General features: G+C 70.7%; 46 protein-coding genes. 12 read left to right on the top strand and 34 right to left on the bottom strand.

From position 1 onward, the window contains the following. Positions 1–564: 564 nt before the first annotated feature. On the top strand, positions 565–1233 hold the full coding sequence (locus VNL12_RS10100; protein ID WP_325594126.1) for a DUF6308 family protein: 669 nt from the start codon (positions 565–567) through the stop codon (positions 1231–1233). A 337-nt stretch (positions 1234–1570) separates the two neighbouring features. Continuing rightward, positions 1571–2281, top strand: a complete 711-nt coding sequence (locus VNL12_RS10095) for a hypothetical protein (protein ID WP_325594124.1) — start codon at positions 1571–1573, stop codon at positions 2279–2281. 144 nt (positions 2282–2425) lie between these two features. Here VNL12_RS10095 and VNL12_RS10090 read toward each other — a convergent pair whose 3' ends face one another. The 22 genes from VNL12_RS10090 to VNL12_RS09985 form a co-directional block, all read right to left on the bottom strand. Continuing rightward, the gene (locus VNL12_RS10090) at positions 2426–2656 is read right to left on the bottom strand and encodes a DUF433 domain-containing protein (protein WP_325594122.1); all 231 of its coding nucleotides are present in this window, start codon (positions 2654–2656) and stop codon (positions 2426–2428) included. 79 nt (positions 2657–2735) lie between these two features. Beyond that, positions 2736–4286 carry an NADH-quinone oxidoreductase subunit N gene (locus tag VNL12_RS10085; protein WP_325594120.1) on the bottom strand — a complete coding sequence of 517 codons (1551 nt, stop codon included), beginning with the start codon at positions 4284–4286 and terminating at the stop codon, positions 2736–2738. Beyond that, positions 4283–5944, bottom strand: a complete 1662-nt coding sequence (locus tag VNL12_RS10080) for an NADH-quinone oxidoreductase subunit M (protein WP_325594118.1) — start codon at positions 5942–5944, stop codon at positions 4283–4285. The genes VNL12_RS10085 and VNL12_RS10080 overlap by 4 nt, the downstream gene beginning before the upstream one ends. Then, the gene (nuoL, locus tag VNL12_RS10075) at positions 5941–7974 is read right to left on the bottom strand and encodes an NADH-quinone oxidoreductase subunit L (RefSeq protein ID WP_325594116.1); all 2034 of its coding nucleotides are present in this window, start codon (positions 7972–7974) and stop codon (positions 5941–5943) included. Before nuoL ends, VNL12_RS10080 begins: the two co-directional genes overlap by 4 nt. 4 nt (positions 7975–7978) lie before the next feature. Beyond that, positions 7979–8290, bottom strand: coding sequence for an NADH-quinone oxidoreductase subunit NuoK (gene nuoK / locus VNL12_RS10070; RefSeq protein WP_349257833.1), 312 nt, complete (start codon positions 8288–8290; stop codon positions 7979–7981). Beyond that, complete coding sequence (locus VNL12_RS10065) at positions 8290–8931, bottom strand: NADH-quinone oxidoreductase subunit J (protein WP_325594112.1); 642 nt, start codon at positions 8929–8931, stop codon at positions 8290–8292. The genes nuoK and VNL12_RS10065 overlap by 1 nt, the downstream gene beginning before the upstream one ends. Further along, positions 8931–9602, bottom strand: coding sequence for an NADH-quinone oxidoreductase subunit NuoI (nuoI, locus tag VNL12_RS10060; protein ID WP_325594110.1), 672 nt, complete (start codon positions 9600–9602; stop codon positions 8931–8933). The genes VNL12_RS10065 and nuoI overlap by 1 nt, the downstream gene beginning before the upstream one ends. Continuing rightward, on the bottom strand, positions 9602–10804 hold the full coding sequence (gene nuoH / locus VNL12_RS10055) for an NADH-quinone oxidoreductase subunit NuoH (RefSeq protein WP_325594108.1): 1203 nt from the start codon (positions 10802–10804) through the stop codon (positions 9602–9604). Before nuoH ends, nuoI begins: the two co-directional genes overlap by 1 nt. Continuing rightward, positions 10804–13605: an NADH-quinone oxidoreductase subunit NuoG gene (gene nuoG, locus VNL12_RS10050; RefSeq protein ID WP_325594106.1), complete on the bottom strand. Its 2802-nt coding sequence runs from the start codon at positions 13603–13605 to the stop codon at positions 10804–10806. The genes nuoH and nuoG overlap by 1 nt, the downstream gene beginning before the upstream one ends. After that, the gene (nuoF, locus tag VNL12_RS10045; RefSeq protein ID WP_325594104.1) at positions 13602–14972 is read right to left on the bottom strand and encodes an NADH-quinone oxidoreductase subunit NuoF; all 1371 of its coding nucleotides are present in this window, start codon (positions 14970–14972) and stop codon (positions 13602–13604) included. Before nuoF ends, nuoG begins: the two co-directional genes overlap by 4 nt. A gap of 37 nt (positions 14973–15009) precedes the next feature. Beyond that, positions 15010–15642, bottom strand: a complete 633-nt coding sequence (gene nuoE, locus VNL12_RS10040; RefSeq protein WP_325594102.1) for an NAD(P)H-dependent oxidoreductase subunit E — start codon at positions 15640–15642, stop codon at positions 15010–15012. A gap of 355 nt (positions 15643–15997) precedes the next feature. Next, entirely contained in the window at positions 15998–17278 is a 1281-nt protein-coding gene (locus VNL12_RS10035; RefSeq protein WP_414654872.1) for an NADH-quinone oxidoreductase subunit D, read from the bottom strand. A gap of 52 nt (positions 17279–17330) precedes the next feature. Further along, on the bottom strand, positions 17331–17873 hold the full coding sequence (locus VNL12_RS10030; RefSeq protein WP_325594098.1) for an NADH-quinone oxidoreductase subunit C: 543 nt from the start codon (positions 17871–17873) through the stop codon (positions 17331–17333). Positions 17874–17875: 2 nt separating this feature from the next. Beyond that, a complete protein-coding gene (locus VNL12_RS10025) occupies positions 17876–18439 on the bottom strand; it encodes an NADH-quinone oxidoreductase subunit B (protein ID WP_414654871.1) in 564 nt (187 codons plus the stop codon). Positions 18440–18450: 11 nt separating this feature from the next. After that, positions 18451–18927 (bottom strand): NADH-quinone oxidoreductase subunit A, encoded by a 477-nt coding sequence (ndhC, locus tag VNL12_RS10020; protein ID WP_325594095.1) that lies wholly within the window; start codon positions 18925–18927, stop codon positions 18451–18453. A 1-nt stretch (position 18928) separates the two neighbouring features. After that, positions 18929–19849: a hypothetical protein gene (locus VNL12_RS10015; protein ID WP_325594094.1), complete on the bottom strand. Its 921-nt coding sequence runs from the start codon at positions 19847–19849 to the stop codon at positions 18929–18931. Between the two features lie 25 nt (positions 19850–19874). Then, positions 19875–21008 carry a cytochrome c gene (locus tag VNL12_RS10010; RefSeq protein ID WP_325594093.1) on the bottom strand — a complete coding sequence of 378 codons (1134 nt, stop codon included), beginning with the start codon at positions 21006–21008 and terminating at the stop codon, positions 19875–19877. Further along, complete coding sequence (locus tag VNL12_RS10005) at positions 21008–21880, bottom strand: ubiquinol-cytochrome c reductase iron-sulfur subunit (protein WP_325594091.1); 873 nt, start codon at positions 21878–21880, stop codon at positions 21008–21010. The genes VNL12_RS10010 and VNL12_RS10005 overlap by 1 nt, the downstream gene beginning before the upstream one ends. A 9-nt stretch (positions 21881–21889) precedes the next feature. Further along, positions 21890–22663: a menaquinol-cytochrome c reductase cytochrome b subunit gene (locus VNL12_RS10000; protein WP_325594089.1), complete on the bottom strand. Its 774-nt coding sequence runs from the start codon at positions 22661–22663 to the stop codon at positions 21890–21892. A gap of 8 nt (positions 22664–22671) precedes the next feature. Continuing rightward, entirely contained in the window at positions 22672–23409 is a 738-nt protein-coding gene (gene extP / locus VNL12_RS09995) for a selenite/tellurite reduction operon b-type cytochrome ExtP (RefSeq protein ID WP_349257832.1), read from the bottom strand. Between the two features lie 81 nt (positions 23410–23490). Beyond that, entirely contained in the window at positions 23491–23907 is a 417-nt protein-coding gene (locus tag VNL12_RS09990) for a 4Fe-4S binding protein (protein WP_325594085.1), read from the bottom strand. Positions 23908–23910: 3 nt separating this feature from the next. Next, on the bottom strand, positions 23911–24330 hold the full coding sequence (locus VNL12_RS09985; RefSeq protein WP_325594083.1) for a hypothetical protein: 420 nt from the start codon (positions 24328–24330) through the stop codon (positions 23911–23913). A 348-nt stretch (positions 24331–24678) separates the two neighbouring features. Here VNL12_RS09985 and VNL12_RS09980 point away from each other — a divergent pair, with 348 nt between their 5' ends. After that, positions 24679–25473 carry a hypothetical protein gene (locus VNL12_RS09980; protein ID WP_325594081.1) on the top strand — a complete coding sequence of 265 codons (795 nt, stop codon included), beginning with the start codon at positions 24679–24681 and terminating at the stop codon, positions 25471–25473. A gap of 113 nt (positions 25474–25586) precedes the next feature. After that, a complete protein-coding gene (locus VNL12_RS09975; protein ID WP_325594079.1) occupies positions 25587–26858 on the top strand; it encodes a geranylgeranyl reductase family protein in 1272 nt (423 codons plus the stop codon). A gap of 98 nt (positions 26859–26956) precedes the next feature. Here the strand turns inward: VNL12_RS09975 and VNL12_RS09970 are convergent, their stop codons facing one another. The 6 genes from VNL12_RS09970 to VNL12_RS09945 are packed head-to-tail and all read right to left on the bottom strand — an operon-like array spanning position 26957 to position 35330. Next, positions 26957–28102, bottom strand: a complete 1146-nt coding sequence (locus VNL12_RS09970; RefSeq protein ID WP_325594077.1) for a prolipoprotein diacylglyceryl transferase — start codon at positions 28100–28102, stop codon at positions 26957–26959. Positions 28103–28160: 58 nt separating this feature from the next. Further along, positions 28161–29549, bottom strand: a complete 1389-nt coding sequence (gene zwf / locus VNL12_RS09965; protein ID WP_325594075.1) for a glucose-6-phosphate dehydrogenase — start codon at positions 29547–29549, stop codon at positions 28161–28163. 13 nt (positions 29550–29562) lie between these two features. Beyond that, entirely contained in the window at positions 29563–30513 is a 951-nt protein-coding gene (gene gnd / locus VNL12_RS09960; protein WP_325594073.1) for a phosphogluconate dehydrogenase (NAD(+)-dependent, decarboxylating), read from the bottom strand. Between the two features lie 43 nt (positions 30514–30556). After that, entirely contained in the window at positions 30557–32080 is a 1524-nt protein-coding gene (locus VNL12_RS09955) for a hypothetical protein (RefSeq protein ID WP_325594071.1), read from the bottom strand. 53 nt (positions 32081–32133) lie between these two features. Continuing rightward, positions 32134–34017: a bifunctional diguanylate cyclase/phosphodiesterase gene (locus tag VNL12_RS09950; RefSeq protein WP_325594069.1), complete on the bottom strand. Its 1884-nt coding sequence runs from the start codon at positions 34015–34017 to the stop codon at positions 32134–32136. After that, complete coding sequence (locus VNL12_RS09945) at positions 34014–35330, bottom strand: glutamate-1-semialdehyde 2,1-aminomutase (RefSeq protein ID WP_325594067.1); 1317 nt, start codon at positions 35328–35330, stop codon at positions 34014–34016. Before VNL12_RS09945 ends, VNL12_RS09950 begins: the two co-directional genes overlap by 4 nt. A 94-nt stretch (positions 35331–35424) precedes the next feature. Between VNL12_RS09945 and VNL12_RS09940 the strand changes: the two genes are divergently transcribed. Together VNL12_RS09940 and VNL12_RS09935 are read left to right on the top strand one after the other, a co-directional pair. Beyond that, positions 35425–35607: a PIG-L family deacetylase gene (locus VNL12_RS09940; protein WP_325594065.1), complete on the top strand. Its 183-nt coding sequence runs from the start codon at positions 35425–35427 to the stop codon at positions 35605–35607. Between the two features lie 25 nt (positions 35608–35632). Further along, a complete protein-coding gene (locus tag VNL12_RS09935) occupies positions 35633–36232 on the top strand; it encodes a PIG-L family deacetylase (RefSeq protein ID WP_325594128.1) in 600 nt (199 codons plus the stop codon). Positions 36233–36347: 115 nt separating this feature from the next. Here VNL12_RS09935 and hemB read toward each other — a convergent pair whose 3' ends face one another. Further along, complete coding sequence (hemB, locus tag VNL12_RS09930; RefSeq protein WP_325594064.1) at positions 36348–37331, bottom strand: porphobilinogen synthase; 984 nt, start codon at positions 37329–37331, stop codon at positions 36348–36350. A gap of 152 nt (positions 37332–37483) precedes the next feature. Here hemB and VNL12_RS09925 point away from each other — a divergent pair, with 152 nt between their 5' ends. From VNL12_RS09925 to VNL12_RS09905, 5 genes are all read left to right on the top strand, one after another. Continuing rightward, complete coding sequence (locus tag VNL12_RS09925) at positions 37484–38173, top strand: HAD-IA family hydrolase (protein ID WP_325594063.1); 690 nt, start codon at positions 37484–37486, stop codon at positions 38171–38173. A gap of 503 nt (positions 38174–38676) precedes the next feature. Further along, on the top strand, positions 38677–39267 hold the full coding sequence (locus tag VNL12_RS09920) for a hypothetical protein (protein ID WP_325594061.1): 591 nt from the start codon (positions 38677–38679) through the stop codon (positions 39265–39267). Positions 39268–39333: 66 nt separating this feature from the next. Further along, positions 39334–39552, top strand: a complete 219-nt coding sequence (locus VNL12_RS09915) for a hypothetical protein (protein ID WP_325594059.1) — start codon at positions 39334–39336, stop codon at positions 39550–39552. Then, positions 39540–39953, top strand: a complete 414-nt coding sequence (locus VNL12_RS09910; protein ID WP_325594057.1) for a PIN domain-containing protein — start codon at positions 39540–39542, stop codon at positions 39951–39953. Before VNL12_RS09915 ends, VNL12_RS09910 begins: the two co-directional genes overlap by 13 nt. Before the next feature lie 135 nt (positions 39954–40088). Next, positions 40089–40571, top strand: a complete 483-nt coding sequence (locus VNL12_RS09905) for a pyridoxamine 5'-phosphate oxidase family protein (RefSeq protein ID WP_325594055.1) — start codon at positions 40089–40091, stop codon at positions 40569–40571. 55 nt (positions 40572–40626) lie between these two features. On the opposite strand, the gene VNL12_RS09900 is transcribed toward VNL12_RS09905, so the two are convergent. The 5 genes from VNL12_RS09900 to VNL12_RS09880 form a co-directional block, all read right to left on the bottom strand. After that, on the bottom strand, positions 40627–41391 hold the full coding sequence (locus VNL12_RS09900) for a class I SAM-dependent methyltransferase (protein WP_325594053.1): 765 nt from the start codon (positions 41389–41391) through the stop codon (positions 40627–40629). Positions 41392–41507: 116 nt separating this feature from the next. Further along, entirely contained in the window at positions 41508–41786 is a 279-nt protein-coding gene (locus tag VNL12_RS09895; protein ID WP_325594051.1) for a ribbon-helix-helix domain-containing protein, read from the bottom strand. Between the two features lie 330 nt (positions 41787–42116). After that, a complete protein-coding gene (locus VNL12_RS09890) occupies positions 42117–42752 on the bottom strand; it encodes a DUF402 domain-containing protein (RefSeq protein ID WP_325594049.1) in 636 nt (211 codons plus the stop codon). Between the two features lie 150 nt (positions 42753–42902). Then, on the bottom strand, positions 42903–43187 hold the full coding sequence (locus VNL12_RS09885) for a CopG family transcriptional regulator (RefSeq protein ID WP_325594047.1): 285 nt from the start codon (positions 43185–43187) through the stop codon (positions 42903–42905). Between the two features lie 450 nt (positions 43188–43637). Further along, positions 43638–43814 (bottom strand): hypothetical protein, encoded by a 177-nt coding sequence (locus tag VNL12_RS09880; protein WP_325594045.1) that lies wholly within the window; start codon positions 43812–43814, stop codon positions 43638–43640. Between the two features lie 577 nt (positions 43815–44391). Between VNL12_RS09880 and VNL12_RS09875 the strand changes: the two genes are divergently transcribed. Continuing rightward, the coding region (locus VNL12_RS09875) for an FAD-dependent monooxygenase (protein ID WP_325594043.1) at positions 44392–44982 on the top strand (591 nt) is incomplete at its 3' end.

Here is a 44982-nt window from a genome sequence, read left to right as displayed (position 1 = left end):
CGCACGAGCGACCCGAGGCCCAGCACGGCCCCGACCAGGCCGACCGCGACGCATCCGAAGATGAACACGGTGAGGTAGGAGCGGAGGAAGTCCGACACGTCGACCGAATCTAGTGAGGCTTTTCGCGATGGGCCAAAGGGGACGCAACCTTTCGGCGACGCTGTCGCCGCCCCGCCGCCGCGTCCGCGGCGGCCTCGACGACCGGGCCAGGCCGGGCCTGTGTCCCGGCCCAGGAGGGGCAACTGAGAGCCTCTCTGGTACTGGCGTCGACCTCAAGCGGGTGTTGTTCGGGGGGCCGGGTGGGACGAGCTCGATCTGGAGATCGTCCGCTCGCGTGAGCTCCCGCGGGAGGTCGACCTCGGCCCGGACGAGGTCGGGCCGGGTGGGACCTTCGGCCTCGACGCCTGAACGAGTGCGCCTCCAAGGTCGCGCCGCAAGGCCCGGTAGCGGCCGCTTGCGGTCCATGGTCCGCTCGTCGCTCCGTCGACGGCCGCTGTCACACCCCCTCTCTATGGTGCTCAGCGTGGGCGCTCCCGGATGGGAGGCCGCACGGAAGGAGACATCATGAGCGACCAAGCGTCGTTCGGCTTCGATCTGGTGCTCGCCGGGCATCCGATCGAAGGCGCTCGGGATTCGATTCGGCGCTACTGCGGCCTCCCGTGGACGGGAGGAGCGCCCGAGACCTGGGCCTTCGCGTACTACGACCAGGTCGACACAGCGCGAGCCGACCGCGTCGACCCTGTCGACGTACTTGCAGCGTCAGCGCTCCAGCGTGGGTTGTCCCGGGACGACATGACCTTCTTCGCCGGGCACGGGTCGCGGTCGACGCCTGGCCTCATCGAGCAGTGGCTGTTCGATGTTCCCAGCGAGGCGAGGCTGGAGAGTGCCGGGCCCAAGGACCTGTGGGCCCTCGAGCAGCTGACGACGTGGGAGGCAGCGCCAGGCTTGGCACTGCTCACCAAGGTCCTCCATCGCAAGCGCCCGAACCTCATCCCGCTCATCGACCGGGCGACCATCGACTGGTATCGACCCGTCACCGCCGAGCGACGGGCGGAGAGGGCGTGGCCGGCCCTGATGCGGGCCATTGGTGAGGACCTGGCCATGACGGGCGTGGGAGCGGCCAACCGCTTCTGGCTGGCATCGATGGCGGTCGAGATCGCGAAGGAGACCGGCCGTCAGGTGTCGTTCCTCCGCCTCGTCGACATCTCCATCTGGATGGGGGCCAACGGGTGAGCGGGGGAAAGGAGCCAGTGGTGCGGTTGCACCGACGCGGTTGGCCGATCGTCGTCTTCGGCGATCGCCGCTGGAGATGGGAGGCGACAGGTCGCTACCTGCGGCTCGGCTCGAACTCTGACGACCCGCCCTGCCGACGGTGCGGCGAGCGACCGACCCTCGAGGGCCACGATGCGTGCCTCGGCGAGATCACGGGATCCGTGGCAGCCTGCTGCGGCCACGGCTGGGTGCCCGGCTATGTCCTCGACTCCGACGGCACCCGACGACCACTTCCGAAGTTGGAGGAACCATGCGATCACCCGAACTCGGCCCCTTGACTGGTCTCGACGAGAGGGTCGTGGCCACACTGCGGCCGTACGTCGCAGACATTGTCGGAGCGTCGGGCCGCCAAGCATCGATCCCATTCGTGGCGAACACATGGAAGAGGTGGCTCAAGGGATTCGGTTGGGACGAGCCGCTGATCACGCGTCTGCTGGACACCTTCGGCGATGATTGCGTGAGCCGGCGCGGCCTGGCGACAATCGCCAGTAGCGCCCATGACGCCGAGGGGCGCCTGATCCTGCTCACAGCCACGATGATTTGGGGTCGAGGCAAGAAGAACGCCCGCATGAAGAACTCGTTCGAGAAGCTCCTCCGCCCGGGGGACGAGCACGTTGCCGAAGTCCTGGAGACGACGCAGAACGCCTGCGCAAGCGGGCGGCTGGCCGGGGCCTACCTCTCCGCCCGAGCCCTGCCCGGAATCCGCGAACCGTTCTTCACCAAGTGGCTCTGGGCCTCGACCCTCGGCAACGACTCGGTGGCTCTTCGTCCTCTCGTGCTCGACCGCTTGGTCTGGTTCAGCATCCGCGAGGTCGTGATGTGGAACAGCGTCGAGGCATCCGGCTCGCGTCGACTAGCCGATCGCTACGAAGCCTTCGTCGTAGCCGCACATCGCTGGGCCGAAGCCTTGAGTGCCGAGGACCAGCTCATCAACGCCGAAGACATCGAGTGCATCCTCTTCGAGCTCGGGAAGCACAAGGGAGACTGGTCGAAGCTCAGCCAACCATGACGCGCCGTTAGCGAAGGGGCAGATCGCGCACCGCAAGCCGCGTCGGGCTCACGACACCACGGCCAGCGACATGGAGCACATCAAACCCAGCGGCCATCAGGAGCTCAGTGAGACGCGGCGACAGGTTGGCGTCGAGAAGAAGTCTCACGCAGGGCGAGCGACCGGCAGCTCTCGCTCGTTGACCCTCGCTGCTGCGAGCTCGAGTGCGGCGAAGACGTCTGCCTTCTCCAGGTAGGGGTAGTCGCCGAGCACTTGGTCGATCGTTCGGCCCGAGGCGAGCTGACCGAGGACCATCCCGACGGTGACCGGAAGGTCACGGATGCACAGCACGCCTCCCATGCGCTCCGGGTCGACCGTGATACCTGCGGATGTCACGCCGGCATGGCAGTGAGCGGGCGTCCTCCGTCGCGTTCGATTCGCTGCACCGCGCCAGAAACGGTCCAGCCGGACGGCGTCAGCGGTCGTCGTCCGCGACGAGGTCAGGGGTGGCATCGCGGGCGGTCTTGGTGAGCGGGTCGGGCACCAGGCCGATGCCGATGGTGGCGACCAGGGCGAGGGCGATGGTGACCTTGGCCGCCATGGGGGCCTTCACCCGGCGCACCGGCGACGTCGCCGGCTCGGCGCCGTCGGCCTCGTCGGGATCCTGCGCACCGGCGTACATCGCCAGGACGATGCGCAGGTAGAGGAAGGCGGAGATCACCGCCGAGAGCATCGCCACCAGGCCCAACCAGGACGACCCGGCCTCCACGACGGCGTTGACGGCGTAGAACTTTGCCAGGAAGCCTGACGTCAGCGGTGTGCCCGCCTGGGCCAGCAGGAACACGGTGAGGGCCAGGGCCAGCAGCGGCTCACGGCGCGCCAGCCCGCCGTAGTCCGACAGCTGGTGGTGGCCGTCGCCCCGTCGGCCGACGACGGTGATGACGCCGAAGGTGCCCCCGACGATGATCGTGTAGGTGGCCAGGTAGAACAAGGTCGCGGTGACGCCCTCGATGGTGCCGGCGGCGACAGCGACGAGCATGAAGCCGGCGTGGTTGATCGAGGAGTACGCCATCATGCGCTTCACGTCGGTCTGCACCACCGCCAGCACCGCGCCCACCAGCAGGCTGGCGACGGCCAGAGCGTAGATGAGCGGCTGCCAGTCGTAGCGGTAGCTCGAGAAGGTGACGACCACGACCCGGAGCAGCCCGGCGAACCCGGCCGCCTTCACCGCGGTGGCCATGAACGCGGTCACCGGCGATGGGGCGCCCTGGTAGACATCGGGCGTCCAGGAGTGGAACGGGGCGGCGGCGACCTTGAAGCCGAAGCCGACCAGCAGCATCCCGATGCCGGCGAGGAGCAGGCCCTCGTCGGTGAGGCGGTTCTCGGAGAGGAACTCGGCGATGCTGATCATGCTCGTTGCGCCGGTGGCGCCGTAGATCAGGGCGATGCCGTAGAGGAAGAACGCCGAGGAGAAGCTGCCCAGCACGAAGTACTTGATGGCCGCCTCGCCCGAGCGCAGGCGCCGCCGGTGCACCCCGGCCAGCACGTAGGCCGCGAGTGACAGGATCTCGAGGCCGAGGAACATCACGATCAGGTCGGTGGCCGACGCCATGATGATGCCGCCCGCCGCCGAGGCCAGGTAGAGCAGGTAGGGCTCGGGCCCCTCGAGGTCCTCGCGTCGCAGGTACCCGTCGGTGAGCAGGGCGGCGATGATCACCCCCAGGGCGATCACCCCGATGAGGAACAGCGAGAAGCCGTCGACCGCGTAGGCCCCGCCGACGACGGTGCGGGTGCCGGTGTCGGGCAGGTCGCGCCACAACACGATGCAGGCCACGACGGTGCCGAGGGCGGTGGCGACGGTGAACGCGGTGAACAGGCCCGTCCACCGCCGGGGGCCCCGGCGGGGCAGCAGGCCGCTGAACCCGAGCATCACGGTGGCCCCGACGACCATCACGAGGAACGGCGAGAGCGCGCTCCAGGCGATGTCGGGGGTGGCGATGGTGTCGACCTCGGCGAGCAACGTCACTCCCCCTCCTCCTCGGCGGAGCCGAGCTCCTCCTCGCCGCCGCGGTGCTCCTCGAGCACCTCACGGCCGCGGGTGTAGGTGTCGGGGCGGGCGTCGGGTCCGAGCTGGTTGACGTCGGGCTCCTCGCGATCGGAGTTCGCCTCGACGTGGGCGACGAGCGCCACCACCGAGGGCTCGATGCGCTCGAGCACAGGCTTGGGGTAGACGCCGAGGAAGACGATCAGGCCGAGCAGCGGGGCCATCACGAGGCCCTCGCGCACGTTCATCTCGGCGAAGCCCTCGTTGTCGGCGTCGGGCTCGCCGTGGAAGGTGCGCTGGTAGGCCCACAGCAGGTAGACCGCCGCGAGGATCACGCCCGAGGCGGCCACGACCGACCACCACCGGGCCGAGGTGAACGACCCGAGGAGGATGAGGAACTCGCCGACGAAGCCGTTGAGGCCGGGCAGGCCGAGCGACGAGAGCATCACCAGCGTGAACACCCCGGCGAAGACCGGGGCGACCTTCTGGAGACCCTTCAGCTGGGCGATCTCCCGGGTGTGGCGCCGGTCCGAGATCATCCCCACCAGCAGGAACAGGGCGCCGGTCGAGATGCCGTGGTTGACCATCTGCAGCACCGAGCCCTGAAGGCCCTGGGTGGTGAGCGAGAACGTGCCGAGGATGATGAAACCGAGGTGCGCCACCGACGAGTAGGCGACGAGCCGCTTGAGGTCCTTCTGCATGGTCGCGGCGATGGCACCGTAGATGATGCCCACCGTGCCGAGGGTGACCATCACCGGCGCGAACCACGCGGATGCCTCGGGGAACAGGTAGAGGCCGAAGCGCAGGAACCCGTAGGTGCCGAGCTTCAACATGACCCCGGCCAGGATCACCGAGCCCGCCGTGGGCGCCTCGGTGTGGGCGTCGGGCAACCAGGTGTGCAGCGGCCAGACCGGCACCTTGATGGCGAAGGCGGCCGCGAAGGCGAGGAACAGCCAGCGGGCGCTGCTGGTCGCGATCGAGCCCTGGTCGTTGGCGATGGTGACCAGGTTGAACGTGAGCTCACCGGTGGCCCGGCCGTGGAGCACGGCGGTGGCGATGAGCCCGACGAGCATGAACGCCGAGCCGAACATCGTGTAGAGGAAGAACTTCATCGCCGCGTACCGGCGTTCGGCGTGGCCCCACCCGCTGATGAGGAAGTACATCGGGACCAGCACGATCTCGAACATCACGAAGAAGAGGAAGAGGTCGAGGGCGAGGAACACGCCCAGGCACCCGGCCTCGAGCAGCAGCAGCCAGGCGAGGAACTGCTTCTCGTCGCGCGCCGCGGGGGCGCCGATGATGGCGATCGGGAACAGCAACCCGGTCATCACCAGCAGGAACAGCGAGATGCCGTCGACGCCCAGGTGCCAGGAGATGTCGAGATCGGAGATCCAGGTGGTCTTCTCGATCATCTGGAAGCCGGCATCGGCGCCCCTGAACGCGACGAGGGTGCCGACGGTGAGGGCGCCGGTGATCACCGAGAACACCAGGGCGACGAGGCGGCACAGCTCGGGGCGGCGGCCCGAGAGCACGGCGACGACGAGGGCGCCGACGGCGGGCAGGGCGACCATGGTGGTGAGGATCGGGAAGTCGAGCGAGGCGCCGCCGCCCTCGGCCGCGGCCACCAGGAAGGGGGTCACAGGACCACCCCGCGCAGGATCATCACGAAGACCAGGATCACGGCACCTCCGGTGAGGAGCCCGACGTAGGCCCGGACGAAGCCGGTCTGGGTGCGGCGCAGGCCGCCACCGGTCCCGCGCACGAGCGCCGCGGTGCCGTTCACGGCGCCGTCGATGACCGTGCGGTCGAACCAGGCCACGGCGTCGAAGGCCTTGCGGCCGGGCCCGCCCACGAACGCCGAGATGGTGGAGTCATAGAACCAGCCCCGGGCCAGGACGCGAGGCTCCGCCGGCCGGTCGGCGGGGCGGCGGCGCAGGTAGAGCACGACCGCGCCGGCGATGCCGATGAGCCCGCCGATGACGGCCACGACGGCCAGGCCGACCTTGAGGCTGGTGGCGACCGAGATGATCGCCTCGTCGGGGGCGACGACGGGCTCGAGCCAGTGCTCGAGGCGCCTGGTCGAGCTGGTGAAGGGCAGCTGCAGCGCACCGCCGACCGCGGCGAGCCCGGCCAGGACGACGAGCGGCACGGTCATGGTCCACGGCGACTCGTGGGGGGAGGAGATGGCCTCCTGCGGGCCCACGCCGTGGGGGCGGTGCCCGCTCTCATAGACGTTCCGCACCGTCGGGGACTCCGCCTCGTCACCCTCGAGGCCGTCGTCACCGCCGGGCAGCAGGCCCCGCTCGCAGGCCAGGTCGGGGGCGGCGTCGGTGATCGGGCGGTCCCAGCGGGCCTCACCGAAGAAGGTGAGGAACACCTGGCGGCTCATGTAGAAGCCGGTGAGCACCGCGGTGACCAGGCCGATGGCCCAGAGCACGGGGCTGGTGTCATAGGCGTAGAGCAGGATCTCGTCCTTCGACCAGAAGCCCGAGAACGGGGGGACACCGGCGATGGCCAACCAGCCCACGATGAACGTGGCCGCGGTGATGGGCAGCAGCTTGCGCAGCGCGCCCATGCGACGCATGTCCTGCTCGTCGCCCATGGCGTGGATCACCGAGCCGGACCCGAGGAACATCAGGGCCTTGAAGAAGGCGTGGGTGACCATGTGGAAGATGGCGGCGATGTAGGCGCCCGAGCCGATGGCCAGGAACATGTAGCCCAGCTGGGACACGGTGGAGTAGGCGAGCACCTTCTTGATGTCGGTCTGGGCCACGGCGATGGTGGCCGCGAACAGGGCGGTGAGGGCGCCGACCACGGCGATGGTCATCGGGGCCCAGTCGGCGGCCTGGGCGATCACCGGGTTCATGCGGGTGAGCAGGTAGACCCCGGAGGTCACCATGGTGGCGGCATGGATGAGGGCGGAGACCGGTGTGGGGCCGGCCATGGCGTCGGGCAACCAGACGAACAGCGGCAGCTGGGCCGACTTGCCCACGGCGCCGACGAGCAGCAGCACGGTGATGCCCGTGGCGGTGGTGGTGGCCAGGCCGCCGGCGCCCGCGGCGATGTCGACGTAGCTGATCGACCCCAGGGCGGTGAAGGTGAGGAACATGGCGATCATGTAGCCCCAGTCACCGATGCGGTTGGTGACGAAGGCCTTCTTGCCCGCCGAGGCGTTGGCGTCGGAGGTGTGCCAGAACGAGACGAGGAAGTACGAGCAGGCGCCGACGCCCTCCCACCCGAGGAACGTGACGAGCAGGTTGTCGCCCAGCACCAGCATGAGCATCGAGAACACGAAGAGGTTCAGGTACACGAAGAACTTCGTGAAGTCCGGGTCCCCGTGCATGTAGCCGACGGCGTAGAGGTGGATCAGGGTGGCGACGCCGGTGATGAACAGGCACATCGTCACCGACAGCGGGTCGGCCAGGAAGCCCACGTCGACCGAGAAGCCGCCGGCCGGCACCCACTCGAAGAGCGTCTGGGTGAACGTGCGCTCCTCGGCGTGCTCGCCGAGGAGGCCGAGGAACACGACCACGGTGGCGGCGAAGGACCCGCCGACGGCCGCGGTGGCGAGCCAGCCCGCGAGGGGCTCACCCAGGCGGCGTCCGGCCACCAGGAGGGCCAGGAACCCGGCCAGGGGCAGGGCAGGGATGAGCCAGGTGACCTCGAGCATGGGATCAGCCCCGGAGCAGGGACACGTCGTCGGCGGTGGCCGCGGGCCGGCGCCGGAGGATGGACACGATGATCCCGAGGCCGACCACCACTTCGGCGGCGGCGACGACGAGCACGAAGAACACGACGACCTGGCCACCGACGTCGTTCAGCTCCCGGGCGAAGGTCACGAAGGTGAGGTTGACCGCGTTGAGCATCAGCTCCACGCACATGAACATCACCAGCGGGTTGCGACGCACCATGACGCCCACCGCACCGAGGGCGAAGAGGACCGCCGCGAGCGAGAGGTACCAACCGGAGGAGACGGCAGCGACGATCACGAGGCGTCGGCCTCCTCGGTGTCGGTGTCATCAGCATCGGCGTCGGTGTCGGCGTCGGTGTCGTCGAGCGCGAAGCGGCGGTCACCGGGGAGCGAGGGCACGGTCTCGGTGGCGTCGATCTGCGGGCCGGGCCGGGTGCGGGCGAGCAGCACCGCGCCGACGACGGCGATGACGAGCAGCAGCGAGGTGATCTCGAAGGCGAAGATGTAGTCGGTGAAGAGGAGGCGGCCGATCTGGGCCACGTCCTGTCCGTCGCGCACCCACCGCTCGGAGGCGGCCGGCACCCCGGTGATGGTGCTGGTGGTGACGACCGCGATCAGTCCGGCGGCGATGAGGACACCGAGGGCGATGGCCGCCGGGCGCTGTCCGACGAGCGGCTCGGCGTCGAGGTCCTCGGAGGTGTCGACGCCCAGCAACATGATGACGAACAAGAAGAGCACCACGATGGCCCCGGCGTAGACGATCACCTGAACAGCGGCGAGGAAGTTGGCCTCCTGGGCCACGAAGAGCACGGCGATGCCGAACAGCGTGGCCACCAGCGACAGGGCGGCGTGCACCGGGTTGCGGTTGATGATGACGCCGACGGCTCCGCCCAAGATGACGAGCGCGGCGACGGCGAAGACGACGACCTCGACCATCAGTCGGCGCTCCGGTGGTCGTCACCTTCGAGGGCGGGGCGGGCGGGACCCCGGGCCACGGTGCGGGCACCGGACTGGCCCCGCTCGGGGTCGCGGACGCCGAAGCCGAGCTCACCGGACCACGCCACGCGCCCCTCATAGGAGGCGTCGCCCGACGACGAGGTGGCGCGCATCCACGCCGAGGTCAACGGCTCGACGACCTCGGCGTCGGTCCAGTCCTCCCACGCCAGCTTCTGGGCCCGGCCGTCATCGTCGACGAGCAGCTCGGCCTTGGTGTAGATGCCGTCGGAGCGGTTGGTGAAGGAGAACTCGAAGAGCTTCGACTCGGTGATCGCCTCGGTCGGGCAGGCCTCGATGCAGAGGTCGCAGTGGATGCACCGCAGGTAATTGATCTCATAGACGTAGCCGTAGCGCTCACCGGGGCTCACCGGATCATCAGGCGGGTTGTCGGCGCCGCGCACGTAGATGCAGCGCGCCGGGCACACCCCGGCGCAGAGCTCGCAGCCGATGCACTTCTCCATCCCGTCCTCGTAGCGGTTGAGGACGTGACGGCCGTGCAGCCGCGCCGGCTTGTCGCGCTTGCCGCCCTCGTCCTTGACGTACGGGCGGGTGGTGCGCTGGCGCTTGCCCATCTGGCGGAGCGTGACGAGGAAGCCTCCGAGGTAGCCCATCAGACACCGACCTCCTCTTCGGTGGATCGGACGCGCTCCGCGGCGCGCAGGGCGAGGGTGAGCAGGCCGTAGCCGAGGAGCAGGCCGGCGGCCCCGACGAGGGGCACGACGACAGGGCTCCACCCGGCGTCATCGCCGACCTGGCGACCGGCGATGAGAACCAGCCAGGCCAACGCCAGGGGGATCATCACCTTCCACCCGAGGTCCATGAGCTGGTCGTAGCGCACCCGGGGCAGCGTGGCCCGGAACCAGACGAACATGAACAAGAAGGCGAAGAGCTTCACCGAGAACCAGATCGTGCCCCAGAGCCAGCCCGGCCCGAACAGGACGGGGCCGGCGGGGCCGCCGAGGAACAGGGTGACGATGATCGCCGACATGGTGACCGTGTTCATGAACTCGGCCAGGAAGAAGAGGGCGAAGCGGAACGCCGAGTACTCGGTGTTGAACCCGCCGACGAGCTCCTGTTCGGCCTCGACCAGATCGAACGGTGGGCGGTTGAGCTCGGCGGTGGCGGCGATGACGAAGATCACGAAGGGGACGAAGCCGGTGATCCAGAGGTTCCACTGCCAGGTGCTCTGCGCGCTGACGATGGCGTTGGTGCTGAGGCTGCCGGCCACCATGACCACGGTGACCACCGTGAGCCCGAGGGCGGCCTCATAGGACACCATCTGGGCCGAGGCCCGCACCGACCCGAGCAGCGGGTACTTCGACCCCGACGACCACCCGGCGAGCATGATCCCGTAGACCGCCACGCTCGACATGGCCAGGATGAACAAGACGCCGACGGGCGGGTCCGCCAGCTGCATCAGCGTGTCGCGACCGAAGACGCGGATGACCCCGTTGCGGCCGTCCGAGAAGTCGCCCCCGATGGGGATCACCGCGAAAACCAGGAACGCGGGGATGGCGGTGAGGTAGGGCGCGAGGATGAAGATGCGCCGATCGGCGCGATCGGGCAGCGAGTCCTCCTTCATGAAGAACTTCAGGCCGTCGGCCACGGTCTGGAAGAGGCCGAAGGGGCCGGCCCGGTTGGGGCCGATGCGGTTCTGGAGGTCGCCGATGGCCTTGCGCTCGAACCACACCATGAACAGCACGGAGGTGAGCAGCAGGGTGAAGGCGACGACGGTCTTCAGCGCCACGATCGCCACGACGCCGAGGTCGATGTCGCCCGCGAGGAGCGGATCGAGGGCGAGCACCGCGTTCATCAGGCCGTCTCCACGCGGATCTCGGTGACGGGCTGGCCCACGTCGATCAGGTCGCCGGCGCCGTTCTTGCGCCGGTGGGCGAGGGCGGCCACGCCGCGGGGGACACCGGCGTCCGCGACCACGACGACGGTGACCGTCGCCCGCGGTGAGGTGGCCCGCACGTTGGTGCCCGAGGTGACGCCGAGGCGCTCGAGCACCGAGGGGTGCACCCGCAACGGGGAGTCGGCCGCCAGGTGCGCCAGGGATTCGGCGTGCTGGACCATGGTGCCGTCGTCGTACAGCGTGCGGCTGACCACCAGGCGCAGGGCGTAGGAGTCGCGGGCCGGCACCGGCGTGGGCTCGGGGGCGACGAAGCGCAGGTTCGACGACGCCGGGGCGGCCGCGTCGTCGGCCGCGTCGTCGGCCGCACGCTCGTCGAGGGCCGGGTCGGCCGGGTCGCGCTCGGCGTTGCCGCCGCCGTCGTGGTCGTCGTTCGTCACCTCCGCCGGGTCGGAGTCGGCCTCGGCGTCGGGTCCGGCCGACCCCGTCTCGCCGTGCGCCGGGCCTTCGCCGCTCGGCTCGGGGGCGTCCTCCTGGGCGACCTCGGGCTCGGAGCCCTCGGCGCCGTCGGTGGGACCGACGGCGGTGCCCCCGAGGGCCTCGCCGGCCGAGGTGACCTGGGTCGTGCCGGTCGGCGCCGAGCCGAGGGGCGCCACCACGCCATCGCCGCTGGCCGCCAGCAGCTCGAGGGTGATGCCGGTGTGAGAGGGGGCCAGGGCCTCGATCTCGGCCCAGATGTCGGCCACCGATTCGAGGCCGAGGTCGGTTCCGAGCCGACGGGAGAGCTCGGCCGCGATCATCCAGTCGGGGCGCGCCGTGCCCGGGGCCGTGACCGACTGCCCGAGGGTGCTGATGCGCCCCTCGATGTTGGTGACGGTCCCCTCGACCTCGTCGGGCCCGGCGGCGGCCAGCACCACATCGGCGCGCGAGGACGACTCGTTCAGGAACAGGTCCGTGGCGATCACGGTGCGGGCCCCGGCGAGGGCCCGGGTGGCCAGCTCGCGGTCGGGGTGATCAACCAACGGGTCGGCGCCCAGCAGCACGAGCACGTCGATGCGACCCTCGGCCGCCGCGGTGAGGATGCCGGTGGCGTCGAGGCCCCGCTCGGTGGGCACCGTCGACCACACCACGCCCATGCGATCGACGCCCGCCGCGAGGCTCGTGCGACCGGGCAGCAACCCCGGCGCCAGGCCCATGTCGAGGGCTCCGTTGACGTTGGACCGGCGGAGCAGCGCCAGGACGGGCGCGTCGGGTCGGGCCCGGGCCACCACGGCGGCGGCGTCGACGGTGTAGCCGGCCGCCTCGGCGATCGATCCCCGGCCGAGGGCGACGGTGAGGTCGTCACCGGAGAGCAGGTCGCGGGCGGTGGCCAGGGCGCCTGCGTCGATGTCGGCCGGCGGGTCGCCGCCCTCGAGGAGCGCGGCCACGAGGGCGGGCAGGTCACCGGGGGCGGGGTGCAGCGCCACGGCGGCGAGCTCGTTCAGCACGGTGGCGGTCGGCGTGAGGGCCACGACCCGCACGCCGTCGGAGATCATGGCGTGGCGCAGCCGCAGGTAGAGCACCGGAAGCTCTTCCCGCGGGTCGGCGCCGATCCAGAGCACGGTGCCCCCGGGTGCGCAGAGGCGGTCGATGGTGGCTCGGGGCCGGCCCAGCACCAGCTCGGCGGGCAGGCCGTCGCCCATCTGGGCGTCGACGTGGTCGGTGCCGATGACGCCCTTGGCCAGCTTGGCCCACGCGTAAGCGTCCTCGTTGGTGAGGCGGGCTCCGCCGAGCACGGCGATGCTGTCGGGCCCCGAGCTCTCCCGGGCGGTGCGCAGGGCGCGAGCCGCGGCGCCGAGGGCGGCGGACCAGCCGGCCTCGGCCAGCCCGTCGGCGCCGGCGGCGCGCACGAGCGGAGCGCCCAGGCGCTCGTCGGAGGCGATGCTCTGGTAGCCGAAGCGACCCTTGTCGCACAGCCAGCCCCAGTTCACCGGGTCGACGTCGACGCCGTTGCGACGCTCCAGGCGGTTGCGGGAGCTGTCGACCACGACTCGGCACCCCACCGCGCAGTCCTGGCAGGTCGACTCGGTCTGCACCAGGTCCCAGGGCCGGGCCTTGAACCGGTAGGACACCGAGGTCAGGGCGCCCACCGGGCAGATCTGCACCACGTTGCCGCTGTAGTACGAGGCGAACGGGTGATCCGGGAACGTGTTGATCTGCGTCTCGTTGCCGCGGTCGAGGAAGTGGATCAGCGGCTCGCCCGCCACCTCATCTGCGAAGCGGGTGCAACGGTCACAGAGGATGCAGCGCTCGCGGTCGAGCAGCACCAGGTCGCTGACCGGGATGGGCTTCTCGAAGTGCCGCTTCTCCTCGACCATGCGCGACTCGCCCGGGCCGTGGGACATGGCCTGGTCCTGCAGGGGGCACTCGCCGCCCTTGTCACAGACGGGGCAGTCGAGCGGGTGGTTGATGAGGAGGAACTCGAGCACGCCGGTCTGGGCCTTGATGGTGACCGGGGTCCCGGTCTCGACCGCCATCTTGTCGGTGGCCTCGATCATGCACGAGGGCTGCAGGGCCGGGCCCCGGCCGGTGTCGATCTCGACGAGGCACTGGCGGCACATCCCGACCGGCCGCATGCGCGGGTGGTAGCAGAAGCGCGGGATGTAGACGCCGGCCCGCTCGGCCGCGTCGATGACCAGCTCGCCCTTGCGAGCAGTGACCTCGCGACCGTCGATGGTGATGGCCACCCCCGCCTCGGTCCTCGTGTCGCTCACCTCGGTCACGAGGCCACCTCCTCGGAGGCCGGCTCCGGCTTCGGGACATACGCGCCCCCGGCGACGGTCACGGTCACCGGCACCGGGCCGCCACCGAGGCGGGCCTCGAACTCGTCGCGGAAGCGGGTGATCGCAGAGGCGATGGGCGACACCGCGGATGGCCCCAGCGGACAGATCGTGGTCTGCTTGGGCGGCCACGCGATGCCGGGGCTGATGTTGTCGCACACGTCGAGGAGGAGGTCGAGGTCGCTGCGGCGGCCGTGGCCGTCGACGATGCGCTCGAGGATCTTCTCCAGCCAGCTCGTGCCCTCGCGGCACGGCGTGCACTTCCCGCAGGACTCCCGAGCGAAGAAGCGGACGATGCGCAGGGACGCCCTCACCATGTCGGTGGTCTCGTCCATGACCACGATGGCCCCGGAGCCGAGCATGGAGCCGGCCCGGTCGACCGCACCCTTCTCCAGGGGCAGGTCGAGGTGCTCGGCGTAGAACCACGGGGCCGACGCACCGCCGGGGATGAACGCCTTGAGGTCGTTGCCCTGGCGGATGCCGCCGCCGTAGACGGGGGCGTAGATGAGGTCGCGGAAGGTGGTGACGCCGAACTCGACCTCGTAGACACCGGGGTTCCGCACGTGGCCCGACACCGCGAACATGCGGGTGCCCCGGCTGGACTCGGCGCCCAGGGCGGCGAAGGCGGCGCCTCCCTCGCGCAGGATCCAGGGGAGGTTGGCGAGGGTCTCGACGTTGTTGACGACGGTGGGCTGGAGGTAGAGGCCCTTGGCGGCCGGGAAGAAAGGCGGCTTCAGGCGGGGCATGCCCCGGTTGCCCTCGAGCGACTCGATGAGGGCGGTCTCCTCGCCGACGATGTAGGCCCCGGCCCCCCAGTGCAGGACGATGTCGACCGAGAAGTCGGTGCCGAGGATGTTCCGGCCCACGTAGCCCTCGGCGTAGGCCTCGTTGAGCGCCGCCGCGATGCGCTCCTGGGCCAGGGCCATCTCGCCGCGGACGTAGAGGAACGCCTGGGCGCAGCCGATGGCGTAGCACGCGATGAGCACGCCTTCGATGAGCTGGTGGGGGTCGCGCTCCATGAGGAGGCGGTCCTTGTAGGTGCCGGGCTCGGACTCGTCGCCGTTGACCACGAGGTACCGCGGCCAGACCCCAGGGGGGCAGAAGCCCCACTTCACCCCGGCCGGGAAGCCGGCCCCGCCCCGGCCCAGCAGGCTGGCGGTCTTGACCTCCTCGACGACCTCGTCGGGGCGCTTGGCCAGCGCGGCGCGGAGGCCCTCGTAGCCACCGGTGGTGGTGAAGCGCGAAAGGGTGTGGGAGTCGTCGTGGCCGAAGCGCGACGTGATGATCTTGGGGGCGTCGGTGACGGTCACCGCTCCACCGCCATCGCCCGCTCGTGGCGCTCGCGGCTCACGTCTTCGCCTCTTCCTTGGGCGGGGCGGGTCGGGAGGTGACCCACACCGGCTCGATGGCCTCGCTGGGGAGGGCGGCGCCGGCGACGCGGTCGGCCGGCATCTGCTGGCGGACCCGGCCGAGGGTGCCGTGCGGCGGGATCTCCGAGGAAAGGCGCCCGGCGCGCAGGTCATCGACCAGCGCGTCGAAGGAGTCATGGGTGATCTTGTGCCGGTACCGGTAGTTCACCTGGAGGCACGGGGCCTCGGTGCAGGCGGCGATGCACTCGACGTCCTCGATGGTGAAGGTGCCGTCGGGGGTCGTGCTGCCGGAGCGGATGCCGAGGGTCTCCTCGGCGTGGGCCAAGAGCTCCTCGCCGCCCATGAGCAGGCAGGAGATGTTGGTGCAGATGTTCACCACGTAGGTGCCGACCGGCTCCCGCTTGAACATCTCGTAGAACGAGCACGTGCCGAGGACCTCGGCGGGGGTGGCGCCGACGAGCTCGGCGAGGTGTTCCATGGCGTCTTCGGCGACGTAGCCCTCCTGCTCCTGGGCCAGGTGCAGCAAGGGGATCAGCGCCGACTTCGGTCGCGGGTACCGCCCGATGATCTCCCTGGCCAGCGCCTCGCTCTGGGGGTTCAGCCGCGCCACGTGCCCACCATCCCAGACAGAACCCCACCACCAGAAACCCACCGACCGTCCAAGCCGCCAGACCGCCGAAGGCCCGGTGACCGAGGACCAGGTCGCCCGACAAGACGTGACCCGCGACCAGCCGCGCCCCGACAACCCCGTGAGGTGGACGCCTGAACGGAGAAAGGCCGCTCGGCGTCCACCGCAGCGGAGCGCAGCAGCGAAGCGAGCGCCAGCGAGCGAAGCCATGGCGAGCACCGAACGGTGGATGCCGAGCGGCCCACAACCCCGAGCAAGGCGTTCGGAGCCCTCATCGAAGAGCACCGAACGGTGGGCGCCGAGCGGCCCACCACCAAGAGCAAGGCGTTCGGAGCCCTCAACGGTCAACCTCGCCCATGATGGGGTCGACGCTGGAGATGACCGCCACGCCATCGGCGATGAGCCCGTTGTGCATCATGTGCGGCAGGGTCTGGACGTTCACGAACGACGGGCCCCGGACGTGCATGCGGTACGGCGTGGCCGAGCCGTCGCTCACGATGTAGCAGCCGAGCTCGCCCCGGGGGGACTCGACGGCCGCGTAGGCCTCGCCCGGCGGCACCTGGAAGCCCTCGGTGAAGATCTTGAAGTGGTGGATCAGCGCCTCCATCGACTCGTCGATGCGGGCCCGGGGCGGGGGCGTGACCTTCTTGTCCTGCACCCGGTAGTCGCCGGCGGGCATCCGCTCGAGGATCTGGCCGATGATCCGCAGCGACTCCCGGATCTCGGCCAGGCGGATGGCGTAGCGGTCGAAGCAGTCGCCGAAGGAGCCGACGATGACATCGAAGTCGACCTGGTCGTAGGCCAGGTAGGGGGTGGCCCGGCGCAGGTCCCAGGCGTAGCCGGTGGAGCGCAGGATCGGGCCGGTGGTGCCGAGGGCGAGGGCCTCCTCGGTGGTGATCACCCCGACGCCCTGGAGCCGGTCGCGGTAGATCGGCTGGTCGGTGAGCAGCACCTCGTACTCGTCGAGGCGCGCCGGGAGCGTGGTGAGCAGCTTCTCGACCGACTCCTCCCAGCCGTCGGGCAGATCCGCGGCCACGCCGCCGGGGCGGATGAAGTTGTGGTTCATCCGCAGGCCGGTGATGAGCTCGAGCAGCCGCAGCGTCTCTTCGCGCTCGCGCCAGCCGTAGATCATCATCGACAGGGCCCCGAGGTCCATGCCGTTGGTGGCCATGAAGAGCAGGTGGGAGCTGACCCGGTTGATCTCGCAGAGGAGCATGCGGATCCACGTCGCCCGCTCGGGGATCGCCACGCCCAGCAGCTTCTCGGTCGCCAGGGAGAACACCAGCTCGTTGAACAGCGGCGCCGCGTAGTCCATGCGGGTGACGTTGGTGGGCCCCTGCATGTAGGTGAGCTGCTCGCCGGTCTTCTCCATGCCGGTGTGGAGGTAGCCGAGCACCGGCTTGGTGCGTAGCACCCGCTCGCCGTCGAGCTCGAGCATCAGCCGCAGCACACCGTGGGTCGACGGGTGCTGCGGACCCATGTTCATGATCGTGGTGGTGGCCTCGTCGACGGGGGTGTCGTCATCGGCGATGGCGGCGACCTCGGCCTCCGAGAGGCGCAGCACGCTGCCCCGCTCGCGCAGGACCTCGACCCCGCCGGCCACGTCGCGGGTCGCCATCTCCTGGTCGCCCTCATCGGTGATGGCGGCGTCGGCCTCGGTCATGGTCGCCTCACCTCGGTCCGGGATCGCCCTTGAACTGCACCGGGATGCGACCAACGGCGTAGTCCTTGCGCAGCGGGTGGCCCACCCAGTCCTCGGGCATGAGGATGCGGGTCAGGTCCGGGTGCCCCTCGAAGGCGATGCCGAACATGTCGAACACCTCGCGCTCGAGGGCCTCGGTGCCGGGGTGGAGGTCGAAGAGCGACGGCACCGAGGCGTCGTCCTCGGGCACCTGGACCTTGAGGCGCAGGCGCTCGCCACCGCGCCGGTGGCTGATCAGCAGCACCACGACCTCGAAGCGCTCGGGGACGATGCCGTCCGGCAGCAGTCGCGGGGCTCGGTAGGTGAGGTGGTCGACGGCGGTGACGTCGAGGCACATCACCCACCCTTCGTCGCGCAGGGCGCGCACGACGTCGGCCAGCTCGTCGCGTGCGGGGTGGGCGGTGGTCTCGCCGAGGGCCACGGTCACGGGGGCACCGTGGACGAGCGCGGGGCCCGACGGCTCCTCGGGGTCCTCGTCGCCGTCGGGGGGAGCGGCGTCAGCGTCGGCCACGGTCAGGGCCGTCCGGTGAGCAGGACGGGCGCGTCCTGGCCGTCGCGCTGGTCGACCGTCAGGCCGGCTCCACCGCCGGTCTCGTCGCGACGCCGGAGCAGCTCGCCGCTGCCGATCTTCTCGTGCAGGGTGTTGATGGCGTGGATCAGGGTCTCGGGCCCGGGTGGGCAGCCGGGGGCGTAGACGTCGACGGGTACGACCTGGTCGACGCCCTGGACGATGGCGTAGTTGTTGAACATGCCGCCCGTCGACGCGCACACCCCCATCGACAGCACCCACTTGGGCTCCATCATCTGGTCGTAGACCTGGCGCAGGACCGGGGCCATCTTCTGCGAGACGCGCCCGGCGACGATCATCAGGTCGGCCTGGCGCGGCGAGGCCCGGAAGACCTCCATGCCGAAGCGGGCCATGTCGTAGTGCGAGCCCCCGGTGCCCATCATCTCCAGCGCGCAGCACGCCAGGCCGAAGGTGGCCGGCATGAGCGACGACCGGCGGGCCCAGTTGACGAGGTCCTCCACCCGGGCGGTGACGATGTTGTGGTCGAGCCCCTCGAGGCCCTCCTTCATGTCCCAACCCATCAGGCGGCATCCTCGCTCGGCGCATCGGGGCGACCCTCGAGGCCGACCCGGCGGATGGTGGTGCCCGGTGTCCGCGCCGCGGAGACCATGCCGCCGTCGGCCACGGGGCGCAGCTGGCGGATCGGACCCCAGTTCAGGCCGCCGTTGGCGATCTCATAGGCGAACGACACGAACACCGGCACGGCGAAGATGACGATGGAGACCAGTCCGAACACGCCGAGCTCGCGGTGCACGATGGCGTACGGGTACAGGAACACGATCTCGATGTCGAACACGATGAAGAGCATGGCGACGAGGTAGAAGCGCACCGGGAAGCGCTCGGGCGGTTCGCGCGACGGGACGATGCCGCACTCATAGGGCGCGCTCTTCGCCGCGGTGGGGCGACTGGGAGCCAGCAGACCCGATGCGACCCTGCTCAGGACGGCGAACACCGCGGCCAGGGCGAAGAGCGTGACGACGGGCAGGTACTGGCCCATGTCAGCCGCCGGCGGCGGCGCGGGCCTGGCGGACCAGCTTGTCGCGCCGGTGCAACGAGGTGCAGCAGATCGCGAAGAGGATGGCCGAGGCGATGGTGACGAACACCGCCGGCTGGCGCTGGGACCCGAGGTCGCGGACCATGACGACGGAGGTCACCGGTTCGTCGGGATCGGCCTCGGGGGTGGGCGGTGGCTGGCCGGGCACCTCCTCACGGGCGACGACCTCCTGCACCCGCACCACCACCCGGTGGGTGGGGTGCCCGAGGGGCCAGGTCACGATGCGCTCGGCCTTGAACGCGGCCCGGGCGAGGAGCGAGTCGCCGTTGCGGTCGTCCTTGCCGCCCTTGCTCCAGGAGTCGAGCACGACGAAGTCCGAGGTCTCGGTGAAGAGGGCCCGCTCGTCGACGAGGTAGGCCGACGCGGCGGCGGCGGCCTCGCCGGTCTGGCTGTCCGCGGTGCCGAGCAGCTCCCAGCCCTCGTCGGTCTCGACGATGCCCTCGAGGGCTGGGTCCTCCGCGAGGGTGGGATCGACGCTCAGGAGGTCTCCCAGCTGCGGCTCGCGCAGGCTGGGGTCGTCGGGGAACTGGGTCTCGAGGGCATCGTTGCCCTCGATCAGGCTCCGTGGGTCAGGCAGCTCGTCGCGTGGGGGCACCGTGCGGGCGTCAGCCGTGTTGGCCTCGGTGAGGGCGCCGTAGTTGACCTCCTCGACCTCCCAGGCGGCGACGCGACCCTGGTAGCCGATCCCGTACATGGCCCAGACGAGGCCCATGATCATCATCCAGCCGGCCAGGCCGGTGAGCGCGAGGAGGAAGCCGAGACGAGCGCCGCTGTTGGTCGCGAGCAGCAGGTACACCGACCCGCCGAGGATCAATGTGGCCACCACGACGGTGAGGATGCCCCGGAAGCCCGGGTCCCAGCTCATGGCAGAGAGGATCATCTCCACGGTGTCACAGGCCCCTGACGTAGCGGACGATCTTCTCGACGTCCTCCTTGGACAACATGCCACCGACGGTGTCGGGATCCGAGGGCTCCTGCGGCGCCACTCCGACCTCGCTGGTCTCGAGGGGGTTGTCGACCTCGGCGGGGGTCTGGCAGAAGCCGGGCATGCGCCCTGTGCCCTGGCTGTTCTGGCCGTAGTTGACGCCCTCCTCGCTCCCGGTGCAGACGAACTCGACCTGCTGGGTGAAGCCGGCCACGGTGCCGGGGAAGCGGGCGAGGCTGACCCCTCCCCGCAGCGCGGGCCCGAGCGCACCGTTGCCGTCGACGACCTTGTCGTTGTAGGACCAGCCCGTCGTGTGGCACCGGCCGCAGGCGTACGCGCCTCCGGCGAAGTCGGTGTAGTAGCCCAGGTTGAACAGGGCCTCACCCTCGCTCGCGTAGGGCACGCCCGCCTCCTCGGCGGCCGCCATCTCCTCGGGGAGGGCCTCGGCCGCTTGGCGCTGGGACTCCTCGGGCGTGATCTGGATGCTCTCCATGTAGTCGATCAGGTTCTGGAGCTGCTGTTCGTTGAGCGGACCGCCGCCCTCGACGCCCCAGGCCGGCATGGGCGAGAACGTGCGGCCGTAGATGAGCACGTCGCGCACCTCGTCGCGGCTGTAGCGCAACAGCACCGTGTCGAGCGCCGGCGCCTTCCACTGGACCTGCTCGACGAACTGGCCGTTGGAGTCGGTGATGGTGAACTCGACCACGCCCCCCTCGGCGGACATGCCGCCGTGGCAGAAGGCGCAGTTGAAGCCGCCGTTCTCGGTGGTGTCGAACATGGCGGCGCCACGGGAGACGAAGGCCGACTTGAAGTCATCTCGGGCGCCGGCCTGACGGCTGGGCTCGTTCAGGAAGTACAGGGCCAGGGAGATGGCCACCACGAACAGCCCGATGAGCCCGGCGAGCAGCACCCGGTCGAGCCGCTTTCCCTCGAGCTCCTCATCGGTGAACGACGTCTTGCGGTTGGCGGCGAGCTCGATCTCCGAGCCGACCTCGCCGCGACCCTGGCGGACGTTGATCCACGCGTAGGTCAAGGCGATGACGACCGCCCCGAAGAGGACGACGCCTCCGATGGTGGATTGGGTGCTGGCCAGCAGCATCAGTGCGCCGCTCCTCCGGAGATGCAGTGCGGACCCTCGGCCTCCTGGCCGGTGGTGTTGGTGCCGATGGCCGGGCCCTGGATGATGATGCCGGTGTTGACGGTGAAGGTGTCGCCCTCGATGGCCATGGCGAAGCGGTCGAGGCCACGGGGGGCGGGGCCGGCCTTCTTCTCACCCACGCGGTTGTACTGCGAGCCGTGGCAGCCGCACTCGAACCACTGCGAGGTGGCGCACTCGGGCACCCGGCAGCCGAGGTGGGGGCACTTCTGGTAGAGCGCCACCAGCCCGGCCTCCATGCCCGCCAGCTCGGAGGGGGAGTAGACCTTGCGGGCGTTGTCGAGCGATGCGGCCGGGAACTCGGTGATCCACATGCGGCCCTCGGGGTAGTAGAGGAAGCCGTTGTTCTGTCCGACCTGGTTCTTCAGCTCGGACACCTTGCCGACGGAGATCTTCGAGCCGAAGCCCGAGGTGCCCTGGGGCCACAGGAAGGCGAGGGCGGCAGGGGCGAAGCCGCCGATGCCCAGGCCGAAGCCGGCGATGATGCCGCGGTTCATGAACTGGCGACGGGCAACGCCTCGGGAGTCCTCGTCGGGTGGGACCCACTCGACGGGGGCGGTGGGACCGGCCGCGGCCAGCTCGGAGCTTCCCCTGCGGGCCTCCGCCGTGGCCAGCTCGACCTCCTTGCCGGTGGACGGCGCAGGGTCCGCCTCGGGTGCCGCGGCGCCGCCGCGGCGCGCCGTGTCACGGCTCTTGGTCTCGCGGGCGAGGAAGCCCACGGCGCGCTGGGAGTCGCGTGATCGCTGGGTGGCGAAGAGGGCGGCGGCGGCGCCCAGGACGAGCACGATGATGGCGAGGACGATCACGAGGGACATCAGATCTCCTTAGAGCTCGAAGAACAGACCGTCGTTCCAGGGGAACACGAAGTTCTGGCCCGGACCGCGGAAGAACGAGCCGATCATGACCAGGACCGCCCAGAACATGAGGAACACCGTGAAGAGCGAGATCGCGAACTTCCGGTCCTCAGGCTTGTTGGATGGGTTCCGGTCAGTGTACGGGGCCAGGATGAGAGCGAACATGCCCATGCCCGGGATGGTCACGCCCGCGACCATGGGGTGGAACATCGTGAGGAGCTCCTGCAGGCCCAGGAAGTACCAGGGCGCCTTGGAGGGGTTGGGCGTCTGGTTCGGGTTGGCCAGGGTGAGGAGCGGGGCGTTCACGAAGATCGAGAAGATCAACACGAACGCCGTGCAGAGCAGGGAGGCCACGAACTCGACGGCCAGGAGGTGGGGCCAGGTGTGGACCTTGTCCTGGGGCAGGGCCTTGACGTCTTGGATCGACCCGGACTTCACGACGGTCAGCAGCCGCTGGGTGTGGCCGCCGGGGCCGGCGGCCACCGGCAGCGTGGCGGTGGCCACGGCGCCGCCGGCGGGAGGGGCCTTGGTGGCCACCGCGGTGCCGCCGCCCGAGGGCTCGGCGGGGTCGCTCGACACCTTGTCGCGCGCCGCCTTGGCCCGCTCGAGGAGGTGGGCCGGGATGCGGCTGTCGGCCGCGTCGCCCCCGGAGGCGGCAGGTGTCTCGGCCGGGGCCTGGGACGCGGCGGCCTTCTGCCGGGCCTCCTCGGCTCGCTTGCGCAGGTGTTCGGGGATCTCGGTCATGTCGGCTCCTACAGAGGCCCGCTGATGCCGCCGTCCTTGCGCACCCGCCAGAAGTGGATCGCCAGGAAGATGACGATCACGAACGGGAGCATGAGGACGTGGAGGACGTACCAGCGCAACAGGGTGTCGGTGCCGATCTCCGCCCCCCCCAGCAGGGCGAAGCGGACCTGGTTCCCGAACACAGGGGTGTAGCCCATCATGTTGGTACCCACCGTCACCGCCCACAGCGCCAGCTGGTCCCACGGCAGCAGGTAGCCGGTGAAGCTGAGGAGCAGGGTGAGCGTCAACAAGATGACGCCGATGACCCAGTTGAACTCACGGGGCGGCTTGTAGGCCCCGTGGTAGAAGACCCGGGCCATGTGGAGGAAGACCGACAGCACCATCAGGTGTGCGGCCCACCGGTGCATGTTGCGGACCAGCAGCCCGAAGGCCACGTTGGTCTGCAGGGCATAGATGTCGTTCCAGGCCTGCGCCGCGGTCGGACGGTAGAAGAACATCAAGAAGATGCCGGTGACGGTGAGCAGGATGAAGAGGAAGAAGCTCAGCCCACCCAGGCACAGGGTGTAGGAGACCTTCACCGCGTGGCGCTTCACCTTCACCGGGTGCAGGTGGTACAGCACCGAGTTCATGATCACGTAGGACCGGTTGCGAGGGCTGTCGGTGTAGCCCTTCCGGAAGATCGAGCCGGGGCGGAAGATCGAGTTCCACGTCTGTGAGGCCTGCACCTTGTCGGTGAGGTCGCCCATGACGCGGGCGCCACGGCCCTTGTTAGACATGGCCTTGGCCATTCGTCTACTGCCCTTCCCGGACGGCGACGCTGCGCTCGCTCACGAGAGCCGCATCCCGTAGCCGTAGCCGTAGGTGTTGGTGCGCTGGTGGCCGTCGCCCTCGGCCGCGGGTTCGCCGATCTTCCCGAGGATGATGACGCCCGTCGGGCACCGGTCGACGCAGAGGGCACAACGGGTGCACACGTCGTCGTCGATGGTGAAGATCACGTGGTCGCTGGGGTCGATCCCCGGACGCTCGGTGCCCTCGGCCTCGGCGATGGCATCGGGGCGCACCATGAAGATGCACTTCCACGGGCAGATGTCGACACAGCCCTCGCACATGATGCACTCGGACTGGTCGATGTGGATGAACTGCTTGGGCTTGACCGCCTTGGCCAGGTAGTCCGCGTCGACCTCGCGCAGCACGTAGTCGGCGCGGAACTCGGGCATCGGGGGGTTCGCATCGGTGCGGGCCATGGGTCAGACCTTTCGGGCCAGGGGACGGCCGTAGGCGGTCGTCTTCTCCTCGAGAGCCTTGCGCCTGCGCTCGACCTTGTCACCGCGGCCCTGCCACACCGACCAGAGGGCGACGTGCAGCCCGAGGTAGACGCCGTAGATCGTGACGGCGATGAGGTGCGAGAGCGTCTCATAGGAGATGTTCATGGGCACGTCGGTGAGCGCACCGGTGCCGCTGGGGCCGGCGAGGTAGCGATCGGGCCGCCACTCCAGCTCGGCCTCAGCCAAGGTCAGCCACTGGTGGGGCACCACCCCGTAGACCCAGAACAGACCGAAGAAGGCCAGGGTGGCGGCGAACATGGCCTCACCCCAGGACAGCTCGGTGCCGACCGGTCGGCGCTGGGCCAGCACGAAGACGCCGACGACCAGGAGCACGGAGACCACGACGGATCCGCCAAACGCAACCACTCCTCCGACACCTCCTTGGCTAGTGAAATCGCTCACAAATGGGATGACCACCCGGCGCGAGGAGGGTGGATCGCTTGAGAGCGAGGTTTAGCACGACCCGCGAAGACGGGGCACATCGTCGGGCCATCCGCACGGGGGCCGACAACACCCGTCGTGGGCGCTGGGCGGGACGGGTCCGCCGGACGCCGCGACCGCCGCTGCGCCACTCTCGATCACGAGCCCCGCCACACTTGGTCCGGCGTCGAGGGACCGACCTAGAGTGCAGGCCCATCGCCGGGGGTCGCGAGGCTCCCACCCGTCTCGTCCGCCCGCGGAGGCCGTCCGTTGACTGAGATCCCCGAACACCTCCTCAAGCGCTCCAAGGAGCGGCGGGCAGCCCTCGGCCTGCCCGGCGGTGAGGGTGGCGACAGCGGATCAGACAGCGGCTCGGGCGGCTCCGATGCCGCCGCCCCATCGCCGCCGGCCAAGGCACCGGCGGCCGCCCCGGTCGCCGCCGAGGAGAAGCCGCCTCCCCCGCCCAAGCCGAAGCCCGCCTACATCGCGGCCGCGGAGAAGCGCAAGCGCATCCCCTACTGGGCCATGCCCGTGGTGGCCCTGCTGCCGGTGTGGGCCTTCATCTACGCGGAGGGCGTCACCGCACCCACCCAGCAGGACGAGGCCATCGTCGTGGGCGAGGAGGTCTACTCCTCGTGCTCGGGCTGCCACCTCCCGAACGGCGGTGGCGGCGTCGGCGCCCAGCTCAACGAGGGTGAGGTGCTGGCCACCTTCCCCGACCCCGTCGCCATGATGCAGTGGATCCACCTCGGCAGCGACGAGTGGACCGGGACCACCGCGGCCGCCCCCTACGGCGACCCCGAGCGCGAGGGCGGGCCCCGCGACACCGGCACCCTCCCCTCGAAGATGCCCGCCTTCGCCGACCTCGACGCCACCGAGCTGGCCGGCGTCACCCGCTACGTGCGCGAGAACCTCGCGGGTGAGGCTCCGGCCAGCCCCGAGGTCCAGGAGCTCTACGAGGAGTGGGCCCAGCTGGCCATCGACAACGCCGAGGAGGGCGAGCTGATCTACCAGGACGGCGTTCCGCCCGACCCCGAGCGCGTCGACCTCGTCGCCGGGGGCTGATCCGCTCCTTCGCGAGCGTCAGGTCCGGGCCGCGACGTGGCGTCGGCGGGTGACCGGTGACCGGGCCGTTGCGAGTGGCGGCCGAGCGGGCCGTCGCCCCAGACTGAGCAGCGATGGCCTCCCCCGCCCCCGCCCCCGAGCGCACCGATGTCCTCGTCATCGGGGGCGGTCCGGCCGGGTCGGCCACCGCCCACTGGTTGGCACGGGCCGGGCGCGACGTCGTGGTCGTGGAGAAGAAGACCTTTCCGCGCGAGAAGACCTGCGGTGACGGCCTCACCCCCCGGGCCGTCAAGCAGCTGGACGACATGGGTCTCACCTCCCAGCTCGACCACACCCACCGCTACGACGGGCTGCGGGCCGTTGCCCACGGGATCACCCTCGAGCTGAAGTGGCCCGAACACCCCGTCTACCCCTCGCACGGCTTCGTCGTGCGCCGTCGCGAGCTCGATGCCCTCGTCGCCGATCGGGCCGTCGAGCTCGGCGCCGTGCTGCACACCGGCACCGAAGCGGTGCGCCCGATCCAGCGCGACGGCATCGTCACCGGCGCGGTGGTGAAGGAGAAGGGGTCCGGCACCGAGCGCGAGGTCCACGCCCGCTACGTCGTGGTCGCCGATGGGGCCAACTCCCGTTTCGGCCGTGCCCTCGGCACGGCCCGCAACCGCACCTACCCCATGGGCATCGCCATCCGGACCTACTACGAGAGCCCGCTTCACGACGAGCCGTGGATCGAATCCGCCCTCGACGTGCGCGACCGCGAAGGTCGGGCCATGCCCGGCTACGGCTGGATCTTCCCGGTGGGCGACGGCACGATCAACGTGGGCATCGGCCTGCTGTCGACCTTCAAGGGCTACCGCGACGTCAACACCACCCACCTGATGACCGAGTTCGCGGCCACCGCCCCGGCCTACTGGGGCATCGACCCCGACGCCCCCACCTGCGCTCCCACCGGCGGCCGGATCCCGATGGCCCAGTCGATCAGTCCCAAGATCGGTCCCACCTGGGTGGCCGTAGGCGACGCCGCTGGCTCGGTCAACCCCTTCAACGGCGAGGGCATCGACTACGCCTATGAGACGGGTCGCATGGTGGCCGAGCTGCTCGACGAGTCGCTCGCCACCGGCAACGGCATGGCCCTGCAGCGCTACCCGGCGCTCATCGCGGATGAGTACGGCCTCTACTTCCGGGTGGCCCGCCTCTTCAGCGTGCTGATCGGCAACCCGGTGGTGATGCGCGAGCTAACACGGGTGGGCATGCAGTCGCGCAGCCTCATGGAGTGGGTGCTGCGGATCATGGCCAACCTGCTGCGCGACGACGAGCTGGGTCCCGCCGAGGCCGCCTACAGGGCCGCCGCCGCCCTCGTCCGCCTGGTGCCCGAACCCGCCGCCTGACCGGAGAGCCACGGCCCGTCGCGCCCACCGCGATCCACCAGAGCGGTTCTTGCGCTCGATCGACGCGGTGGGCGCCGGATCCTGGCGCAAGAACGGGGTCAGTCTGGGCGTGAGGCGCGATCGGTGTCCTCAGGGTCTGGCGCGCTGACCGGGTCGGTGACGGCCTCGGCCTGCCTGTCCACCGGATCGAGGTCACCCTCGACGTCGTCGCCGGCGTGTGGGTCGCCGGCCACGCCGGCGCCGGTGGGCTCGGAGCGGCGCGCCGGGGACGACGCGGTGTGGGCCGGGCGCGCGGCGGTCGACCGTCGACGCTTGGTCGTCGAGACCTCCCGGCCCGAGGCCGAGACGGTGGTGCTGGTCTCGGTGACGGGGGTGCCGCCGACCTCCCCGGCGGCCACGGCCGCGGCCAGGGCGGGGCGGACCCGGGTCAGCACGTAGATGCCGATGGGCACCATGGCCACGCACATCCACTGGGCGCCGGTGAGACCGGCGAAGCGCTCGTCGTTCACCCGCAGGGCGTCGAAGCTGAAGCGGCTCACGGCGTAGGCGAGCAGGAAGACGCCACCGACCGTGCTCGGCGTCGGGCGGGTGCGCAGCACCCACCAGAGCACGAAGAACATCACGAAGAGCACGACGCACTCGTAGAGCGACGGGTTGTGGAACGAGACGCCCGGGACGACCGCAGGTCCACCGGGTCCCAGGGTGGACTCGCGCACCGCCTGTTCACCGTCCGCCAGCGCGAACACCGTGCCCTCGAATCGGGTGGCGAGGAAGAAGTCGGACCGGCGGCCGAAGTGCTCCCCGACCGCGAGGCACCCGATGCGGCCGAAGGCGGCGCCGATCAGCACCGCCACCGCGTACCCGTCGAGCAGCTGCCAGCGCTGGAGCCGGTTCCACCGCAGGAACGTGGGCAGGCCGACGGCGATGGCGGCGATGAAGCCCCCTGCGAACTGGAGGCCGCCTTCCCACACGGCGATGACGTCGATCGGGCTCTCGATCTGGTCGAGGTGCGTCACCACCCAGGTGAGACGGGCCCCGACGACCCCGGCGAGCACCACCCGGGTCCCGAGCCGGTAGGTCTCGTCGCGGCTCATGCCGTACTGCTCACCGTGCACGGCGGCGAACCAGGTACCGATCACCACACCCACCGCGACCATGAGCCCGAACGTGCGCAGCGTGACGGGACCGATCTCGATGAGCGGCATCGTCTTGTACGGGATGGCGGCGATCAGTGAGCTCAGCACGACCGACATCCTCGTGGCGGAGGGGGGGTGCGATCCAGCCGCCCTCCCCCGCCGGCGATCACAGGGGGTCGATCCAGCCGCCGACGTCGGTCACCAGCGAGTCCGCCTTGGGCGGTCCGAGGCTGCCTTCGCGGTAGAGCACGGTCGGCGGCGGGTCGTCGATGACCCTCTCGACGATGCGCCACTGCTGGTCGACGCTGTCGGCCCGCCCGAAGCGGCGTCGGTCGCCGTCGAGGGCATCGTCGATCAGCCGCTCGTAGGCCTCGGCCCGCTCGCCCAGGGCCTCGTCGTAGTCGACGTCGAGCTGGATGGGCTGGGTCACCAGCCGGTCGCCGGGGGCCTTGGCCAGCAGGTGGAGGCTCACCCCGTCGTTCTGGCCGAGGCGGAAGCGCAGGAAGCTGGGCTCGGGGGTGGGCCGGTCGTCATCGGTGAAGAGCAGCCGGGGCGGATCGGTGAAGCGGATCACCGCCTCGGTCGCGGTGGCGGACAGGGCCTTGCCGGTGCGGATGACCCACGGAACACCCGCCCAGCGCCAGGAGTCGATCTCGAAGCGGAGGGCGACGTAGGACTCGACGTCGGAGCCGGCCTTCACGCCCTCCTCGTCGGGGTAGCCGCGGTACTGGCCCCGGACCACGTTCGCCGGGTCGATGGGGCGGATCTGACGGAACAGGCGGGTCTTCTCGTCCGAGAGGGCATCCGCGTCGGCGGCGACCGGCGGCTCCATGGCCAGCAGGGCCACGATCTGCAGCAGGTGGTTCTGCACGACGTCGCGCAGGGCGCCGACGCCCTCGTAGAACTTGCCCCGCGACTCGACGCCGAAGTCCTCGGCCATGGTGATCTGCACGCTCGAGATGAAGCTGCGGTTCCAGAGCGGTTCGAGCATCGAGTTGGCGAAGCGGAACACCAGCAGGTTCTCGACCGCCTCCTTCCCGAGGAAGTGGTCGATGCGGTACACCGCCTCCTCGGGGAAGGCCCGGTGGAGGCAGTCGTTGAGCTCCTGGGCCGAGGCGCGGTCGCGACCGAAGGGCTTCTCGACCACGACCCGCCCCTGGTGGTGGAGGTCGACCCGCTCGAGGCCGCGCACCACATCGTCGAACATCGACGGCGGGATGGCGAGGAAGAAGAGGGGCCGCTCGACGCCCGCAGAGCGCACCCGGTCGGCCAGGCCGTCGAAGGTGGCGTCCTCCCGGTAGTCGCCCGACAGGTAGGTGAGCCGCCCGCAGAGGCGGTCGAGCACCTCAGCATCGACGTCGTCGACCTTGGCCTCGATGCTCTCGCGCGCCCGGGCCCGCAGGTCGTCGTCGGACCACGCGGAGGAGGCCACGCCGATGACGGGGCCCAGCCGGTCCTCGGCCTCGATGTGGTACAGCGCCGGGTAGAGCTTCTTGGCGGCCAGGTCACCGGTCGCGCCGAAGAGCACCAGTCCGTCGCACCTCTCGTCGGTCACGGCACCGACGTCCTCACTTCGGGCCCTCACCGGTGGGTGCCTGGCCGGGGTGGACCGGGTCGATCGGGTCCTTCGGCTCCTGGGCCTCGAGGCGCACCATGGCGTGCCCGCCGAACTGGTTCCGCAGGGCGGCGATGGCCCGCATCGGAGCACCGTCGTCGTCCTGGGACACGAACCGGGCGAACAACGAGGCGGAGATCGCCGGGACGGCGACCCCGAGGCGCACGGCCTCCTCGACGGTCCAGCGGCCCTCACCCGAGTCCGCGGCCCGGGGGGCGATGTCGGTGAGCCCAGGGCTCTCCTCGAGCGCCTTCACCAGCAGGTCGAGCAGCCACGACCGCACGACCGAGCCGTGCTGCCACGAGCGCAGCCCGGCGGGGACGTCGATGCCGAGCTCACTGGCCTCGAGCAGGGCGTAGCCCTCGGCGAAGGCCTGCATCATCCCGTACTCGACGCCGTTGTGGACCATCTTGGTGAAGTGGCCGGCCCCGGGGGGACCGACGTGGGCCAGGCCCTCGCCGCCGCCGGGCGACAGGGCCTCGAGGGCGGGCCAGGCGGCCGCCACGTGCTCATCGGTGCCGCCGACCATGAGGGCGTAGCCGTTGTCGAGGCCCCACACGCCGCCGCTGGTGCCGGCATCGACCCAGCCGACACCCCGCTCGGCGAGCAGCTCGCTCCGGCGGATGGAGTCGCGGTAGTTCGAGTTGCCGCCGTCGACGACGATGTCGCCTGCCGCCAGCAGGCCGGCCAGCTCGGTCACGGTGGACTCGGTCGCCTCGCCGGCCGGGACCATCGACCACAGCACCCGCGGTCCAGCGCCGAGGGCCTCGACCAGCGCCGGCAACGAGTCGACGTCGCGCCGAACGGGTGAGTGGGCGTAGCCAACGACCTCGTGGCCGGCCCGGCGCAGCCGCTCGGCCATGTTGCCGCCCATGCGGCCCAACCCGATCATGCCCACCTTCACGGGCAGGCCTCGGTGATCGTGGTCCTCGTCCGCGCACTCGGCCTCATCGCGTGACCTCTAGCAGCTCGGCGAGAGAGACCCGCGCCGCCCTCAGGCCGTGGGCCTGCAGCGTGCGCAGATCGCCCTCGGCCTGGGCCCGCTTCAGCGTCGAGAAGCCGAAGCGCTGATCGGGGATGGCCACGTCGATCGGGTCGTCGCCCACGACCTGCAGGAACACACCCGACGGCGGACCTCCCTTGTGGAGCTGGCCTGTCGAGTGGAGGTACCGAGGCCCGAGGCCCACGGTGGTGGCCACGCGGTAGCGGTCGCGGATCTCGGTGCGGGCGTCCTCGATGGCGTCGACGACGCCGTCCTCGGGGTCGACGTAGGCCAAGATGGCGACGTAGTCGCCGGGCCCCACCTGATCGAGCAGCTCGGACAGCGACGAGGGCTCGATCACCGACGGGCCCCGCTCGAGGACCTCGGCGGTGGCCGCCTTGGCCTCGGCCACGTTGGGCTGGTCGAAGGGGTTGATGCCAAGGGCCGCTCCGCAGAGGGCGATGGCGACCTCCCAGGTGAGGACCAGCCCGCCCAGCCCCGCGGGCCCGGCTGACGGCACCTCGACCACGGGGTGTCCGGCGGCCGCCAGCGGTTCGAGGCCGTGGTGGTCGCCGATGCCCACGAAGAGCCGGTCCGCGCCGTAGACCGCAGGCGGGCCGAGGCGCTCGCCAGCGATGGGGATGACCCCGGTGCCGTGCTTGCCGGTGGATTCGGCGATCAGCTGCTCGAGCCAGAGCCCGATGGCGTCGATCTCGCCGTCGACGATGAACGTGACCTTGTCGTGACCGGTGCGCACCCCGGCGGCGAGGGCGGCGGCCAGGCGCAGAGCACCGTTGACCGCCGGGTCGGGGTCTCGGAGCGTTGGTCCGGCGGCGTCGGCCGACGCCAGCAGGGCGGCGACGTCGAACCCGGCGGCCGCCGCCGGGACGAGGCCGAAGAACGAGAGGGCCGAGTACCGGCCGCCGATGTCCGACGGGTTCTCGAAGAGGGCCCGGAACCGCTCGGCCGCGGCCCGTTCGGCGAGGGGGGTGCCGGGGTCGGTGACCACCGCGACGTTGCCGGGGTCGCCGGTCTGGGCGAGCACCGTGGCCAGGTGGCTCAACGTCTCGATGGTGGTGCCGGACTTCGATGACGCCAGGTAGAGCGTCTCGGCGGGCGGGCACTCGTGGGCCAGGCGCGCCACCGGCGCGGGGTCGGTGGTGTCGATGACCCGCAGGGCCGGGCGGCCCGGGCGGGGTGGGAAGGACCGGGCCAGCACCTCGGGGAAGAGGCTGGAGCCGCCCATGCCCATGACCACCACGTGGGCGATGCCGTCGGCCACGAGGGCGTCACCGAACACCTCGAGGCGCTCGGCCTGGGTGGCCATGGCGCCGGCCACGTCGAGCCAGCCCAGACGGTCGGCCACCTCGGCGGGGTCGTCGGCCCAGAGGGTGTGGTCCCGGTCCCAGAGCCGGGTGACCGCCCGGCGCGCCGCGAGGTCGTCGAGCACGGCCCGCGCCGCCTCGTCGATCGGACCCAGCTTGTCCATCCCGGACCTCCCAGCGCCGGGGCGACCCGGCGCAACGTCTCGCGCAGTGCCTATCAGAACGCGTCGGGCTCCGGCGCGGGGTCGGGGGAGGCCGCCTCCGCATGAGGCTCAGCACCAAGCGACGCCCGGATCTGGGCGGCCGACACCGGTTCACCGAACCAGTAGCCCTGCGCCGCGTCACAGCCCATCTCGACGAGGATCTCGACCTGGGCCGGGTCCTCGACGCCCTCGGCGACCATCTCGAAGCCGAGCGAGCGGCCCAGGGTGACCGCGGCGGCCACGATGGCCCGATCGCGCGGATCGGTGACGATGCCGGCCACGAAGAGACGGTCGATCTTGAGGCTGTCGGCCACGTCGATGCGCCGCACGTGCTCCAGCGAGGCGTAGCCGGTGCCGAAGTCGTCGATGGACACGCGCACCCCCAGGTCGTGCAGGGACCGCAGCAGCGTGCTGCTCCGCTCGACGTCGCGCACCAGGGCGCTCTCGGTGATCTCGAGGCGCAGGCGTGAGGCCTCGACGCCGTGGCGGGCAAGGGCCTCGGCCGTGCGCTCCGTGAGACCCGGCTCGTCGAGCTGGCGGGCCGAGAGGTTCACGCTGACCACCAGGTCGCCGAGCCCGACGGCGATGTCGGCCAGCGCGGTGTCGATGGCCCACTCGCCGAGGGCGACCACCAGGCCGGTCTCCTCGGCGACGGGGATGAACTCATCAGGGCTGACGGCGCCGCGGTCGGGGTCGTCCCACCGCACCAGGGCCTCCACCCCGACGACGGACCGGTCGGCCAACGCCACCTGGGGCTGGTAGGCGAGGTGCAGCCCTCGACCCTCGATGGCCCGCCGAAGGTCGCGCTCGATGTCGATGCGAGCCAGCGCGGCCTCATAGGTGCCCGGGCGGTAGCGCACGACCTCGGATCCACCGCGCCCCCCTGCCTCGCGCGCCGCGATGGCCGCCTTGTGCAACAGGCTGTTGACCGTGTCGACATCGGTCGCGACCACCACGCCGACGCCGGGCCGGCACGCGATCGCGTGGTCGCCGACGACGATCGGTTCGGTGAGCGCCACCCGCACCCGCTCACCGATCTCGACGGCCTCGTCGGGGCCGACGCCCTCGCAGATGACGGCGAAGGCCGGCGCCCGGAGGTGGCCCACCACGTCCGAGGGCCGGACCACCGAGCGCACGGTCTGGCCCGCCACCCGAACCACGGCCTCGCCCTGGACGCCGCCCAAGCTGTCCTCGATCTCATCCAGGCGGTCGAGCGCCACGTGGATCAGCGCCATCGCCTTGCGCGGACGTCGGTGCAGCGCCTCGCGGATCCGTATGAGCATGAGGCTGCGGTTGGGCAGGCCGGTGACGTCGTCCTCGAGCGCGGAGCGGCGCACCCGGCTCCGATCCGCGGCGCGTCCCAGGGCGACGGTGGCCACCCGGGCCCAGCGTCCGAGGTCGGCGGCGGCGCCCGGTCGGGGGGCGGTCGCGGACGGTCGCAGCAGGGGGAAGGCGGCGAGCACCCCGACGGTCACCGAGCCGTCGACCAGCGACAGCAGCACCGGCGGGCCCAGCCCGGCGGCGGCCAGCTCGTCGGCCACCGACGACCACGGCGAGGAGGCTGGATCGGCGCGCCGCGGGGCGAGCGGGTCGCCCGTCGACCCCGGGCTGCTGCCGGTGGCCACGCGGTCGAGGACCAGCACCGCCCGGCGGGGAAGGTCGATCTCCCGCCCGTACACCCGTGCTGCGCCGGACCGGGCCGCGACGACCACCCGGTGGCCAGGGACGTGGCGCTCGGCCGATGCCGCCAGACGCGTCGCGAGCACGGCCACCGACTCGCCGTGCAGCACGTCGGCCAGCAACCCGTCGAGCTCGGCCCCGGCGGGGTCCGGAGCCGCGGATCCTCCGGTGGCGGGCCCTACGGTGTCGCCCCGGGTCCCGGGCGCCGCGGCCGTCACCGCGCCCCGACGGCCACGACCGCCGTCGCCGCCTCGGCCACCACCGAGAGGACCTCGTCGACGACGTCGTCGTCGTGGGCGAGGCCGGGGAACAGGATCTCATAGGGCCCCGGGGCCAGGGCCACGCCCCGGTCGAGCAGGGCGTGGAACAGCGCGGCGTAGAGCGCGGTGTCGGTGGTGCGGGCGCCGTCGTAGTCGACGGGCACCTCGGCGCCGAGGTGGAGGCCCACGAGGGCGCCCTCGACCGGCACCCGGCAACCGATCCCGGCCGCGGTGAGCGCCGCCTCGATGCCCTGGCCCAGCCGGGCCGCCCCCCCGGCGAGGGTGTCGTAGGCCTCGGCGTCGAGCAGCGAGAGCGCGGCCAGCCCGGCGGCGGTGGCGAGGGGGTTCCCCGACAGCGTGCCGGCCTGGTACACCGGACCGAGGGGCGCCAGCTGGTCCATCACCGCCGCTCGGCCGCCGAAGGCCCCGACGTTCAGGCCGCCGCCGATCACCTTGCCGAAGCACGACAGGTCGGGCGTCACGCCGTAGCGCTCCTGGGCCCCGCCCCGACCGAGGCGGAAGCCGGTGATGACCTCGTCGAAGATGAGCAGCGCGCCGACCCGGTCGCACTCACGGCGCAGCCCGGCGAGGAAGCCCGGCACGGGAGCGACCAGGCCCATGTTGGCGGCCACGGGCTCGACGATGACGCAGGCCACGGTCTCATCGAGCGTCGGCACCTGGTTGTAGGGCACCACCACCGTGTCGGCCACCGCACCGGCGGGCACTCCCGCCGAGCCGGGGACGGCCGTGGGGTGGTCGGGGTCGGCCTCGATGAGGGCGACGGCGCTGCCCGCCTCGGCCAGCAGGCTGTCGCTGTGGCCGTGGTAGTTGCCGGCGAACTTCACGATGCGATCACGGCCGGTCGCACCCCGGGCCATCCGCAGGGCGCTCATGGTGGCCTCGGTGCCGCTCGAGACCAGGCGCACCCGCTCACAGGCCGGAACCCGGGACCGGATCTCCTCGGCCAGCAGCACCTCGCGCTCGGTCGGCGCGCCGTAGGAGGTGCCCCCGGCGGCCGCCGCCTGGATCGCCTCGACGATCACCGGGTGGGCGTGGCCGGCGATGATCGCGCCGTAGGACTGCACCAGGTCGAGCAGCCGGCGGCCCTCAGCGTCCCAGACGTGGGGCCCGAGGGCCCGCTGCACGAAGTAGGGCGTGCCCCCCACGGCCCGAAAGGCGCGCACCGGCGAGTTAACCCCACCGGGGATCACCTCCTGGGCGCGGGCGAAGAGCCCGGCGTTGGTCGTGGTCGCGGCAACATCGGAGGTCACGATGCGCGCACCCTAGGGGTGGGGGCGGCACGGGCCGCAGCCGGAGCCCCCATCGCGACGCCGAGGGCCACGGGCCCTGGACCAGACTCGGACGATGCGCCGCGCCCTCGTGATCCATGCGCACCCCGACGACGAGGTGTTCGCGACGGCGGCGACGACCCTGGCCCTGCACCGTGACGGGGCCCACGTCGCGCTGCGGGTGGCGACGGGCGGCGAGGCCGGCGAGCAGGCGATGGACCCGCGGTCTCGGCCTCGACGCGGCGCGGGTCGCCCGTGAGCGACGGCTCGACCGCTCGTGTGGGCTGCTGGGCATCGCCGAGTGGGCCTACCTCACCCGACCCGGGGAGTGGCGTGACCGCAGGACGGCCGAGCACGACACCGTCGCTGCGGCACCGCGTTCGGGACTGAGTCGAGCCGTTGCGGCCGCACTGGACGACCACGAACCGGACCTCGTGCTGACGGTCGGGCCCGACGGGCTCACCGGCCACCCCGACCACATCGCCATCCACGACGCCGTCATCGAGGCGCTGCGCACGCGAGAGGGCTCACCGATCGACGGGTGGGGAGCGTGCCTGCGCCGCGAAGACGTGGTCCGGGGGCAGGCCGCCGCAAGGGCCGGCCTGCCGGCGACATTGGTCGGGTCGGGTCGGGTCGTCGGCCTGGAGGACGAGGTGATCGACCACACGGTCGAGATCGCTCCCGCCCTCAGCCGACGACGCCGCGACGCTCTCGACTGCTACGTCCCCGGTCTCGGGACCCTCCCCCTCGACGAGCTCGTGGCCGAGTACCCGGGACGTGGCGACTCGCTCCTCCTGCGGGCGGTCTTCGACGCCACCACCTGGGGCCGAGACCACCTCGTCAGGCTGGGCGACCGCGGCCCGGGCCCGCATCCTGTGGGCTGAGCCCGGCGCGATGCGATCCCCGCCCACGTGGCCACGCTGACGCTGATCTCGATCCGGCCGCCGGCCTCGGTCTCACCGCCCATGCGGCCTGAGGTTCCCGTCCATCCCCCGGCGCTCAGGCCGTGAGCACCTCGGCGACCTCGCCGGCCAGGTAGGTGAGGATGAGGTCTGCACCGGCGCGCTTGATGGCGGTGAGGTGCTCGAGGGCCACCGCGTCGCCGTCGATCCAGCCCCGCTCGGCCGCGGCCTTGATCATGGCGTACTCGCCCGACACGTGGTAGGCGGCCAGAGGCACATCCACCTCGGCCCGGGCCCGGGCCAGGATGTCGAGGTAGGCGAGGGCGGGCTTCACCATCACCATGTCGGCGCCCTCGGCGATGTCCTCGCGGATCTCCTCCATGGCCTCCCGGGCGTTCGGGGGATCCTGCTGGTAGGCCCGGCGGTCGCCGCCCCCGGCGATCTCGACGTCGACCGCCTCACGGAACGGGCCGTAGAGGCCAGACGCGTACTTGGCCGCGTAGGCGAGGATCCCGACCGGCTCGTGGCCCTCGTCGTCGAGGGCGTCGCGGATCACCATGACCTGGCCGTCCATCATCCCCGACGGGGCCACGATGTCGGCCCCGGCGGCGGCCTGGGCGATGGCGACGTCGCCGTAGCGCTCCAGGGTGGCGTCGTTGTCGACCTCGCCCGCCGGGGAGAGCAGGCCGCAGTGGCCGTGGTCGGTGTACTCGTCGAGGCACAGGTCCGCCATGAGCACCACCTCGTCGCCGACGTCGTCGCGCAGGTCGCGCAGGGCGACCTGCACGATGCCGTCGGGGTCCGAGGCGCCCCGACCCTCGGGATCCTTGTGCTCGGGGACGCCGAAGAGGATCACCGCGCCGATGCCGACCCCTCGGAGGCGGGCGACCTCGTCGCGGAGCGTCGCCCGGGTGTGCTGAACGACCCCGGGGAGCGAGGTGATGGGTCGGGGCTCGTCGATGCCCTCGCGCACGAAGAGCGGGGCGACGAGGTCGTCCACGCCGAGGCGGGTCTCGGCCACCAGGCGACGGAGGGTCGGCGTGCGACGCAGGCGCCGCAGCCGACGCTGGGGGAACGACATGGACCAGAGCCTACGGAGGCCATGACCGCGAGGTTCGTACGGAGATGTGCCACCGAGGACCACATCGGTACGACTGCGGCGAATCCGTACGACTGCGCCGAGTCGCGACCCTCGACGAGGGGAGCCCGAACGGGCCCGCCTACCCTCCGGCGGTGGCCGACGTGACTGCTCTCGCCGCCGTAGTGTTCGACTTCGACGGCACCCTGGCCGACACCGAGTGGCCGATCTACGAGCGGGCCCGGGCCGCCGCGGCGGGTCTCGGCGCCGAGCTCACCCCGGAGCTGTGGGCCGCCCACGCCGTCGGCGTCTCCCACGGTGAGCCGTGGTGGGACGAGCTGGGCCCGCTCCTCGGCCTCGCCATCGACCAGATCGCGTTCGACGATGCGGTCGATGCGGTGACCGACGTGCCCACGGCCTTCGAGTCCGCCCTTGTGACCCCGGGGGCGGCGGAGCTGGTGCACGCCCTGCACGATGCCAGCGTGGCCCTGGCGGTGGCGTCGGGGTCGTCGCGGGCGTGGCTCGACCACCACCTGGATCGCTTCGGGCTCAGCGAGCGCTTCGTCACCCTCGTCGGGCGTGACCACCCTGAGGTCACCGCCGGGAAACCGGCCCCCGACCTCTACTGCGCCGCGGTGCACGAGCTGGGGGTCGACCCCGGTGCGGCAGTGGCCATCGAGGACACCTACCGGGGCATCGAGTCGGCGCGAGCCGCGTCGATGGGCGCCGTCGTCGCCGTCCCGAGCCGCCTCACCGCCCACCAGGACCTCTCCGCCGCCGATCTGGTGGTCGGATCCCTCACCGAGCTCACCCCCATCACCCTCGCCGCGCTCATCCCCGGGTAGCAACGGGCGCGCAACCTCCGGGCGCGCTCAGCGAGCGCGTGCGCTCCCCCCTCACCGTGCGCCAAGCGGTCCGGGGGCGAGACGGGCGTCCATCGATCGGATGTCCTCGCCCGCCAGCTGCCGCACGTCGAGGTGGTCACCGTTCCCGGTTCCCACGATTGGATCGCAGAGGACCGGTCGACGGTCCTCCGGCGGATCACGACGATCTGACTGGCGCCGCACCACCCAAGATGGCCCTCGGCCTCGAATGGCCCGGCACGTGACCCGAGCATGCGAGGACCTCCTCCGATCCGCAACCCCGCCTCACCTGAGCTCGGAGCGCACGTCACGGTCCTGGCGCGGGGAACGGGTGTGCGTCGGCCGACCGAGGTACGCTTCGGACTTTCTCCCGCTGCTCGATCGACGCCAGGGTGCACCTTCTTGCCGGCGGTAGGGGGCACATTCTCCGGTGCGCGAGCCGTTTTTCGTTGTCGTGCCACGCGGGCCCCGCCGATACTTGCAGCATGACTGTCCGGGGAAGCACAGCGTACGAGCACGTTCAGGACCTACCACCGCGGGTGCAAGCCGCGATGGCGATCGCGTCAGCGCAGGAGTTCGATCATTCCTGCGCGCCGGAACAGGGCCGGCTGCTGTCCGTCCTCGCTCGGGGGTACGTCGGTCTCCGAGTTGGCGAGACCGGAACTGGCTGCGGCGTGGGCCTCGCATGGATGCTCCACGCGACCGGCGCCACGACCTCGTTCGTGAGCATCGAGATCGATGCGACGCGAGCCGAGGCGTCGGTCGAGCTCTTCGCCGATCAACCGAACGTCCGGGTCCTCAACGGCGACTGGACCGAGCTCCATGCGTTCGGTCCGTTCGATCTCCTCGTCCTCGATGGGGGCGGCAAGGGCAAGGAGCCGGGAGACGACCCGCCGCTCGACCCGAGCGACGGCTGGCTGGCTCTCGGCGGAACGATCGTGCTCGACGACTTCACGCCGGGGGACCGTGCACATGATGAGGCTCGCCGCTACTGGCTCGACCATCCATGCCTGCAAGCCACGGAACTCCTCTTGACTCCGACCCTCTCCACGGTGGTCGCTCGCCGCATTCGATAGCGCGGTGTCGCCTTGGAACCGGCGGTAGGGGACACGACCGTATTCCTACTGTGGTAGGATCAACCGATGGCCGTCACGAAGTGGTCAGTCAGCGTCGAGGAGACCCTTGCGGCCCGTGTGGAGTCCCGCGTGGGCGATCGCGGGCTCAGCGGGTTCGTGGCCCGCGCTGTCGAGCACGAACTGGAGCACGATCTGCTCGACGAGTACCTGGGCGAGCTCGACGCGGAGTTCGGGCCGGTTCCGGAGGGCCTGGTCGAGCAGGTTGACGACCTGTGGCCGTCCTAGTCCTCGACAGCGAGGCCGTGTCCGCACTTGCCCGCCCACATCTCGACCGGGTCCGCCACCAGCGGGTGAGGGTGGCGATGCGCAGCGCTCACTCGCGCAACGCCCCGGTCCGGATCCCCGCAGCCGTGCTCGTCGAGCTGTACCGGGGTCGCGGAACCGACGAAGCGATCGACGTCGTCCTGGCGCGTGGGTTCGCCCAAGTCGTGACCACCGGAGCGCGCATGGCCCGGATCGCAGGTCATCTGCTGGCGGGGGTCGACGCGGGAAGCGACATGGCGATCGATGCACTGGTCGTCGCCACCGCCATCCGGCTCGGGGGCGGCACCGTGGTCACACACGACCCCGGCGACCTCCACCTACTCGCCGCCGAACACCCCAACGTCGCCATCTTCGACATCTGACAGTCGATGGTGGCTCCGAGCACCTTCTTGCCGGCGGTAGGGGGCAGCCGTCGACTTCGAGTCGATGGGTGACCCTGGAGGTTGGGGTCGTGGGTCGCTGTTCGATGGGGTCGTTGCCCGGGCAGCATGGGCGACGTGAGCGACGAGGATCTGCCGTTCAACGTCTCATCGTTCCTGGGCGAGGCCCTCAGGCCGGCTCAGGTCGCAGCGGTCAGCGCTGCGGGTCTGCCTGTGTTGGGCAGTCTCTGGTTCCTCTACGAGGACCGCCGGTTCTGGTTTTCGAGCGGCGTCGAGACACCACTGCTGCGAGCGCTGTCGCACGGCAGCGAGGTCGCGGTCATCGTGGACGAGTTCTCACCGCCGGAGCGCATTCGACAGGTCCGCGTTCGGGGGCCGGGCCGTGTCGAACCTCACGACCCGCAGCGTGTGGAGCGGATCTACCGGCGGTACCTCAGCGCAGACCTCAGCTCGTGGCCACCTTTCTTCCGGCGCCGACTGACGGATCGGGACTTCGCGCTGTGGGCGGTGGCGCCGACCAGCGGGCTCATCGCCGCCTTCCCCGACTTCGACGCGTGTGAGGTCCGCTGGTCCGCTCCCAAGGCAAGTCCGATGCCCTGACCGGCGCCGGTGGCAAAGGGGCCGAACGACGTCATCGAGCCGCGACCGAGCGTCATCAGGCCGGGGGCTTGCGAACCTCGAAGAGCGTTCGAGACATGGTCGAGTGGAAGGGGCCATCGCGTTCGATCTGGTGGTGCAAGTCCTTCAAGCGGTCGCGGTAGCGGTCGACCGTGAAGTCCGGGATGGTCCAGATGACCTTGCGCAGGAAGAACACCACCGCGCCGACGTCGAAGAACTCCAGCCGAAGCCGCTCGTTACGGCACTGGAAGATCTCCAAGCCTGCCGACCGGGCGTGATCGGCCTCGACCTCATGGTGCCGGCCCAACGCGGGTTCGCGTCGCCCGAGGAAGTATTCGCTGATCTCAACGTTGGTCCCGCTGCCGACGTGCTGAGCGAAGTACCTGCCCCCAGGCGCGAGCACCCTCGCGATCTCCGACCAGTGGACGGTAGCCGGATGGCGGCTGGTCACCAGGTCGAATGCGCCGTCGGCGAACGGCAGCGGCGGATCCTCGGGGTCAGCAACCACGACGGCCCCAAGCGGATGAAGCAGCGCGGTCGCCTTCGCGACGTTGGGCGGCCACCCCTCTGTGGCGGCCAGCGTTGGCGGGAAGTTCTCGGCGCCAGCACCGGCGAGGACCTCGCCTCCGCCTGTCTGGATATCGAGTGCAGACGTCGCTGCCGCGAGCTGTCGGCTGAGCAGGCGCTGGTAACCCCACGATGGGCGCTCCTCCGTGGCGCGACTGTCGAGCCAGGAGAAGTCCCAGCCCTCGACCGAAACTTCGGCTGCTTCGTCCACGAGCGAGTCGAACGATCTGCCCACGACAGCATGAAACCAGGTCGAGAGACGACCGGGGAACGACTTCGGCGGGTCGAGCTGCGTTCCACCGGGCACGCAGCACCGGAATGCCGTCACCGGGACCCGGCGATAGGGGACACTCAGCTCATCTTGAGGTAGCGCCGAAGCGCTTCGCGGACCACGTCGGATGCGGTGGTGTGGTCGGTCGCGGCGCGGTGGTCGAGCGCCTTGCGGAGCTCGGGGTCGAGGCGCACCGGAAACGAGTCGGCCGGCCCGGAGCCCATCGCCGGTCGCCCTGGCCGGCGGCGGAGCCTGGAGGTGTCAAGGCCGTCTTCGGCCTCCTTGGCCATCTGGTCGAGCACGTCGTCGGTGAGCTCGACGCCGGCCTTGCTCCGGCCGTGGGACGTCTGGTCAGGCATGGTCATCTCCTTCACCGCGGAGGAACGGCTCGTACTTGGCACGCATGGGCATGGCGTGGATCACGATCTCTGTCCCGTCCTCACGGGCAACCGAGACGACTTCAAGGAGGTTCCCGGCGGGGGTCTGGTCCCAGGTACAGCACCTTGGCGTCGTCCTGCTCGCCGATGGCCAAGGCGTGCTCAACGGCATGGACGATGTCGTCATCAGCGATCCCGTGCTTGCGAGGCCGACCGGTCTGACCACTCGATGGTGGCTCCGAGCACCTCCTTGCCGGCGGTAGGGGCAGTCGCATCAGGAACCATGGCTGTGGGACGAATGGTCGAGACCGGTCAGGGCGAGGGGTCGTCCCAGCCGGGCAGCAGCTCAGGTGTGGGCCAGGCCGGGTCGGGTCGCCACTGCGGCCAAGGTTCGTTGAACGGGGCTTCGTTCCCTTCGAGGCGGCTGATGACCGCTGCGGCCTCCTCCCGCACGCGCTGTCCGGTCTCGCCATCGAAGATCCCACGGCTCAGGATCTGGTCGAACTCATCGTCGTCCTTCCATGACCAGGTGAGGTCGGGCTCGGCCACGACGTCCAACGCCAGGTCCATCGACTCGATGCCGATCGACGTTCGTCGGAACGGGCGCTGGAGGTTGATGTACCAGCCGAACTGCTCGCCCGACGGCAGCCAGCTGATCCACACGGCATGCCAAGTCGCGGGACGGAGGATCCACAGGCACGAGACGTCCCAGACGTGGTCGACGTGGACCCAGTCGCCCCGTTCGAGCAGCCCGATGATCCGGGCCGTGCGGTCACCGGGATCGACGCGCTCGGGCGGGGTCATCGGCACCTTTCGCCTGGTGCCCTTGGGAAGCCACAGCAACAGGCGATCCGGGGAGTCCTCGGCCACGACGAGCGGACGGGCCGCCCACACGCGGTCGCTCCACACCTCCTGGTGGACGATGACCTCTCCTGGGCTCCACTGCACCGATCGATCGTCGCACGAACAGGCGGAGTGACGCGGGCAGGGCCGATGCTGGACCGGACCTCGGCTCTCTGGTGGCGGCCCGGTTCGGAAGGGCTTCAACCACGTGCCGCTTGACCCGACGGCGCTCTGCCGGCGTTTGGGCGCAGGTCGTCAGCTGGCTTCGAGGTGCTGTCGGAGCGCCTCTCGGATGACTTCTGAGACCGGTACGTCTTCGTCGTGGGCGCGGCGGGTGAGTCGTTCTTTGAGGTCGGGATCGAGGCGAACGGATTCGACCGTCGAGGGTGCGGCGCCGAGTCGGGGTCGGCCGCGCTTGCCGCGGCGGGCGATGATCTCGTCGACGTCGTAGCCCCGCTCGGCTTCGCCGGCGAGTCGGTCGAGGAGCTCGTCGGTGATCGGGGCGCCGGACTTGGTGTGACCGTAGGTGCGCTTGGTCATGGGTCGGGAGGCCTCTGGTAGACAGGGCGGAGCGGCATGGCGTGGATGAGCAACTCGTCACCCTCACGTGTGACGAGCACGTCGAAGATGGTGTCGGCGGTCAGCAAAGCTGCATCGATCTGGATGGCGGAGGCCGCGATCCAGAGGTCGCTGGCGGGCTGCGGTCATGGAGCGGGTGACCCGCGAGCCGGCAGCTGTGGCGGAGTTGGGCGATGGTGGTGAGCAGCGCGTCGCTGACAGGAACGACGGTGGTCGCCTGGATCGACGCTTCGAGGCGTTGCTGCCGTTGGTCTCCCCATCCGGCAACGAGCGCGCCGTAGCGAAGTTCGCTGATCGTCCCAGCAGCGAGGAACATCTGGTGCCCTGCCATGAGCCCGATGAGAGGTTCGAGCCGGGCGCGGCGCCGGCGACTGAGCGAGGCGCTGAAGACGCCGGTGTCGACGACGACTCTCACGCGTCGAGAGCAGCGGCGAACGCGTCGTCTTCGTCGTCGGTGAGGTCGTCGATCAACAACGCATCGACCGACGCCAGCGCTGGAGCGGACTTGAGCTGGTCCTCGGTCAGGTTGCCGGGCAGCAGCGAAGTGCCGTTGGGGACCTGGTCGTGGTGGTGCGCGGCTTCGCTCATGGCTCGAGCGTACGCGCCCGCTCATCCCCCGGCTACGAAGGCGACGACGACGTAGGCCGCGTGGCGGTCGAAGTTCTGGCGTCGCCGGTCGTAGAGGTGGTTCGTGGGTCGGCGTGCCGAGCGGCGATCTGGACGTCTCGCAGCGGCACGCCGGCGTCGAGTGCGGCCATGATGAACGCAGCCCGCAGCATGTGCGGGTGGACATGACTGAACCTCCTCAGGAACGGAGGACCAAGCACACCCCCAACCGGCACCCGGGGTTCGGGGTCGATCGCCGTTGCTGGGTTCCCGAAACTGGGCAGCGCCTCGCCGCTTCGTCACTCGGCGTTGCCGACGTGGGGACCGATCACCGACCCAAACGTGCTGACCATGACTCGTCCGCTGAGCCGATCACGGCCAGAACCTATGAAGCCAGGAGTTGTGGAATGGGTGTGTTGCCTTCGGCAGATGGGTCGAGCGGGAGCGCTGAACCGGTCGAGGAGTTGGCGGGGAGGGTGCGGGCGACCGGCGCTGGCGCGCCGTCGCTCGGCGCGAGGTGGCTGTCCCTGTCCGGTGCAGCGAACGCCTCGGAGCGGCGATGACCGAGCATGCGGTGGTGATCGCAGGAGGCGGCCCGACCGGGCTGATGTTGGCGGGCGAACTGGCGTTGGCGGGGATCGACGTCGTCATCGTCGAACGACGCGCCGGTCAGGATCTCGACGGATCGCGAGCCGGGGGTCTTCACTCCCGCACCATCGAGGTGCTCGATCAGCGTGGCATCGCGGAACGATTCCTCTCGGCGGGGCAAGTACATCTGAACCTGGGCTACTCCCTGATCCTCTTGGACATCAGCGACTTCCCCACCCGCCACAACTACGTACTTGCGCTCTGGCAGAGCCACTTCGAGCGCATCCTGGCTGACTGGGTCGGTGAGCTCGGGGTTCCGATCCTCCGTGGCTGCGAGGTGGTGGGCTTCGATCAGGACGACACTGGCGTCGACGTCGAGCTGTCCGACGGCCGGTCGTTGCGGGCGGACTACCTCGTCGGCTGCGACGGAGGGCGCAGCCTGGTCCGCAAGGCAGCCGGCATCGACTTCGTCGGGTTGGATCCCTCGACCAGCTGGATGATCGCCGAGGTCGAGATGGACGAGCCGGAGCTCGGCATGCGCCGCGAGGGTGGTGGCATCGGT

The sequence above is a fragment of the Iamia sp. genome (assembly GCF_035575815.1).
Taxonomy (GTDB): domain Bacteria; phylum Actinomycetota; class Acidimicrobiia; order Acidimicrobiales; family Iamiaceae; genus Iamia.
The sequence above is the reverse complement of the archived record's forward strand: the minus strand, read 5'-3'. Positions and strand labels throughout refer to the sequence as shown.

Coding starts and splice junctions, on each gene's coding strand:
- VNL12_RS10100 (WP_325594126.1), top strand. CDS start 565: ATGAGCGACCAAGCGTCGTTCGGCTTCGATCTGGTGCTCGCCGGGCAT.
- nuoL (WP_325594116.1), bottom strand. CDS start 7,974: ATGCTCGAGGTCACCTGGCTCATCCCTGCCCTGCCCCTGGCCGGGTTC.
- VNL12_RS10065 (WP_325594112.1), bottom strand. CDS start 8,931: ATGGTCGAGGTCGTCGTCTTCGCCGTCGCCGCGCTCGTCATCTTGGGC.
- nuoI (WP_325594110.1), bottom strand. CDS start 9,602: ATGGGCTACCTCGGAGGCTTCCTCGTCACGCTCCGCCAGATGGGCAAG.
- nuoH (WP_325594108.1), bottom strand. CDS start 10,804: ATGAACGCGGTGCTCGCCCTCGATCCGCTCCTCGCGGGCGACATCGAC.
- VNL12_RS10035 (WP_414654872.1), bottom strand. CDS start 17,278: ATGGCGACCCGCGACGTGGCCGGCGGGGTCGAGGTCCTGCGCGAGCGG.
- VNL12_RS10025 (WP_414654871.1), bottom strand. CDS start 18,439: ATGAAGGAGGGCCTCGAGGGGCTCGACCACAACATCGTCACCGCCCGG.
- ndhC (WP_325594095.1), bottom strand. CDS start 18,927: ATGGGCCAGTACCTGCCCGTCGTCACGCTCTTCGCCCTGGCCGCGGTG.
- VNL12_RS10015 (WP_325594094.1), bottom strand. CDS start 19,849: ATGAGCTGGGACCCGGGCTTCCGGGGCATCCTCACCGTCGTGGTGGCC.
- VNL12_RS10010 (WP_325594093.1), bottom strand. CDS start 21,008: ATGCTGCTGGCCAGCACCCAATCCACCATCGGAGGCGTCGTCCTCTTC.
- VNL12_RS10005 (WP_325594091.1), bottom strand. CDS start 21,880: ATGTCCCTCGTGATCGTCCTCGCCATCATCGTGCTCGTCCTGGGCGCC.
- VNL12_RS10000 (WP_325594089.1), bottom strand. CDS start 22,663: ATGACCGAGATCCCCGAACACCTGCGCAAGCGAGCCGAGGAGGCCCGG.
- extP (WP_349257832.1), bottom strand. CDS start 23,409: ATGGGCGACCTCACCGACAAGGTGCAGGCCTCACAGACGTGGAACTCG.
- VNL12_RS09990 (WP_325594085.1), bottom strand. CDS start 23,907: ATGGCCCGCACCGATGCGAACCCCCCGATGCCCGAGTTCCGCGCCGAC.
- VNL12_RS09975 (WP_325594079.1), top strand. CDS start 25,587: ATGGCCTCCCCCGCCCCCGCCCCCGAGCGCACCGATGTCCTCGTCATC.
- VNL12_RS09955 (WP_325594071.1), bottom strand. CDS start 32,080: ATGGACAAGCTGGGTCCGATCGACGAGGCGGCGCGGGCCGTGCTCGAC.
- VNL12_RS09940 (WP_325594065.1), top strand. CDS start 35,425: ATGCGCCGCGCCCTCGTGATCCATGCGCACCCCGACGACGAGGTGTTC.
- hemB (WP_325594064.1), bottom strand. CDS start 37,331: ATGTCGTTCCCCCAGCGTCGGCTGCGGCGCCTGCGTCGCACGCCGACC.
- VNL12_RS09920 (WP_325594061.1), top strand. CDS start 38,677: ATGACTGTCCGGGGAAGCACAGCGTACGAGCACGTTCAGGACCTACCA.
- VNL12_RS09915 (WP_325594059.1), top strand. CDS start 39,334: ATGGCCGTCACGAAGTGGTCAGTCAGCGTCGAGGAGACCCTTGCGGCC.
- VNL12_RS09895 (WP_325594051.1), bottom strand. CDS start 41,786: ATGCCTGACCAGACGTCCCACGGCCGGAGCAAGGCCGGCGTCGAGCTC.
- VNL12_RS09885 (WP_325594047.1), bottom strand. CDS start 43,187: ATGACCAAGCGCACCTACGGTCACACCAAGTCCGGCGCCCCGATCACC.
- VNL12_RS09880 (WP_325594045.1), bottom strand. CDS start 43,814: ATGAGCGAAGCCGCGCACCACCACGACCAGGTCCCCAACGGCACTTCG.